This window comes from Bacteroides pyogenes DSM 20611 = JCM 6294, assembly GCF_000428105.1.
Taxonomy (GTDB): domain Bacteria; phylum Bacteroidota; class Bacteroidia; order Bacteroidales; family Bacteroidaceae; genus Bacteroides; species Bacteroides pyogenes.
Window position 1 is genome coordinate 57,672 of sequence record NZ_ATZH01000013.1, and the last position, 52,043, is coordinate 109,714.

The 52,043-nt window shown below is 46.5% G+C and carries 35 protein-coding genes; 15 read left to right on the forward strand and 20 right to left on the reverse strand.

Translation table 11 applies throughout. The features are described from left to right. Positions 1 to 119 precede the first annotated feature (119 nt). On the forward strand, positions 120 to 2,879 hold the full coding sequence (locus tag C234_RS0104335) for a M60 family metallopeptidase (RefSeq protein WP_027324775.1): 2,760 nt from the start codon (positions 120 to 122) through the stop codon (positions 2,877 to 2,879). 399 nt (positions 2,880 to 3,278) lie between these two features. Here the strand turns inward: C234_RS0104335 and C234_RS0104340 are convergent, their stop codons facing one another. The 8 genes from C234_RS0104340 to C234_RS0104375 all read right to left on the reverse strand — a co-directional run bounded on the left by C234_RS0104340 (position 3,279) and on the right by C234_RS0104375 (position 11,629). Beyond that, a complete protein-coding gene (locus C234_RS0104340; protein ID WP_027324776.1) occupies positions 3,279 to 4,550 on the reverse strand; it encodes a lipase family protein in 1,272 nt (423 codons plus the stop codon). 22 nt (positions 4,551 to 4,572) lie between these two features. Continuing rightward, the gene (locus tag C234_RS0104345) at positions 4,573 to 5,739 is read right to left on the reverse strand and encodes a hypothetical protein (protein ID WP_027324777.1); all 1,167 of its coding nucleotides are present in this window, start codon (positions 5,737 to 5,739) and stop codon (positions 4,573 to 4,575) included. Then, the gene (locus C234_RS0104350; RefSeq protein WP_027324778.1) at positions 5,736 to 6,419 is read right to left on the reverse strand and encodes an ABC transporter ATP-binding protein; all 684 of its coding nucleotides are present in this window, start codon (positions 6,417 to 6,419) and stop codon (positions 5,736 to 5,738) included. The genes C234_RS0104345 and C234_RS0104350 overlap by 4 nt, the downstream gene beginning before the upstream one ends. Before the next feature lie 37 nt (positions 6,420 to 6,456). Beyond that, complete coding sequence (locus tag C234_RS0104355; protein ID WP_034540633.1) at positions 6,457 to 7,656, reverse strand: ABC transporter permease; 1,200 nt, start codon at positions 7,654 to 7,656, stop codon at positions 6,457 to 6,459. Between the two features lie 11 nt (positions 7,657 to 7,667). Next, the gene (locus C234_RS0104360) at positions 7,668 to 8,885 is read right to left on the reverse strand and encodes an ABC transporter permease (RefSeq protein ID WP_034540634.1); all 1,218 of its coding nucleotides are present in this window, start codon (positions 8,883 to 8,885) and stop codon (positions 7,668 to 7,670) included. After that, positions 8,882 to 9,496 carry an outer membrane lipoprotein-sorting protein gene (locus C234_RS0104365; RefSeq protein ID WP_248596478.1) on the reverse strand — a complete coding sequence of 205 codons (615 nt, stop codon included), beginning with the start codon at positions 9,494 to 9,496 and terminating at the stop codon, positions 8,882 to 8,884. The genes C234_RS0104360 and C234_RS0104365 overlap by 4 nt, the downstream gene beginning before the upstream one ends. Before the next feature lie 283 nt (positions 9,497 to 9,779). Beyond that, positions 9,780 to 10,481 (reverse strand): outer membrane beta-barrel protein, encoded by a 702-nt coding sequence (locus C234_RS16705; protein WP_027324782.1) that lies wholly within the window; start codon positions 10,479 to 10,481, stop codon positions 9,780 to 9,782. 656 nt (positions 10,482 to 11,137) lie between these two features. Further along, entirely contained in the window at positions 11,138 to 11,629 is a 492-nt protein-coding gene (locus C234_RS0104375; protein ID WP_027324783.1) for a metallophosphoesterase family protein, read from the reverse strand. Positions 11,630 to 11,683: 54 nt separating this feature from the next. Here C234_RS0104375 and C234_RS15820 point away from each other — a divergent pair, with 54 nt between their 5' ends. Together C234_RS15820 and C234_RS0104385 are read left to right on the forward strand one after the other, a co-directional pair. Next, a complete protein-coding gene (locus tag C234_RS15820) occupies positions 11,684 to 13,846 on the forward strand; it encodes an RNA degradosome polyphosphate kinase (RefSeq protein WP_051290155.1) in 2,163 nt (720 codons plus the stop codon). Positions 13,847 to 13,915: 69 nt separating this feature from the next. Then, a complete protein-coding gene (locus C234_RS0104385; RefSeq protein WP_027324784.1) occupies positions 13,916 to 16,168 on the forward strand; it encodes an inorganic phosphate transporter in 2,253 nt (750 codons plus the stop codon). Positions 16,169 to 16,176: 8 nt separating this feature from the next. On the opposite strand, the gene C234_RS0104390 is transcribed toward C234_RS0104385, so the two are convergent. Beyond that, positions 16,177 to 16,575, reverse strand: coding sequence for a response regulator (locus C234_RS0104390; RefSeq protein ID WP_027324785.1), 399 nt, complete (start codon positions 16,573 to 16,575; stop codon positions 16,177 to 16,179). Positions 16,576 to 16,687: 112 nt separating this feature from the next. On the opposite strand from C234_RS0104390, the gene C234_RS0104395 reads away from it, so the two are divergent. The 7 genes from C234_RS0104395 to kduI all read left to right on the forward strand — a co-directional run bounded on the left by C234_RS0104395 (position 16,688) and on the right by kduI (position 27,820). Beyond that, the gene (locus tag C234_RS0104395) at positions 16,688 to 18,325 is read left to right on the forward strand and encodes an ABC-F family ATP-binding cassette domain-containing protein (RefSeq protein WP_027324786.1); all 1,638 of its coding nucleotides are present in this window, start codon (positions 16,688 to 16,690) and stop codon (positions 18,323 to 18,325) included. A gap of 232 nt (positions 18,326 to 18,557) precedes the next feature. Beyond that, on the forward strand, positions 18,558 to 18,968 hold the full coding sequence (locus C234_RS0104400) for a DUF6769 family protein (protein ID WP_027324787.1): 411 nt from the start codon (positions 18,558 to 18,560) through the stop codon (positions 18,966 to 18,968). Between the two features lie 207 nt (positions 18,969 to 19,175). Further along, on the forward strand, positions 19,176 to 20,414 hold the full coding sequence (locus C234_RS0104405) for an efflux RND transporter periplasmic adaptor subunit (RefSeq protein ID WP_027324788.1): 1,239 nt from the start codon (positions 19,176 to 19,178) through the stop codon (positions 20,412 to 20,414). Positions 20,415 to 20,430: 16 nt separating this feature from the next. Beyond that, positions 20,431 to 23,544 carry an efflux RND transporter permease subunit gene (locus C234_RS0104410; protein WP_027324789.1) on the forward strand — a complete coding sequence of 1,038 codons (3,114 nt, stop codon included), beginning with the start codon at positions 20,431 to 20,433 and terminating at the stop codon, positions 23,542 to 23,544. Positions 23,545 to 23,572: 28 nt separating this feature from the next. Then, positions 23,573 to 24,730 (forward strand): TolC family protein, encoded by a 1,158-nt coding sequence (locus tag C234_RS0104415; RefSeq protein ID WP_154656394.1) that lies wholly within the window; start codon positions 23,573 to 23,575, stop codon positions 24,728 to 24,730. A 713-nt stretch (positions 24,731 to 25,443) separates the two neighbouring features. Continuing rightward, positions 25,444 to 26,850 carry a PTS galactitol transporter subunit IIC gene (locus C234_RS0104425; RefSeq protein ID WP_027324792.1) on the forward strand — a complete coding sequence of 469 codons (1,407 nt, stop codon included), beginning with the start codon at positions 25,444 to 25,446 and terminating at the stop codon, positions 26,848 to 26,850. Between the two features lie 49 nt (positions 26,851 to 26,899). Beyond that, on the forward strand, positions 26,900 to 27,820 hold the full coding sequence (gene kduI, locus C234_RS0104430) for a 5-dehydro-4-deoxy-D-glucuronate isomerase (RefSeq protein WP_021646650.1): 921 nt from the start codon (positions 26,900 to 26,902) through the stop codon (positions 27,818 to 27,820). A 392-nt stretch (positions 27,821 to 28,212) separates the two neighbouring features. Here kduI and C234_RS0104435 read toward each other — a convergent pair whose 3' ends face one another. The 7 genes from C234_RS0104435 to C234_RS0104470 form a co-directional block, all read right to left on the reverse strand. Beyond that, positions 28,213 to 31,563: a DEAD/DEAH box helicase gene (locus C234_RS0104435; protein WP_027324793.1), complete on the reverse strand. Its 3,351-nt coding sequence runs from the start codon at positions 31,561 to 31,563 to the stop codon at positions 28,213 to 28,215. Further along, positions 31,560 to 32,369, reverse strand: coding sequence for a twin-arginine translocase subunit TatC (gene tatC, locus C234_RS0104440; RefSeq protein WP_027324794.1), 810 nt, complete (start codon positions 32,367 to 32,369; stop codon positions 31,560 to 31,562). The genes C234_RS0104435 and tatC overlap by 4 nt, the downstream gene beginning before the upstream one ends. A 10-nt stretch (positions 32,370 to 32,379) precedes the next feature. Next, complete coding sequence (locus C234_RS0104445) at positions 32,380 to 32,595, reverse strand: Sec-independent protein translocase subunit TatA/TatB (RefSeq protein WP_021646646.1); 216 nt, start codon at positions 32,593 to 32,595, stop codon at positions 32,380 to 32,382. 92 nt (positions 32,596 to 32,687) lie between these two features. Continuing rightward, positions 32,688 to 35,171 (reverse strand): bifunctional UDP-N-acetylmuramoyl-tripeptide:D-alanyl-D-alanine ligase/alanine racemase, encoded by a 2,484-nt coding sequence (locus tag C234_RS0104450; protein WP_021646645.1) that lies wholly within the window; start codon positions 35,169 to 35,171, stop codon positions 32,688 to 32,690. After that, positions 35,147 to 36,136: a GSCFA domain-containing protein gene (locus C234_RS0104455; protein WP_027324795.1), complete on the reverse strand. Its 990-nt coding sequence runs from the start codon at positions 36,134 to 36,136 to the stop codon at positions 35,147 to 35,149. Before C234_RS0104455 ends, C234_RS0104450 begins: the two co-directional genes overlap by 25 nt. A 543-nt stretch (positions 36,137 to 36,679) precedes the next feature. After that, the gene (locus C234_RS0104465) at positions 36,680 to 38,701 is read right to left on the reverse strand and encodes a RagB/SusD family nutrient uptake outer membrane protein (protein ID WP_027324796.1); all 2,022 of its coding nucleotides are present in this window, start codon (positions 38,699 to 38,701) and stop codon (positions 36,680 to 36,682) included. A gap of 56 nt (positions 38,702 to 38,757) precedes the next feature. Then, on the reverse strand, positions 38,758 to 41,952 hold the full coding sequence (locus tag C234_RS0104470; protein ID WP_027324797.1) for a SusC/RagA family TonB-linked outer membrane protein: 3,195 nt from the start codon (positions 41,950 to 41,952) through the stop codon (positions 38,758 to 38,760). Between the two features lie 574 nt (positions 41,953 to 42,526). Between C234_RS0104470 and C234_RS0104475 the strand changes: the two genes are divergently transcribed. The 4 genes from C234_RS0104475 to C234_RS0104490 all read left to right on the forward strand — a co-directional run bounded on the left by C234_RS0104475 (position 42,527) and on the right by C234_RS0104490 (position 48,182). Continuing rightward, a complete protein-coding gene (locus tag C234_RS0104475) occupies positions 42,527 to 43,012 on the forward strand; it encodes a TlpA family protein disulfide reductase (RefSeq protein ID WP_051290156.1) in 486 nt (161 codons plus the stop codon). Beyond that, entirely contained in the window at positions 43,009 to 44,721 is a 1,713-nt protein-coding gene (locus C234_RS0104480) for a DUF6029 family protein (protein ID WP_027324799.1), read from the forward strand. Before C234_RS0104475 ends, C234_RS0104480 begins: the two co-directional genes overlap by 4 nt. A gap of 11 nt (positions 44,722 to 44,732) precedes the next feature. Continuing rightward, positions 44,733 to 46,826 (forward strand): Omp28 family outer membrane lipoprotein, encoded by a 2,094-nt coding sequence (locus tag C234_RS0104485; protein WP_027324800.1) that lies wholly within the window; start codon positions 44,733 to 44,735, stop codon positions 46,824 to 46,826. A gap of 99 nt (positions 46,827 to 46,925) precedes the next feature. After that, positions 46,926 to 48,182 carry a zinc-dependent metalloproteinase lipoprotein gene (locus C234_RS0104490; protein ID WP_027324801.1) on the forward strand — a complete coding sequence of 419 codons (1,257 nt, stop codon included), beginning with the start codon at positions 46,926 to 46,928 and terminating at the stop codon, positions 48,180 to 48,182. Between the two features lie 116 nt (positions 48,183 to 48,298). Here the strand turns inward: C234_RS0104490 and C234_RS0104495 are convergent, their stop codons facing one another. Together C234_RS0104495 and C234_RS0104500 are read right to left on the reverse strand one after the other, a co-directional pair. Next, entirely contained in the window at positions 48,299 to 48,772 is a 474-nt protein-coding gene (locus tag C234_RS0104495; RefSeq protein ID WP_027324802.1) for an HU family DNA-binding protein, read from the reverse strand. 163 nt (positions 48,773 to 48,935) lie between these two features. Continuing rightward, positions 48,936 to 49,862, reverse strand: a complete 927-nt coding sequence (locus tag C234_RS0104500) for a tyrosine-type recombinase/integrase (protein ID WP_027324803.1) — start codon at positions 49,860 to 49,862, stop codon at positions 48,936 to 48,938. Positions 49,863 to 50,015: 153 nt separating this feature from the next. Between C234_RS0104500 and C234_RS0104505 the strand changes: the two genes are divergently transcribed. Next, on the forward strand, positions 50,016 to 51,164 hold the full coding sequence (locus C234_RS0104505; protein WP_248596479.1) for a restriction endonuclease subunit S: 1,149 nt from the start codon (positions 50,016 to 50,018) through the stop codon (positions 51,162 to 51,164). On the opposite strand, the gene C234_RS15825 is transcribed toward C234_RS0104505, so the two are convergent. Together C234_RS15825 and C234_RS18240 are read right to left on the reverse strand one after the other, a co-directional pair. Further along, positions 51,157 to 51,792, reverse strand: a complete 636-nt coding sequence (locus C234_RS15825) for a restriction endonuclease subunit S (protein ID WP_211231526.1) — start codon at positions 51,790 to 51,792, stop codon at positions 51,157 to 51,159. The genes C234_RS0104505 and C234_RS15825 overlap by 8 nt on opposite strands. A gap of 90 nt (positions 51,793 to 51,882) precedes the next feature. After that, positions 51,883 to 52,029, reverse strand: coding sequence for a transposase domain-containing protein (locus tag C234_RS18240; protein ID WP_211231527.1), 147 nt, complete (start codon positions 52,027 to 52,029; stop codon positions 51,883 to 51,885). Between the last annotated feature and the right edge of the window lie 14 nt (positions 52,030 to 52,043).

Below are 52,043 nucleotides of genomic sequence, written 5' to 3' on the forward strand. Positions count from 1 at the left end.
TAAATCGAATGAGCTATTCGATCTTTCAGATACCATAACATTCTTCTTAATTAAAGTATTGTTTTTAAACACTTTACTTAAACTCCAAATCTTTGAAAAACTATTTAAAACGATTAACAATGAAACTACGTCTGATTTTTCTTTTGACTGTATCCGCTTTTCTGATGCTTACGTGCAGCGATAAATCGGAAGACGACATGTTGTTCCTTACTATCAAGCAGAAAACGGTAAATTTTTCCGAAGCAGCTTCCTCATCCGATATCCAAATACAAACAAATGACAGCTATTGGACAGCAACCGTTCAAAAGGATGCCGAAACCTGGCTCAAAACACTGTCTCGCGGATCCATACTACAGATTAGCGTATCTGCCAATCCGGAAATGGAGAAACGCCGTGGAGAGATCAAGGTGACTGCCGGTAAGCTTTCGGAAATCATAGTTGTGGAACAATTGGGTATGGCTCCCGCCCTATTACTTTCTTCCGAAATGTTCACCATTGCCGCAGATGGAGGAGAGATGAAATTGGAAGTTACCGCTAACATAGAGTACGACATCAGTATCCCGACGGATGCTACATGGATTAAACCCTTAACCAATACACGTGCTGTTGAAATGGTAAAAAAAGAGTATCGTTTCGATGTTTCGTTCAACGGTGAGGAAGCGGTACGTACAACCGAGTTGGTGGTAAAACAGAAAGGGGGAACACTCGAAAAGAAAGTGCTGGTGACGCAGAAAGCGCAAACGGGCTATACGGGAGAAAGTACCGGTGACATCAAAGATGACGTGAAAGTGCCTATAAGCCGCGCATCGGCAAGTTCTTTCCAAAAAGGGGAAGAAATAGAAAAATCATTCGACGGTGATTATAACACCATTTACCACTCATCGTGGAACAATAGTGGAGACGATTATTTCCCGATTACCCTCGAATATTTTTTCGATAACCAGGAAAGCATCGACTATTTGGTCTACTACCCTCGCCTCGAAGGATACAATGGACATTTTAAAGAAGTGGAAATTTGGACATCCACGCAAGACGCTCCCAATTATGTGAAAGTGACGGACTATGACTTCAAAGGCTCCCCGATGATGACAAAAGTTTTGTTTGACAAACCTCTGATAAAGCCCCTTTCCGTAAAATTTATCGTGAAGTCGGGCAATGGAGACAGACAAGGATTTGCCTCTTGTTCCGAAATGGAGTTCTATCGTCGCAACTCCGACAATTTCGACCCTCTCACGTTGTTTACCGACCTCACTTGTTCAGAGCTGAAGCCCGGCATATCCATCGAAGAGATTGAGAAAGTGCCGAACAAGCTCTATCGGAACATTGCTTTCTATCTGCATAAAGGAAGCTATCCGCATGAATTCCGCATTCAAAACTACCGTGCTTGGCCGCATCCTGATGATTGGGCGCGTGTGAACAAAACCTCTACGCTGAGCCTGCTCGACAATCCGACCGGCATTAGCGTTGAGGAAAACGATGAACTCATCGTATTCGTAGGTCCCACCGAAGGTTATAAAATAGGATTGAAAGTTCAGAACCTTAACAAACCCGGTGGAGACGGATATGGAAATGCATTTTATTATTCGCTTTCACAGGGAGTGAATAAATTGAAAATGAAGAACAAAGGATTGATTTACGTCTTCTACCATACGCCCGATTACCAAACAGCGCAACCGGTGAAAATTCATTTTGCGACCGGGAAAGTTAACGGATATTTCGATTCACAAAAGCATCAGGCATCAGACTGGCCGAAATATCTCAATGCGGCCGTTGACGAGTATTTCGACGTAGTGGGTAAGCACGCTCACCTCACATTTTCGACCGCACACTTCAAAACCTATGCGGGAAGCAACGGTAAAGAATTGATTGACGCTTATGATGAGCTGGTGAGTTTGGAAAAAGAGTTCATGGGATTGATGAAATATAATCGCCCTACCATCAACCGCGCTTATTTTCATGCTATGTACCATTCTTATTTCTACTCCACATCCTATCGAACGGCATACAATGTAACCGGTGAGAATGAAAGGAGAACACTGTTGAATGTAAATGAACTAAAGAAATCGCCTTGGGGCCCAGCACACGAACAGGGGCACACGTTTCAAACCCGTCCCGGATTTAAATGGCACGGCATGACTGAAGTCACCAACAACGTCCATTCCCTTTACGTGCAAACCGAGTGGGGTAATGCTTCACGTATTGAAACGGAAAAAATGGGACGCTTCAATAACCGATATGAAAAGGCCTATTACAATTCCTTCGTAAAACACGTGTCTTACCCCGGTGAGGAAGATGTATTCTGCAAGTTGGTTTCGTTGTGGCAGTTGCAACTCTACTTCTCCAATGCTCGCGGAAAGACAGATTTATACAAGGATTTGTATGAAAAGGTACGTACTTCAACCAATCAACCAACACCCGGAACCCAGCAATTAGAGTTTGTAAAGATGATGTGCGACATTGCTCAAGCCGATTTGACCGACTTTTTTAAGAGATGGGGCTATTTATCTCCTTTTGATGGCGAGATAGACGACTACGGCAAAATACGAGTTGTGATCGATCAAAGTCAGATAGACAGGACCATAGCCGCTGTAAAAGAGAAAAACTATCTGCCATTGACAGAAAAAATAGAGTATATTTCCGATTCTAACTGGAAAATATTCAGAGATCGTTTGCCCGTGCGTCAAGGAACCGCTATAAAAAGTGGAAAAAACATCACCATGAACGGATGGCAAAATGTAGTAGCCTATGAAGTATATGATGGTGAAACACTCGTGTTCGTATCCAATAAAGCATCTTTTAGTTTGGATACGGATGTAAACTCCGGCATCAAGGTGCTGGCTGTGGCTTATGATGGAAGTAAGACAGAAGTGAAGTTCTGACAACGAAAAAGATAATGCACATAAATAAAATTACAAGCATCCGATAAAGTGCATCTTCCTCTAAACAATAAAATCGCTATAGCATTCTTTCACCAAATTTGCTGTAGCGATTTTGCTTATTCTAAAGTATAGCTGTTCAGTAAATATAGGATAGAGCTTTTAGGACACTGCCGAAAGACATCAAGATAGAGACTGTTGCATGACAATCTACATGTTTTACCCCCCCCTTTGGGTATATGTATATCGGTTATTTCTTGTTTGAATCCTGCCAATACTCGTTTTTTCCTGTCATAGCTCCCTCGTTTTTCATTGAGTTATATCGATACTATGAAAACTTTTCGAGGTATTTAGTCCGGTATAAGTATTCGGTGCATTCCTCTATCGCTTTTCTGCATTTATTCAACGGTTATTCAGAAATTTCCAAAAATCTATAATCATCAGCTGAGCACTTCCCATATGGTTAGCCTCATATTGCTTATAGGTAACGTCGGCGCCTCTGCTTCGAAGATTATCATATAAGCGGTCGGAACAGATTATCGGCACTAATGTATCGTCTTTCCCATGAAACAAGTGTATTTTGAAGGCAGGTGTCCAATCATTCGGAATTCGTTTTTGCCGGCAACTCTGCAAGAGATGCTGATATTCGGGAGAATCTTCCTTTTTCAGGAAATTGTCTGTGAAGTATTCTCGAAGGTCTGTTCCTAATAATTGGGTTAATTTATCTATGGAATATTGACCATAACACCATTCTTCGTAATATTTCAGCAATTCTCCTTTGAAAATCCGGTTGAAATCCAGCTGCAAATCTTCATAATAATTCAACGAACATATAATATTGGGACAAGCGGCATGCTCAGAATAATAAGACGAAAATTGAGATTCTATGCTCAATGCAGGATCGTAAGCTCCCCCCCCGATAAAAACGTTCTTAACCTTAACTCCTCTTTCCGCATATTGTTGATAATATCTTGCCAAAGTCAAAGCTCCTCCCGCTCCTAACGAATAGCCGAACAAAATACTTTTTTTATCTAACTTGCGATGATAATGATTGTATACAAACTCCTCTACCGCTTGTCGCATATCAGCACTGACAACAGCTACATTCTCATATTGCAAGTAACCAATAGGTAAGTCTGCCGTAGAGCCATAGCCTATTTGGTCGGGTACAATATAGACATATCCGTTTATTCCCGGAATAACCTCCGGCATGTAATAATTGACAGTACCGCAATCATTCTTGCTCTTAAACCAGGGGACGACTTCTATAACCCCTTTCGGATTATGTGATTTGGGATAATACAAAACACCAGATGCGACAACCTTTTCTCCTTTAGGATTGACTGTATGATAAGTGATGCCATGCACGTCATATTCGCTAGATAGCTTGATATACAACTTAATCTGAACGGTAATGGATTTAATCTCATTTTCCGGTATACCTTGTTTGCGAAGAATCGATTCGATGGACTGTATGCCGAATTGTCGGAATACTTCATCCATAACATCTTCCAAACGAAGTGTTTTTGAAAATAACACTCCAGAAAACTTCTCATATTCTACTGGCTCGAACAGATCAGATTCATTCCGTTCGCATGACAGGAATAAACTCATGAAAAGAAGCGTGAATATCACGTCTTTTATCAACGACTTGATTTGTGAGAATGTAAACATGGCAATTATTGATTTTGAAAGTTTAGAAAATCCATTTATATTGCAAGAATCCCAATCCAACTCGAAGTTTTATAGGCTGTTCATCGGCATAATTGAATAAATGCGAGAAAAGAGAAGCTTCCATATTTTTGGAAATTCTATAATTAAAATACAATCCTGCATAGCATAGATGCTTGTCGACAAAGTAAGCGCCCGATATTCGTATGGAGAAACGTGGAGTCAAAGGATAAACAGCTTGTGCCAAAACACTCCATCTGGAAACAGACAAATCTTTAGCCGATTGCGGATCTATATAAAAGTAATGAAGATTATACATATCCGTATCGGTGTTACGGCTACTGTATAACACTTCTCCTTGTATAACTAAGTTGTTGGAGAAAACATAATCGATCCCGATTGCCGCCTGAAGTATATCATAGTTGTTCTCTTTGTGTTTCAAAGGGTGAAAATAGGAACTTTCCATTCGCAGAATCAGCCGTTCGCCTCCAAGGTTCAATGACCCTCCCATCACGACATCTTCTCCGCAATAAATACCTCCCATAAACCGATATTCCACACTGTTTGCCTGTCGGCTATGCAAGAGGGCAACAGTGGGTTTTCCATACATGTTCAATGAAGCGGCAAGTTCACTGTAAGAAGTTACGTTGTGATAATAAGTTGCTCGGATGGCATCACATCCCGGGTGCTCGGGATAGTAGAATTGAAAAAATGAATACGGGTTAAAAATATTGTTCGGATTCCACACCAGCGTTTGCCCCCAATTGATGCGCTGTCTGCCTGCCTTGACTTCCCAAGCGCCGCATATATATTGAAAAGAACAACGGTCGATATTCAAATGATACAAAATGTTTCTCCGGCTGAAGATATTCCACGAGAAATCCCCCCATCCTCTGTCTCTATCTACATTATCCTTAACATAAGACAAAATAGTGGCGTTTCCCGTATACAAAAGATTGCGTATCCCAACTTCTATACGAATGGAAGAATGAGGCCTCCAATCTACGTTCATCCGTTGATATGTTATATTTTGCCACAGCGTTTCCTCCAATAGGTCAGGATGGGTGGAAGCAAAAAGCGTGCTATTATTCAGGTATCCCGAGATACGCAATGCCCCGTTGTTTTTCTGTGCATGTATTCCTAGTGTTCCAACAACCAACAGGAAAAGAGAAATGAGTATCGGATATTTCATAGAAATTGTTCTTTTATCATTCTACCATCTTCCAAGGTGATGATGCGATTAGCTTTTGCCATAATTCGAGGATCATGTGTGGAAAAAATAAAGGTCATGTTCTCTTCCTTGTTCAACCGCATCATCATATTGAGCAGATTCTCCGCTGACTTAGTATCAAGATTAGCAGTTGGCTCATCTGCCAACACGAAGCGTGGTTTAGCCGCCAATGCACGAGCTACGGCTACCCGTTGCTGTTCTCCACCAGACAAATTGGCCGGACGAGTACGGGCACGATCGGCAAGACCAATAATTTTGAGCAAATCGTTCGTACGCTGTTTTCGTTCTTCTTTGGAATAACCTTGCAGCTCCATTAAAAAAGAAATATTTTCTTCTACTGTAAAAACCGGAATCAAATTATATGATTGAAAAACGAAGCCGATGTTATGCAACCGAAAATCAATTAACTCCTTCTCTTTCATCAACCCAATATCTTTTCCGTCAATCAGTATGCGCCCGGATGAAGGGTGATCCAAACCTCCCAGGAGATTCAACAGAGTTGTCTTCCCCGAACCCGATGGCCCCACAATTGCAGAAAACTCTCCTTGTTCAATGTTGAGGGTAATATTGGCCACAGCATGTACCTCGAAAGCTTCGCCTCGAAAAGTCTTTTCCAATTTCTCAGTCTGTATCAATGCCATACTTTATTATTTTGAAGATATAACCATATAACCTTATTTATTTTATTATTTTCAACGTTTTTTGCATAGGCAGAATAGCAGAAAAAACAGCAGAGACTAACACAAGAATTAAAATTATCCCAAGAAAATCAATGGATAGTTGAGGATAAATAATCTCTCCGAAGCCATATGCAAATTTTATATTGAACAACATGCCAAGATGAATACCTTTCTCGGCAGTGACCGCAACAAATACTGTGGCGCATATCATCCCGATAATCGCACCGACAGCGGTCAGGAAGAATGTCTCCAACATTACCATTCGCAGTATGAATTGCGGGGCCATACCTATCCGGCTGAGCATTTTAAACTCCTTACGCCGTTCAAGCACGGCCATCTGCATAGTGTTGACAATGCCGAACGACAAAGCGGTCAAAAAAATTCCTAACAAGACATAACTCATTACGTTTATCCAAAAAAAAGCGATGGTCAATATTGGATATGTCTCACTCCACGATTCTATTTTCAGTTCCGGCAAGCTTTTTGATAGATGAAATACTTGTTTCTGACATTGTTTGGGTTCGTTCGTCATCAAAGCTATTTCGTGCACCATTCCTTCCGGCATCATAAGATAAGGGAATAAAGCAGCTTTACTAACATAGGCAGTAACTGCATCAAAGCGTTTACTATGAGTAGTGAAAAGACCTCCTACCCTGAAAAGGGTACTTTGCATCTCACCCAAACAATCTTGTACGTTCAAGACTATCTTAGAATGAAGGCGTACTTTTAAGAATTGAGCTGTCTCCTGACTGATAATAATAATTCTTTCTTGAGGGTCTGATAGAAAACTGCCGGATGAATCGGGAATAGTAGTATAAATACGTGATATCTGCTTCTCCTGTTCCGGATCTACGCCCAATAATGTCACCCCGGTACTTGCTTCTGCACTTGTCAAAAGTGCATTCACTTTCAGACGAACGCTGAACCCTGTTATGCCGGGCACAGACTTCAGGACTTGCACAGCCGATTCTTCCGGAAAGAAGTTTCTGACATCATTTATATCTTCAGTACCGTTTTTATGTATCTGAATACATGAAATCTGCATATCCAAATGTTCCCGTAGAATGCAAGCGCTCCATCCTTTAAGAAGTGCTACCAGAAAAGTACCCGCAAATATTCCAATGCCGATAGCTCCCATGATAATGCCACTCCGAAGCTTATTGCGCCATATATTTCTCCAAGCCAGCCGATAGATCATGGTTCTTCTTTTTATTGTTTGAGGACTTGATTTATTTTTAATTTTAACAGGATAAACGTGGGGTACAACATTACCATGCAACTAATCAACAAAACGACAAGCAGCTGTTCTACAAACAAGTCGACTCCTACGTAGCAAGTAAACTCAGGTTTCGTGAGGTATTCCTGTATAAACTTTGCCGAATTGCCTTTTAAAAGAATGGCATGTTTGCTGAAATGGGAAATTATTGGCAAAGCGGTAGCAACGGCAATGGAGCTCCCTATCACCATAATGAGCAAGAGTTCATAGAAAACGGAAATGACAAGCCAACTTCGCTGCATGCCCAAGGCCAACAGCATGCCAAATTCATACCGACGCTCGTTGATAAGCATGATAACAGTACTTAATATACCCGATCCCACCAGCAGATAGAGTATGATGTTTACTATCAGGCCAATTGCGTGGGTGGTTTCTGAATAGGCAAGTAATTCGGTCATGACGTTTTTCCAATTGTGTATTTCATATTTGTCAGCAGGCAACATTGCGGCAACTTGGCTCTGAATATCCAAAAGACGCTTGTCCTGCTCAAGCAACAAATAAACGCAGCTATACCCGTCCAACAAACCAATAAATTCCTGTGCAGATTCTATATTCATATAAACAACGCTTCTGTCCATTTGAGGAACAGGTATCGACAAAATACCTCGCACAGGATACAGCCCAACTGCGCTAACCCCGTGGTATCCCTTCCCTATCATGACTATGCTATCACCAACGTGAATACCCAAATAGCGACTTAATGCCTCGCCCATCAATACTCCTCTGTCTTGCTCTGTGAGATACACTCCTTCCACAAGCATGGAAGCGAGATCCATCCTACGCCTCTCCAATGCAGGATAAATGCCCAATACAGCTACCCCCTGACTAAGGTCTCCAGAAGATGCCATGGCAAATGTCTCTATACGGGGAAGCACATCGGTGATACCTGCTACACCGGATAGACGCTGTAAATCATCTTCTCCCATCGCCATGAAGTTTTCGGCAGACATATCCTTCCCATCCGACTTATGGTGTATTTCAAGATGCCCTTTCTGCATGCGAAGTATATTTTGTATAGCTGCATTCCAAATGCCGCCATAAGCGGAATTCATGAGTATGCAAAAAAAAACAGCAAAGCATACAGATGCTATACTGATGCATGTCCGCCGCGGATTTCTCCATAAATTCAACCAAGCCAGCTTAAACATCATTGAATATTTTTAATGTTTTGCAGGGAAAAGAAACCATCCTTCAAAGGAGGATTGAGTTCATACACTTGTACGGTCAACACGGTTTTATGATTGTTTTTCCGAGCAGGAATTATCTCCGTGCGCATGGGTATGTAATACGAAGCGTAGTGTTTGAAATCATATCCGCGATAAGTTTGCACCAGTTTACCGTCTTCATCATAATATTCATTTTTTAAATCGATGAATTCTTTCGTACTGACCCATGAAATAATCTTTCCCCATATAATGACACTGTTGGGCTTCGGAGTAAGCTGAATTTTGTAACATTCGGTTCCGTCACATGTTTCCTGTCCCAATATGGTGTGAGTGAAATCATTCAAAAAGGAGGTTCGACGTATAATATCATCCGTCGTGAAATCACTGCCCAACCAAGATTGTCCAGTGACCGATGCCGACATCTTGATCGTGCGCTCTATACTCGGTTGCCAATTCCACAAATGGTTTTTCCGCTTCAAAAAAACTTGCCCGCGCTCCCGAACCGGAGAAGTAAGCAAGACAAACGAAAAATCTTGTGTCTTTACCCACATCTTAGCGCCAATCTCCCTTTCCCACGTTGGCCTGATGATGGTCATCTTGATTTCAGAATAAAAAATCTGTCCTTCTCTGTTACGAGACACTTTCTCCACAATAGCGGTAGCAGAGAGTTCTTGCCCGCTCGCCTGTGAAAGAACAACTGTACAAAAAAATAAAAAAAATAGAGACTTAACATTCATAGGGAAAAGAACCGATTTATAATTTAAAACGTTTTTTCTCAAACTAACATGGGGGGGGAAAGTATGTCAAAAGAAAAATCCCTTGTGCTTATTCTTTACAAATGGTACTTACTTTGGACATACTCTCTTATAGCTTTAATTTTTAGAAGCAAAACAATGCTCCTAACGACAAACTGTTACTATCAACATCGAGACCTATTCGAGTTATTTTGAAGTCGCTGTCTTTCAACTTAAAGGTTTGATAACCCACAGTTCCAATCTTAGCAAACAGCTTGCATTGATCTGTCAGTTGTAAGGCAATACCTGGTCGGAGGCAGACTTCTAAACCGGTGATCTTTGGAGTCTTCAAATTATCATCTTCCAATTCACCCTCTCCTAAACTTCCTGAAATCCCGTTTGCAATCTTAGAAGCATCTGCCTTTATAAAATTGAGACCTATAATACCGTCTATGAAAAATTGAAATTTTCCTGATTCAAAAATAGTATAACGCAGGTAAGGCGCAATGCGGAACGTCTTTAAATCCAGATCACCCATATCTCCCGAAGAGACGTCTGTCATTGTACTTACAATAGCACTTCCCAAAGCCTTAATATCCGTTACGTCAAAAGGAGCCAATGCAGCATACCCTTTCATGTATCCCATGCTGACACCAAAAGCCATTTGATTATTAAACTGATAACCTATCTCCGGTAGAATCTTAAAAGAAGATCCGCTTTGATCGCTATCTTCTCCCATACTGATTTTACTGTTCGTATATCCAACGGAACCGCCGATATAGATTTGTGCATGCACTTGATTGATACCACACATAGCAATAACAACAATCAACAATAATTTTTTCATGACTCTTTGTTTTTTAATTAAACATTTAAATTAACAAACACTGATTTAATTTAGCGATAAATATGACAAAACAGAATAATGCTTTCATTAAAAACGCAAATTTAATTTCATTTGCAATAAAAGAAAAAAAGCATAAAACCGACTAACAAATCGTATAAAAAAGCAAACATCTCTATTTTTTGTACGATTTGTTAGTCTAATCTGTTAAAAATACATTGAAAATCTCGAGTCATACCGCTTGTATATACACAATATAAATTCTTGAACTTATTTTTAGAGCATGTGATCCCAACTGTGAGATTATTAATTATCCGCCATTTGACTAAGAAACTTTAATTAATTGGATAAGCTGTAATTCCCAAACGGAATAGCGAAGAACGAATTATTTACGATTGAAAGGATAAAGTTTTTCAATAACATCGATTTGGGGATAAAAGATCATAAAAGTTCGGTTGAATAATAACAAACTAATAATCTTGTCACAAAGCAGTGCCGCCGTCATACTCACAACAAGCAGGGAATTCAAGAATTCAACCAAAAATAAAGAACTGAATATAAGTACATATGTCGGAGCCAAATTCTGATTATAACCGTGCCGATATAAACCGAAACGGCTCTATCCTCCGGTTTTAATCTTTTAGAGAGAAAAACAGATATTACCCCGCCAATTCAATGACTTCCAAATCTTTAAACACTCCTTGATCGATCACAAAACGAACCAATGTACGTACTTTATGGAAGCCGGACATGCCCGCCGCGCCGGGATTGATATGCAGCATATCCAGCGTCTTATCGTATTTCACCTTTAATATATGAGAGTGTCCGCTAATGAAAAGTTTCGGCGGACGAGTCATCAGGCTGCCGACAATCGAAGGGTCGTATTTTCCCGGATAGCCTCCGATGTGTTTCATCAAGACTTCCGCTCCGTCGACGGTAAAACGGTTGACTTGAGGAAAACGCCTGCGGATATCCTGTCCGTCGATGTTTCCATACACGGCGCGCAACGGTCTGAAAGCCGCCAGCTTTTCGGCTACTTCCAGCGATCCGATGTCTCCTGCGTGCCAGATTTCATCACACGGTTCGAAATACTCCGGATACTTTTCGTCCCAATAAGCGTGGGTATCCGATAAGAGACCAATTCTTGTCATAAATCCTTTGTTTAGTCCTGCAAAGATACTATATTTGGGCAAATCTTAACTTACATGAAAAGCAAATATAGTTATTTCAAACGGGATATCAGTTGGCTCTCTTTCAACTATCGGGTGTTGTTGGAGGCCCTTGACGAACAGTTGCCTCTGTACGAACGAATTAACTTTATATCTATCTATTCGTCGAATCTCGAAGAATTCTACAAAATACGGGTTGCCGATCATAAAGCCGTAGCATCGGGCGTAACCCAAAACGATGAAGAAACCGTGCAGTCGGCACGCGAACTGGTAGAAGAGATCAACCGCGAAGTAACCCGCCAGTTGGACGACCGCGTTTTCATCTACGAACAGAAAATACTCCCTGCGCTCCGGCGCAATCATATCATCTTTTATCAGGACAGCCATCACATAGAAGATTTTCACAAATCATTTATCAGAGATTATTTCAAGGAAGAGATTTTTCCTTATCTCCAGCCTGTTCCCGTAGCCAAAAATAAAATAGTTTCTTTTCTGCGAGATAACCGGATTTATCTGGCTATCCGGCTTTATCTTAAAGAATACGGAAAAGACAATGAAGGACACACAACACCCACAGAGGGTGAAAACAATGAATCCGCCTCACGCAAAGCCCATTATTTCGTGATGAAGCAACCGTATGCCAAGGTTCCCCGCTTCATCGAGCTTCCGTCAGACGGCACGAACTATTACCTCATGTTTATAGAAGATATCATCAAAGCCAACCTTCCTCTTATCTTTCCCGGCTATGACATCGACTCGAGCTACAGCATCAAGATATCGCGCGACGCGGATATTCTGATCGATGACGACATAGACAGTGCGTCGATCGTAAAACAAGTGAAAGAAAAAGTCAAGAAGCGCAAGATAGGAGCCGTCTGCCGATTCGTATACAACCGGAGTATGCCGGAAGACTTCCTCGACTTTCTGGTAGACGCGTTCGGGATTCATCGCGACGAACTCGTACCGGGAGACAAGCATTTGAACATGGAAGACCTGAGCCGCTTGCCAAATCCCAACCGTTTACTGCCTCGTATAGAGAAACCGAAACCGATAAAACTGAATGCTTTCGATGAAAAAGGATCGATCTTCCGATACGTGGCAAAGAAAGACCTTCTGTTGTATTATCCCTATCACTCATTCGAACACTTCATTCACTTTCTTTACGAAGCGGTACACGATCCGAATACCAGAGAAATCATGGTGACCCAATATCGGGTTGCTGAGAATTCGGCGGTGATAAATACGCTCATAGCCGCCGCCCGTAACGGTAAGAAAGTAACCGTCTTCGTAGAACTGAAAGCACGGTTCGATGAAGAGCACAATCTGGCAACGGCAGAGATGATGCAGGCGGCCGGAATCAAAATCATCTACAGCCTGCCGGGGTTGAAAGTACATGCCAAAGTAGCGCTCATCCGCCGGGAAGGCACCCACGGAGAAGCCGTTCCGAGTTATGCCTATGTCAGTACGGGCAACTTCAATGAAAAAACCGCCACCCTTTATGCCGATTGCGGCTTATTCACCTGCCACCCGGAAATAGTAAACGACCTGCACAATCTTTTCCGTACGCTGCGCGGAGAAAAAGACTTGGCGTTCTCTACCCTCCTGGTTACCCGCTTTAATTTGATTCCCAAACTGAACCGGCTGATCGACCGGGAAATAGCGCTCGTCAAAGCAGGAAAAACAGGACGTATCATTCTCAAGATGAACGCGCTTCAGGATACCACAATGATAGATCGCCTCTATGAAGCTTCAGAAGCAGGCGTGCAAATCGACCTGATCGTCCGCGGCATCTGCTGCCTGATACCCGAACAGCCTTACAGCCGTAACATCCGTATCACAAGGATTGTAGACAGTTTTCTGGAGCATGCACGTATCTGGTACTTCGGCAATGAAGGCAATCCGCTGCTGTTCCTGGGTTCTCCCGACTGGATGAGACGCAATCTCTACCGGCGCATCGAAGCCGTTACTCCCGTACTCGACGATGATTTACGCAACAGCCTGATCGAAATGCTCGACATCCAGTTGGCCGACAATCAGAAAGCTTGTTGGGTGGACGGTCAGTTGCGAAATATTTTCAAAAAACGATTATCGAGCCAGCCCGCCGTGAGAGCGCAATATACATTTGCCGAGCTGCTTGCGCAAAAGGCCCGTCTCCCCCGAAAAAACACCGACACAACGGATACAGTAATACAAATGTAACAAGTATGACATTCTGTTGCAACGTCAAAACTCGTCCTTTGCTCCAAAAAATAACATACACATTATTTTATGGAGACAATTTACTTATGTATTATCATTTTTCTGTTTGCCCTCGCCATATTCGACTTAATGGTCGGAGTAAGCAATGATGCGGTAAACTTTCTCAATTCTGCGGTAGGAGCCAAAGCCGCTTCTTTCAAAACCATTCTGTTCATCGCCGGAGTCGGTATCTTTATCGGCGCCTCTCTTTCGAACGGAATGATGGACATTGCCCGACACGGCATTTATCAGCCCCAGCATTTCTATTTCGCCGAACTGATGTGCATCCTGTTGGCTGTGATGCTTACAGACGTAGTGCTGCTCGATGTGTTCAACTCAATGGGTATGCCCACCTCCACCACCGTTTCACTGGTATTCGAGCTATTGGGAGGTACGTTCGCCCTATCGCTTATCAAAGTGCACAACAACGACGCGCTCGGTTTGGGCGATTTGATCAATACCGACAAAGCCCTTTCCGTTATCATGGGCATCTTTGTGTCGGTAGCTCTTGCTTTCTTCTTCGGAATGATTGTGCAATGGCTTGCCCGCATAATCTTCACGTTCAACTACACAAAGAAGGTGAAATACAGCATCGCCCTCTTCGGAGGCGTAGCGGCAACCTCCATTATTTACTTCATGCTGATAAAAGGATTGAAAGGCAGCTCGTTCATGACTCCCGAAAATAAAGAATGGATACACCGCCACACTTTTCTGCTGATTACTTCTTTCTTCGCGTTTTTCACCATATTGATGCAAATACTCCATTGGCTCAAAGTGAATGTATTTAAAGTAGTGGTGCTGATGGGAACTTTCGCGCTCGCCCTGGCTTTCGCCGGCAATGACCTTGTCAACTTTATCGGCGTTCCGCTGGCAGGCTTCTCGTCTTTCATGGATTATACGGCCAACGGAGCCGAAGCCGGAGCAGACGGTTTCCTGATGAGTTCGCTGTTGGGACCTGCCAAAACGCCCTGGTATTTTCTGGTCGGAGCCGGAGCCATCATGGTGTATGCCCTGTCGACCTCAAAAAAAGCACATGCTGTAATTAAAACATCGGTCGACCTCTCCCGGCAGGATGAAGGCGAAGAAAACTTCGGAAGCACACCGATGGCACGTACGCTTGTACGTTTCAGTATGGGACTCGCCAACGGGATGGCCCGCATCGCGCCCGAAAGAACCAAAAAGTGGGTCGAAACCCGCTTCCGCAAAGACGAAGCGATTATAGCCGACGGGGCGGCATTCGATTTGGTGCGAGCTTCCGTCAACCTTGTGCTGGCAGGTTTGCTTATCGCCTTGGGAACATCGTTGAAGCTGCCGCTCTCTACTACATACGTCACCTTCATGGTAGCCATGGGTACTTCATTGGCCGACCGGGCATGGGGACGCGACTCCGCGGTTTACCGCATCACCGGTGTACTGAGTGTCATCGGCGGATGGTTCATCACAGCGGGAGCAGCCTTCACCATCAGCTTTTTCGTAGCTTTGATTCTCTATTACGGAGGCAATACTTCCATCTTCATACTCATCGGGCTGGCAGTGTTTATCTTGATACGCAGCCAAATAGTATACAAGAAACGCAAAGCGAAAGAAAACGACAACACTACGCTGAAACAGCTGATGAAATCTACCGACAGCAAGGAAGCTCTGCAACTGATGCGCCGGCACACGCGCGAAGAATTAGGCAAAGTATTGCAATACGCCGAAAACAACTTCGAGCTGGCAGTTACATCGTTCATTCATGAAAACCTGCGCGGACTCCGCCGGGCAATGGGGGCTTCCAAATTCGAGAAGCAACTGATCAAACAGATGAAACGTACCGGAGCGGTAGCCATGTACCGACTCGACAATGCTGTTGCACTCGAAAAAGGATTATATTACTATCAGGGGAATGATTTTGCCAGCGAGCTGGTATACAGCATCTCCCGTCTCTGCGAACCTTGCCTTGAACACATCGACAACAACTTCAATCCGCTGGACGCTATTCAGAAAGGAGAATTCGGAGATGTGGCAGAAGATATCACTTACCTCATTCAGCAGTGTCGACGACAACTGGAAAACAACGATTACGGCAATCTGGAGGAAGAGATCGGACGCGCCGGCAATTTGAACGACCGGCTCTTACAGCTGAAACATAAAGAGTTGCAAAGGATTCAAGACCAGCTCGGCAGTATTCGTGTCAGCATCGTCTACCTCACCATGATACAAGAAGCACAGAATGTGGTGAACTATGTGATCAATCTAATGAAAGTCAGCCGTAAGTTCCAGACCGATACAAAGACGGCATAAACAAAGATTCACCATACTATTCCCGGAATATATTTGCTCAACGTATCACGCAGGAGCTCCAACGAGACAGGCTTCACCAGCACCTCATCGGCTCCTGCGTTCAGCGCTTCTTCTCTATCGGAACGAAAAGCATAAGCCGTTTGTATGACGATAGGAATCTCTTTACACGTCCCCCGGATTATTTTCACAGCTTCCAGCCCATTCATCACGGGCATTTTGATATCCATCAAAATCAACTTAGTCTCCTGTCGGTACATATTAAACAAACGTACCGCTTCTTCTCCGGTCTGCCCCCAATGCAGCTCACACTTTTTCCCTATAATGGCTTTTATCAGTTTAAAACTGCTCTCATTGTCTTCGGCAACTAAAACAAGAGGTCTTTCGTCTATTGTTATTTCCCCCTTCATAATAATATAGACTTAATGGCACTTTTATATTTGCATGTTCCTGTTTATCCCTCTAAGATATAAAAAAAACAATAAAAACAGCTATCTTTGCGCCTCAAATTAAAAAAAACATATGATTTCTGTAGACGGACTGGCCGTAGAATTTGGCGGCACGACTTTATTTAGCGACATTTCTTTCGTAATCAACGAAAAAGACCGCATCGCCCTCATGGGAAAAAACGGAGCGGGAAAAAGTACCTTGCTCAAGATTCTTGCCGGAGTGAGGCAGCCTACGCGCGGTAAAGTGTCGGCGCCCAAAGATTGCGTCGTGGCCTATCTGCCGCAACACCTGATGACCGAAGACGGACGCACGGTGTTTGAAGAAACGGCGCAGGCCTTTGCCCATCTCCATGAGATGGAAGCACAGATAGACAGGCTGAACAAAGAACTCGAGACCCGCACCGACTACGAAAGCGATAGCTATATGGCACTCATCGAAGAGGTTTCGACCCTGAGCGAGAAGTTTTATTCTATCGATGCCACCAATTATGAAGAGGATGTAGAAAAAGCATTGCTCGGTCTGGGCTTTGCCAGAGAAGATTTCGGGCGCCAGACGAGCGATTTCAGCGGCGGTTGGCGCATGCGCATAGAGCTGGCCAAGCTGTTGTTGCAGAAACCGGATGTGCTTTTGCTCGACGAACCCACCAACCATCTGGATATCGAATCTATCCAATGGCTCGAAGAGTTTCTGATAAACAACGGAAAAGCGGTCGTCGTCATCAGCCACGACCGGAAATTCGTGGACAATATCACCACCCGCACCATTGAAGTGACGATGGGACGCATATACGACTACAAGGTGAATTACTCGCAATATCTGCAACTGCGCAAGGAACGGCGCGAACAACAGCAGAAAGCTTACGACGAGCAGCAGAAATTCATAGCCGAAACCAAAGAGTTCATCGAACGCTTCAAGGGAACCTACTCTAAAACACTGCAAGTGCAAAGCCGGGTGAAGATGCTCGAAAAACTCGAACTGCTCGAAGTGGACGAAGAAGACACCTCCGCCCTGCGTTTGAAGTTTCCTCCTTCTCCCCGCTCGGGGAGTTATCCGGTGACGATGGAAGGAGTGGGAAAATCGTATGGCGACCATATTGTGTTTCAAAACGCCACCCTGACCATCGAACGGGGAGATAAAGTGGCTTTTGTAGGGAAAAACGGCGAAGGCAAGTCCACGCTTGTGAAATGTATCATGAACGAAATAGAACACACCGGCACGCTGACGCTTGGGCACAACGTACAAATCGGGTATTTTGCGCAGAATCAGGCGTCATTGATGGACGAAAACCTGACGGTGTTCCAGACCATCGACGATGTGGCAAAGGGAGAAATCAGAAACAAGATACGCGATCTGCTCGGTGCTTTCATGTTCGGCGGGCCGGAAGAGTCGATGAAAAAAGTAAAAGTGCTTTCGGGAGGCGAACGTACCCGGCTTGCCATGATCAAACTGCTGCTCGAACCGGTGAACCTGCTCATTCTCGATGAGCCCACCAACCATCTGGACATGAAGACCAAAGATATCTTGAAGCAAGCGCTGGCAGATTTCGACGGGACGCTCATCGTCGTTTCGCACGACCGAGACTTTCTCGACGGTCTGGTGAGCAAGGTTTACGAGTTCGGAAACAAAAAAGTCACCGAACACTTGTGCGGCATCTACGAATTCCTCGAAAAGAAGAAGATGGATTCGCTGCAAGAGCTGGAAAGGAAATAGGCACAAGGCTAACGGAAAACAAGCAGTCCGAGAAAGCAGATAAACCTTATTGAAAGGAAGTTTACGAACAATGCCGTAACCGCTCCGGGAGAATACTTCCGGAGCGATTACCGAAACAGCCGCATGCTGAATAGAGTTTCAAGCAAATGCCTTTTTCTTAGATTCAATCTAAATAAACTTTTAAAATTCAAACAAATATCATATCTTTGCCCAATCATAACATAAAAGCAGGATGATAAGGAGAAAGCGGATAACAGTAACCATATTGCTTATAATCAACATTTTCATGTTGGTTATTCCCGTTATTCCCCATCACCATCATCCCGACAAAATGATTTGCATGAAGCAAGACCTGTCCGAAGTACCCGACTGTCCCGCACATCACCACCATCCCGGACAAGACTCTTGCTGCGACAGCGAGTGCATGACCCGCTTCCACTCTCCCACTCCGGCGAGACAAACGGATAGCGGACCGCATTACCTGTTCGTTACCACTCTGTTTACGCATCAAATCATCGAGCGATTATTCCATCCGCAGGAGAAACAACTGAAAGACTATTCCGTATATCGAGAATCCCTGCACGGTACGAATATTGCCCGTACCTTCTCTCTTCGTGCCCCTCCTTGCACGATTCCCGCATAATCCGTCTGTTCCGGAAAGGATTATACGGCTCAAAGCCAAAGCGTATCTGAAGTCCGATTTGTAAAAGCCCCTACGAAGCCGGTTCGTTATGCACGTCAAACGGCATACATCAGTGTTTTTGCGACAGATCGACAGGTACGACACCTGCGGCAAAGTCTATTCTTATTTTCAAGCCTCCGGGCTTTATTCAACAAGGAGAATATATTTATGAAAAAACTAATTTATATCGTATTCCTCGGATTGTTTATCCTGGGATCATGCACCCATAAACACAAAGAGGGAACGTGCGAAAACACCCATACGCATGCCATCGGCGACAACCATACCCATGAAGAGGGAGATGAGCACGACCATGAGCAAGAAGTGGGGCACAACCATGAGGAAGAAGGTTACGACCACGAAAAAGAAAGCATCCGCTCGCATGAAGACGAAATCATTCTCTCTGCCGCAAAAGCCGAAGCGGCAGGCGTGAAATGCAGCGTCATCGAACCCGCCCCTTTCCGGCAAGTCATTAAAACCAGCGGGCAAATTTCGGCAGCGCAGGGAGACGAGTCCGTCATTGTAGCCACAGTGTCGGGAATCGTTTCTTTCCACGGGCAAATCACCGAAGGGATGGCGGTTAACCGGGGTAAGCCTCTGGTCAACATCTCGTCGAGCAAGACCGCCGAAGGCGATGCCGCACAACGTGCCCTCATCGCTCATGAAAGTGCCAAGAAAGAATACGAACGCGTAAAAGCGCTGGTGGAGAGCCGGATCGTATCGAAGAAAGAATACGAGCAAGCCAAACTGAACCACGACAACGCGCACATCGCCTATGAGGCGCTTTCCAAAAATTATTCGCCCAAGGGACAGGAAATAACATCTCCGCTTGGCGGATACGTCAAAAACATCTTGATACGGGAAGGCGATTATGTATCTGTGGGACAACCCTTAATGAGCGTCACTCAGAACCGCCGCCTTTTCTTGCGCGCCGAAGTGTCGGAGAAATACTACTCCCACCTGCGCAACATCCGCTCCGCCAATTTCCGCACCCCCTACCACAACCGGGTGTATGAGCTGAAGCAGCTCAACGGAAAGCTTCTTTCTTTCGGAAAATCTTCCGGTAGCCAGTCGTTTTACGTGCCTGTGACTTTCGAGTTCGACAATAAAGTCGACGTCCTTCCCGGCTCATTTGTCGAGGTCTACCTGTTATCGTCGGACATGGAGAACGTGCTTTCGCTCCCCCGAACGGCGCTCACGGAAGAACAGGGTTCTTTCTTTGTGTACCTGAACGTGGACGAAGAGGGCTACCGCAAGCAGGAAGTGACTTTAGGCGCCGACAACGGGAAAAACGTACAGATTCTTTCGGGACTGAAAGCCGGCGACCGAGTCGTTGTCGAAGGGGCCAACCAAGTTCGTCTGGCAGGCATAAGCACAGCCATCCCGGGACATACGCACAATCATTAAAACGAGGAGACACATCATGCTGAACAAAATCATATACAAGTCGCTGCACAACCGGCTGGTGGTACTCTCTGCCGCAATCCTCCTGCTCATCGGAGGAACCTACACGGCCATGCACACCGAAGTGGATGTATTTCCCGATCTGAACGCCCCCACGGTGGTGGTGATGACCGAAGCCAACGGGATGGCCGCCGAAGAGGTGGAGCAACTCGTCACATTCCCGGTGGAAACCGCTGTGAACGGAGCCACCGGAGTACGCCGCGTACGCTCTTCTTCCACCAACGGATTTTCCGTTATCTGGGTAGAATTCGACTGGGGAACCGACATTTATCTCGCCCGCCAGATCGTTAGCGAGAAACTCGCCGTAGTCAACGAATCGCTGCCGCCCTCTGTGGGCAAACCGACGCTGGGTCCGCAATCTTCCATACTCGGCGAAATGATGATCATCGGGCTGACTGCCGATTCCACTTCGATGCTCGATCTGCGCACGCTGGCCGACTGGACAATCCGCCCGCGCTTGCTCTCCATCGGCGGGGTGGCTCAGGTATCCGTGCTGGGCGGAGAAATAAAGGAGTACCAGATTCTGCTGGAGCCGGAGAGGATGCGCCATTACAACGTATCGATGGATGAAACCATGCGCGCCGTGCAAGACATGAACCTGAACGCCAACGGAGGGGTGCTATACGAATTCGGAAACGAATACATCATCCGCGGTATGCTTTCGACCGACCGTACCGGAGAGCTGGAGAAAGCCGTCGTCAAGACGGTCGACGGATTTCCCGTCACCCTCGCCGATATAGCCGATGTGAAGATCGGCCCGAAAGTTCCCAAGCTCGGCACGGCGTCCGAACGGGGAAAGGAAGCCGTGTTGATGACGGTCACCAAGCAGCCCGCCACCAGTACGCTCGAACTGACGGACAAGCTGGAGGTTTCATTGAAAGAGCTTCAGAAAAATCTGCCGCCGGACGTAAAAGTCTCTACGGACATCTTCCGCCAGAGCCGGTTCATCGAAAATTCCATCCGTAACGTGAGGAACGCTCTGCTCGAGGGAGGATTTTTCGTGGTCATCGTGCTGTTTCTCTTTCTGGCCAATGTACGCACCACGCTCATCTCTCTGGTCACTCTTCCCATCTCCCTGATTGTTTCGATACTGACGCTTCACTACATGGGGCTGACCATCAACACCATGAGCCTGGGCGGCATGGCCATAGCCATCGGATCGCTGGTGGACGACGCCATCGTGGATGTGGAAAACGTGTACAAGCGTCTGCGGGAGAACAGGCAGAAACCGGCAAACGAGCGGCTATCCACGCGGGAGGTAGTGTTCAACGCGTCGAAAGAGGTGCGCATGCCGATACTGAACTCCACGCTTATCATCGTTGTGAGCTTTGTTCCTCTCTTCTTCCTCAGCGGGCTGGAAGGACGGATGCTGGCGCCGCTCGGAATCGCTTTCATCGTTGCCCTCTTCGCCTCCACCGTGGTGGCGCTCACGCTCACTCCCGTACTCTGCTCCTACCTGCTCGGGCAGAAACATACAAGCGGCGAGATGAAAGAATCGTTTGTGGCGAGCCGGCTGAAAGGAGTGTATAAGACATCGCTGGTATGGGTGCTGAAACACAAGCGGGTGACGCTGGGAAGCACCATCGTCTTATTCCTCATCGCGCTGGGATGTTTCTTCACGCTCGGACACAGTTTCCTGCCTTCTTTCAACGAAGGCTCGTTCACGATCAATCTCAGCACGCTGCCGGGCGTTTCGCTGGAAGAAAGCGACCGCATGGGACGCAAAGCCGAAGAATTGTTATTGCAGATTCCCGAAATACAAACCGTAGCCCGGAAGACAGGACGCGCCGAACTGGACGAACATGCTTTGGGAGTGAACGTATCGGAACTCGAAGCTCCTTTCGAGCTGAAGGACCGTTCCCGCCATGAATTAATGGCCGACGTGCGTGAAAAGCTGGGCGGCATCAGCGGCGCGAACATTGAAATCGGACAACCCATCAGCCACCGCATCGATGCCATGCTTTCGGGCACAAGGGCCAACATCGCCATCAAACTGTTCGGCGACGACCTGAACCGGATGTTCTCGCTCGGCAAACAGATTAAAGAAATCACCGGCGACATTCCCGGCATTGCCGACCTGAACGTGGAGCAACAAATCGAACGGCCGCAACTGAAAATACATCCCAAACGGGAAATGCTGGCACGATACGGCATCACGCTGCCGGAGTTTTCGGAATACATCACGATGGCTCTGGCGGGAAAAGCGGTGTCGCAGGTGTACGAACGAGGCAAAAGTTTCGACCTGACGGTAAAGATAAACGATCATGCCCGCGACGAAATGGAAGCCATACGCGATTTGTCCATCGACACGGGCGACGGAAAGAAAATCCCGCTGAGCTACGTGGCGGAAGTCGTGTCGGGCATGGGGCCGAACACCATCAACCGCGAAAACGTGAAACGGAAAATCGTGATCTCCGCCAATGTTTCGGGACGCGACCTGCGCAGTGTGGTGAACGACATCCGCGAACGTATCGACCGTGTCTTTCGCCTGCCCGAAGGATACCACATCGAATACGGCGGCCAGTTCGAAAGCGAACAGGCAGCCAGCCGGACGCTCACGCTGACCTCCGTTATCAGTATCGCCATCATTTTCCTGCTGCTGTATCATGAATTCCGTAGCCCGAAAGAAGCCGGAGTCATCCTGCTGAACCTGCCGTTGGCACTGATAGGAGGCGTATTCGTGCTGCTTGTCACTACCGGCGAACTCAGCATTCCCGCCATCATCGGATTCATTTCACTGTTCGGAATCGCCACCCGAAACGGGATGTTGCTCATCAGTCATTACAAACATCTGCAACAGGAAGAGGGAATGAACGTGTACGAAAGCGTCATCCGCGGTTCGCTCGACCGCTTGAATCCTATTCTCATGACGGCCCTCTCTTCGGCCCTCGCCCTGATTCCGCTGGCTCTGGGCGGCGATTTGCCCGGCAACGAGATTCAGAGTCCGATGGCAAAAGTGATATTGGGCGGATTGCTCACCTCTACGTTTTTAAACGGTTTCATCATTCCCGTGGTCTATCTGCTGCTTTCCGCAGATACCACGCATTTAAAAGAAAAAGAAGACTATGTATAAGAAAACACTCCTACTCGCACTCACCGGCATGCTTTCCTTTTCGTATGGAAGAGGGAACGATGGAGGCGGAAACATCGACCGGGTGCTTCGTTCTATCGAAGCGAACAACAAAGAGCTGCGCGCCAAAGCGCAGTGGACGGCGGCGCAAAAGCTGGAAGACCGGACAGAGAATAACCTGGCGGACCCGTCGCTCTCGTACGCCCATCTGTGGAAATCGAAAGACAAGGGCGAAACCATCGGCGAACTGGTGGTGTCGCAGAGTTTCGACTTCCCAAGCCTGTATGCCACACGCCGGCAACTGAACCGGCTGAAAGCCGGAGTTTACGACAACCGCGCACTCCTTTTCCGCGAGGAGCTGTTGTTGCAGGCCAAAGAAACGTGTCTCGACATCATCCTGCTGCGCCGGCAGAAGAAGCTGCTGGACGAACGGCTGCGGAATGCCGAAGAGCTTTCGGAAATGTACGCCCGGCGTTTGGAGGCGGGCGATGCCAACATATTGGAAATGAACAAGATTAAATTGGAGCTGCTCAACGCGCGCACAGAGGTGTCGATGAACAAGGCCGCCCTGAACAACCTGCTGCAAAAGCTCACCGCGCTGAATGCCAACCTCCCGGTCGACTTCGACGACGACCGTTATCCCGACGTAGCTTTCCCCGGAGACTATCAGGCGTTGAAGGCGGAGGTGATGGCATCGGACCGCACACTGGCGGCGTTTGAAAAGGAAAGTCTGACGGCGCACAAGCAAGTAACGGTGAACCGTTCGCAATGGTTGCCCAAGTTCGAGCTGGGATACCGGCGAAACACAGAGTCGGGCACTCCGTTCAACGGGCTGGTGGTAGGATTCTCATTCCCCCTTTTCGAAAACCGCCACAAAGTGAAAGCCGCCAAAGCCCAAGCGCTCGACATAGACTTGCAGAAAGAAAACGCGACCCTGCAGGCGGAGGCGGAATTAATGCGCCTGTACCGGGAGGCGGAAACGCTCTACCGCTCGATGCAAGAGTATCAAAACACTTTTGAGTCGGGCAGAAACCTGAATTTGTTAAAGCAGGCTGTAACGGGCGGGCAGATCAACATGATCGAATACTTCGTAGAAGTTTCGGTGATTTACCAAAGCCGCCAAAATCTGCTGCAATTGGAAAACCAATACCAAAAAGCAATGGCACGGATATATAAGGGCCGCCTGTAAAAAAGACGGCGGGCTTTGAAAAAAAGACGGCGGGCTTTGAAAAAAAGACGGCGGGCTTTGAAAAAAAGACGGCGGGCTTTGAAAAAAAGACGGCGGGCTTTGAAATCAAACATCAGCATGTTTGATTTCAAAGCCCGCTGTGTATCCCAAACGTTTCACTGTGTTCCGGAACAACCGACGAATGCTTCTCCCGCCGGACCGGCAACTATCCGATATCATCGAAACGGTATTTTACCGTACTTGCCCGGTAAAATACGATTGTCGCTGTTCATCCTTGATAAAACCCGTCAGAACAGAACTTATCAAAAAGAACCAAAGAGAATCCGAAGAAAAAAACAGGAAAACCGATACAAAAAATCAACACAATACACCATTCTCCCAAACGAAAAGAACAAAGCGAAACAGCTTTTTTCATCGCCTTTTTTTAAGAAGGGGAACCAACGTTTCGTATGCTAAGGGAGTGAAGAATCGTATCCGGACAGTAAAGACATATACGGTTTACGAAGCGGATTTGCCCTTTTCGTGCACGAAAACGAGTAATTTTGTGCACGTAAACGCAAAAAACGTCCATTTTTAACGCCTAAGCCGATAAATTAGTTGTTTCGCCTTGCAATAAAGCGGAAAAGGTCGTATTTTTGACACGTTTTGCGTTCGTTGCCTCTTCGGAGGGAAATAGTATTTCATCATTAAAAACATAGAAAAAATAGAACAGAATGGAATCAGTCTTTAAGTACATTATCGGTCTGGGTGCGGCAGTAATGATGCCGGTTATCTTCACAATTTTGGGAGTGTGCATCCGTATCAGATTTGCCAAAGCATTTAAAAGCGGCCTGCTTGTGGGAGTCGGTTTTGTCGGTTTGTCGGTTATCACCGCATTGTTGACAAGCAGCCTCGGTCCGGCACTGAGTAAAATGGTAAAGATTTACGGTCTGGAATTGGGTATTTTCGACATGGGATGGCCTTCTGCCGCAGCAGTAGCCTATAACACCTCCGTAGGCGCCCTCATCATTCCGGTATGCCTCGGAGTCAATTTGCTCATGTTGCTCACAAAAACCACCCGTACCGTCAATATCGACCTCTGGAACTACTGGCATTTCGCATTCATCGGCGCCATCGTTTATTTTGCGTCGGGCAGTATCCTGTGGGGATTCTTCGCAGCCATTATCTGTTACATCATCACGTTGGTAATGGCCGACCTGACCGCTCCTTCATTCCAAAAGTTCTATGACAAGATGGACGGCATCTCCATTCCGCAACCTTTCTGCCAAGGTTTTGTTCCTTTCGCTGTTGTCATCAACAAGGTCTTGGATAAAGTACCCGGATTCGACAAACTGAATATAGATTCGGAAGGAATGAAAAGAAAATTCGGTCTGCTGGGCGATCCTTTGTTTTTGGGCGTAGTGATCGGATGCGGTATCGGCGCGCTGGGATGCAGTACCTGGCAAGAAGTTGTCGACAATATTCCCTCGATTTTAGGACTGGGCATCAAGATGGGAGCGGTAATGGAGTTGATCCCTCGCATTACCAGCCTGTTTATCGAAGGATTGAAACCTATTTCCGACGCGACTCGCGAACTCATCGCCAAGAAATACAAAAACAGCGCAGGCCTGAACATCGGCATGAGCCCCGCATTGGTTATCGGACACCCGACAACACTGGTTGTTTCGCTGCTTCTCATTCCGGTTACCATCTTATTGGCTGTCGTTCTTCCGGGCAATCAGTTTTTGCCGCTGGCTTCCCTGGCAGGAATGTTCTATCTGTTTCCGCTCATTTTGCCCATCACCAAAGGGAATGTGGTGAAATCGTTCATCATCGGACTGGTAGCTTTGATTGTCGGACTGTATTTCGTGACCGGATTGGCGGGCTTCTTCACGGCAGCTGCCAAAGACGTGTACGCGCTTACCGGCGACCCTACCGTAAATATTCCCGAAGGATTTCAGGGCGGAGCTCTCGATTTTGCTTCCAGCCTGCTCTGTTGGGCTATCTTCCACCTGACGTACACCATAAAGATTATCGGTCCTGTGCTGCTTGTGGCATTAGCTCTCGGAATGGCTATCTACAATCGTACACGGATAAGGAAACAAGAAAAAATGCCAGTGAGCGAACAAGCGAATGAATAAACAAGTTATACACAATAAACGGATTCAATACATTTAAAAGATTCGAAATATGAAAAAATTAGCAATTGCAATGATGTTGGGCCTGGCGGGCATATCCGCTTCGGCTCAGGTGAATTACAAGATGCAGGTGGCTTGCAACCCGCAAGACGTGAAGACGTATGACACAAACCGCCTGCGTAGCAGCTTCCTGATGGAGAAAGTAATGGTGGCCGACGAAATCAACGTTACCTATTCCATGTACGATCGCTTCATCTTCGGCGGGGCCGTGCCCGTAAGCAAAGAGCTGGCGCTGGAAACAATCGATCCGCTGAAAGCGCCTTACTTCCTGTTCGCCCGCGAATTGGGCGTGATCAACGTCGGCGGACAAGGCGTTGTGACCGTAGACGGCAAAGAATATACGTTGAACTTCAAGGAAGCCTTGTATGTAGGCAGGGGTAACGAGAAAGTCACTTTCAAAAGCAAGGATTCGAGCAAGCCGGCTAAGTTTTATATCAACTCGGCTCCGGCTCACAAGGAATACAAAACGCAACTGATTACCCTCGACGGCCGCAAGGGTTCGCTGAAAGCCAATTCGATGGCTGCAGGAAAGATGGAAGAAAGCAACGACCGTGTCATCAACCAGCTGATCGTAAAGAACGTTCTTCAGGAAGGTCCGTGCCAATTGCAGATGGGATTGACGGAACTGAAACCGGGAAGTGTGTGGAATACGATGCCGGCACATACCCACAGCCGCCGCATCGAAGCGTATTTCTATTTCAACGTACCCGAAGGAAACGCTATTTGCCACCTGATGGGCGAACCGAAAGAACAACGCTTGGTATGGATGCAGAACGAACAGGCGATTATGTCGCCGGAATGGTCGATCCATGCAGCAGCCGGGACGAGCAATTATATGTTCATCTGGGGCATGGCGGGCGAAAACCTCGACTACAGCGACATGGACAAAATCAAATATACGGAAATGCGTTAATCGTTCGCAAGCTTTAAAAGCCGGAAAAATAAAATTCTCGGGAAACCTCATACTTCCTCTTCAACGGAAGCTATGGGGTTTCTTGTTTTTAAGGTATGGGGGGTCTTGTTTTTCATACTTTTTTCCCCGAAACCGATATCTCACCCGTTCACCGGGCGGCATCTCCCTATGGCTCCGCATCGGGAACACGGCAGGAAGTAAGAGACAATACATCCGACAGGAGTGTGAAAAGAATCGGGGAAGCCTCGCAACCTCCCCGATCCACAAACCTTAAATCTAAATCTCTATGAAAAACGCTTTGCAAATATAGCCGTTTGCACGACAAGCAAATGTTAACAAATCACATAAAGTTGAGGAGTAAAAGCGAATGATTGCAAAAAAGCAAGCGCAGACTAATCCGTCTCTATGAAATCCAGCAAACTCTTATATAAAGAGTTATGCTCGAGAAGCTCGGGAACGCCGATAATAAACATTTGCTTTCTGGCGCGCGTCAAAGCGACATTCAGCTTCCGGTCGATCGGGACTCCTTCTTCCTCCGTAAGATTCGACAAAAGCCTCAACTGGTAGGGAAAATTGACACAGAACGAATAAATGATCACATCGCGTTCGCTCCCCTGAAAACGCTCTACCGTATCCACCAGAATGCCGTCGAGCGCAGGAATCGCCAACGTTCTTATCTCTTTCTTAATCAGCGCAATCTGACTGCGATAAGGAGTAATCACCCCCAATGTACGGGTTTCGTCGAAACTCTCCCGGTACTCGTTGTAAATACGGGCAGCCAGCCCGGCAACCATACGGGCTTCCGAACGGTTCACCTTTGCCGGCATTCCAGGTTCTTCGGGTATGGAAGGATAAAAAGCCAGGCGAACCCTCTCTTCCGCAGGTTCCGCCTGATGAGGAAGCCCCACAGGTTGCAGGCGCCCGCCGTAAAAAAAGCGATTGGCAAAGAGGGCGACTTCGGGATGCATGCGCCCTTGACGGCAAAGCATGTCGTAAGAGCGGGGGATGTCGCGCGTCGTCCGGTAAAGGCGTTCGAACAGGGAATCTTTCAGGTTCGCCAGTCCGATGGAGCGCAACGAAGCTTCAGAAACCTCCGACTGCCCGGGACTTTGAAGGACGACTGCGGGCAACTGTTTGTGGTCGCCTATCAGGACGAACTTCCCCACCGCGTCGCTCCCATCTGCGGCACGCGCGGAGAGAATGCCCAGAAGCTGGGGTTCCAGAATCTGCGTGGCTTCATCGACGATCGCCACATCGAAACGTTTCAACCGGAACAATTCCGGTTTGCCCGAAATGGCTGCCACCGTCCCCACAATGACACGGCAATTGCGAATACGTTCGTACACTTCCGCCCGCCGGTTGCAAGAAGAAAGTTTGTTTTCGATCAGATGCTCCCGGTAAGCTTCCTCACAAGAAAGCTCGCTCCCCACACGGATAAAGTCGACCTCCGGAGCAATGGAAGCCACTGCCTTGCATATTTCATCCACCGCACGGTTTGTATACGACAGCAACAGGATCTGCGTATCTCCCTCCCCATAAAAAGTCTCCACCATTTTCTTCAAAGCGCACGAAGTCTTTCCCGTTCCCGGAGGACCGACGAGCAAGAAGTAGTCCTGCGCGGCTTTCGCTTTCAGGGCGATGCGCGAAAAATCATCGGCGGCTTCCGCAATCTGTCCGTCCGGAGTCTCGTCGAACCGTGGCGGGCGTTGCGCCAGCAGTAAGTCTCTCCGATCCTGAGTCGCGCACAAAAAAGCATAAAGTCCCTGATACATCATCCGGAAAGAGGTATCCATCGTGTCGTGCTCTATGGCGTACGAACTGCCGGCGGGCAACACCGACGGGTTTTGCTGCGTGGAGCGGAGGCGGACACGAACGGTTTCTTCCGAAAGCGACTCGATATTCCCTTTGAAAATCATCTTGTTCGTTACATTGTCCGCATCGGAATTCCGTTCGTACAAGACGATAGCATCGCCTTGGCGGAAGTTGGGAAGAGCCGTTTCGTATCCGTTTCCGCTCCGGCAAAGCGTCAATCCCGCTTTATGCTCGTCCGCCGCACGATTCTCCGTAATCTTCAAATCATACATAATCTCTCCCGACTCGCATTTTTCCGCCAGTGTGGAAAGCCATAGCGCAGCCGCCCCCGTACGCCCCTCGTAGTCGGCGTCGCCCGACTTGGAAGTATACAGTTCCTTCGTGATGAAGTTGTACAACGCGTAGAAATAGTCTTGCTCCAGAGGCGAGAGTTTCTGCAATTTCGACGGAAAAGCCTCTATGGAAGGGCGGAGATAGTTCTCCCAGAAACGCCCCGACAGCCTTTTCTCGTTCAAGGTGAAGGGATCGATCTCCGCCAGCTTTCGCGCCGTATATCCGGTGCTGTTCCGCAACTGCACTCCGTACTCGTCGGCAACGATGCGGTTGCGCAGATCGATGGCACGGCGAACCATCTTCCACGAAGGACGCGCGGGATAAAGCAGAGGGTATCGCGTATAAAAAAGATACGCTTTCACCTTGCGGTGATCCATTCCCATAGAATATTCCAGCACCGCCTGATAAAGCAACATCTGCACCTTATTGTTTTCTTTCGGTTCCACTTTGTCTCGAATCGAATATTCATCCGCCTTGCCCGACTTCATTTCGATGAAAGAAGACATATCGCGCTGCATATAGTCGAGACGCCCCTGCAACCCCAGCGGTTCGCATATGTAAGAGGGTTCGAGCACGGCGTCTTTCTTGTCCAGCTCATATCCCGGAGCATGAAACGTATGGCAAACGGTGTCGCGGATATGCTCGAAGTGCATCTTGCAATCATCGAAAAACCGGCGTTCCTTCTCCCGGTCGTACAGGTCGGTACAAGCCGCCAGTTCGATGGGATAACGGCGGAACGCTTTCTGCATGCAGGCACGATAGTCCACTTCCTCTCCTTCGGCATGTATCCATTCGTCCAGAAACAAGTTGGCTATATTTCCCAACAGCAAAGGCCTCGCATTTTCAACCGGTTGCAGCCGCGAAAGAAAGTAGTTGGCAGGATGATGCCCGTATTCCCGGAAACACTCCGCCAGCGAACTGATGTCGATAAGATAGTCCGGTTCGAGCACGATAAACGACGGAGTGAGTACGCCTGCCTCATCGACGGCCACGTCGAGCAGGTTCAATTGGGCATGGCTCCACAGCAACCGGCACGTCGCGGCGAACTCTTCGTTGACTTCGGAAACGTTATAACATACCCGAAGCGTATCTTCGGAAAGTTCATCCAGGCGATTCACATAAAGATACCTTTCATCGGCATATTGGAAGCATACCCGCATCCGCCGGATACGGCGCAAGGCAAGAGGGGCGGCGTGATAAGTCGCGTCGGCACGCGGAAGCAGTTTGTAGAGTTCGCCGGGAATCTCTTCCTTAAAAAGCCGGCGGACTAAAAACGCCAGCGTCTTCGCGTCTCTCAACAGATGCTCTCTCGTGGCGTCTTCCACACGATTCAGTATCCGGTTCGACGTCAGCCGGAACGTATGCAGGCGATTCTGCTCCGCCACCGAAAGGCCCTCCTTAGCCGAAAGGAAGCTGATACGGGCCGAAAGGTCCGTCATTTGCAAACTTTCGTTCCGTATCCGGTCCCGGCAGATACGTTCGAGAAGGTCGCGCATTTGTTTGTAGCCGACCGACAGCCTGCTGTCTTCCATCCGGCAGACAGCCGTCAGCAAACCGTACGATTCCGTGGCTTCACCTTTCAATCCGTGCAGACTCATTCTTCCGGCTCCGATCTTTCTACGGTTCTCGTTTTATCGCGAATCATCAGCACGCTCATTTCATAGAGCAAATACAGCGGAATGGCTACCACACTCAACGTGAACGGATCGCCGGTGGGCGTGATGACAGCCGCCGCGATGACAATAACGACTATCGCATGGCGGCGGTATTTGCGCAGAAAAGATTTGTCGACCACCCCCAGCAACGACAGGAGCCATGTGACCAACGGAAGTTCGAACGCCAGTCCCATGCACAGGATAAGCATCATGAAGTTGTCGATGTAGGAGTTGAGCGAAAGAATGTTTTCGATTTCTCCGCTCAGTTGGTATGTGGAAAGGAAGCGGAGAGTCAGCGGATAGACCATGAAATAGCCCACGAGCACGCCGACAAAAAACATCAGTGTGCCCAGAAGCAATGCTTTCCGGACTCCTTTGCGCTCGTTGGGATAGAGCGCCGGACTGACGAAATGCCAGATTTCGAAGAAGAGATAAGGCATAGCCGTAACCACAGACATCCAGAACGCAGTAGAGAGATGAATGAAAAAGGGGGCTGCCAGATTGATATTGACCAGCTTCACGTGAAACTGCTGAGTAAAGAAATCATCGGTCAAATCGAGTCTTTCGCCGATGGCTCGCAACAGATCGTAGAAGATGAAGTCGTTGTGGCACGGGGCAAGTATGACGCGGTCGAACAGATACGGCATCGCCATAAAATAGCCTACGGCCAACAACGTCCACACGCCGATTACCCGAAACAGTACCCGCCGCAGCTCATCCAAATGATCCCAAAAGGTCATTTCCGCCATCGCGTCCCCTTTACTTAGCCGAGTCCGAAGGTTGATCTATCTCGTCTTTCGCTTTATTCAGTTCCTCCTTGGCCTCGTTCACTCCTTCCTTGAAACTTTTCACACCTTTTCCCAGACCACGCATCAGTTCGGGAATCTTTTTTCCGCCAAAGAGAAGAAGAATCACCAGAGCGATGATGATCCACTCGGAACCACTCGGCAAAAAGCCTAACAATAAGTTTGTCATAAGTTATATCGATTATAAAGTTTCCTCTTGTTTGATGCAAATATACGATAAATTCGGCAGAGAGCCCTACACAGAGCTGCGGAGTTTTTCCGTCAATCCTGATAATACACCCGCTTTACCCTTGCGGATACGCTCGTCAACACTTCATACGGAATGGTTTCGAGCTTGTCGGAGAGCACCGTGATAGGCAAATCGTCGCCGAAGATAATTGCTTTGTCCCCTTCGCGGCAATCGATGTCCGTAACGTCGATCATACACACATCCATACATATATTGCCTACGTACGGAGCTTTGCTGCCGTTCACCAGACAATAGGCGTTGCCGCGTCCCAGACGGCGGTTCAGTCCGTCGGCATAGCCGATAGGTATGGCGGCAATGCGCGAAGGGCGCTCCAAATGTCCCATCCGGCTATACCCCACCGTATCTTCTCCGGACACATCCCTTATCTGAAGAATGGTCGTCTTCAGCGTACTGACGTTGTGAATAATCGAATTATCTATCGGATTGACTCCGTAAAGTCCGATGCCGAGGCGCACCATATCGAACTGGGCTCCGGGAAAGCGTTCGATGCCTGCCGTATTGCAGATGTGGCGCAGTATCTTATGCGCAAAAGCCGACTGCAATTCTTGCGCGCCCTGCTCGAACAATTCGATCTGCCGACGGGTGAAAGCGTCGAACCGGGAGTCGTCGCTGCCCACAAAATGGGAGAATACCGAGCGGGGAATCACCGCATTCTGGTTTTTCAAGCGGCGGACGAGCTGCGGTATCTCATCGACGGTAAACCCGAGCCGATGCATTCCCGTATCCAGCTTCACGTGGATGGGGAAATTGGTGATTCCTTCTTTCTCCGCCGCCTTAATCAACGCGTCGAGCAGATGGAAATTGTAAACTTCGGGCTCCAGCTTATAATCGAACAAGGTTTTGAAAGATGTTGTCTCCGGATTCATGATGATGATGGAAGCCGTGATGCCTGCTTTCCTCAGCTCCGAACCTTCATCCGCCACGGCTACCGCAAGATAATCGGCGTGATGTTCCTGCAACGTTTTGGCTATTTCGTACGAACCCGCCCCGTAAGCGGCGGCTTTCACCATGCAGACTACCTTCGTTTCCGGGCGGCGAAGCATCGAACGGTAGTGGTTCAGGTTGGCTATCATCGCGCCGAGATTCACTTCCAATATGGTTTCGTGCACCTTCAGTTCCAGCGCTTCCGAAAGCAGATCGAAGTTAAACACTCGCGAACCTTTCAACAAAATGGCTTCCGAATGCAAACGTTTCAAAAGGTCGGACGCCAGCAACGCCTCCGTGTTGGGGAAGAAATACCTTTCGGACAGGCCTTCGAAGCGGGCCTCGCACGAAGAAATCTCCGCCCCCACTCCTATCAGTTTGTCTATTCCGCGACTCTGCACCAGTTGTGCCACCCGGCGATAAAGAGTTGCCGTGCTTTGTCCGGTTTCCAGTATGTCCGACAGGATGAGCGTGCGCTTCAGCCCTTTTTTCTCGGAGCGGCGCACGAGGAAATCGAGCGCGATGTCCAGCGAAACCAAGTCGGAATTATAGCTGTCGTTGATCAGCACACAGGCATTTTTGCCTTCCTTCACTTCGAGCCGCATGGCTACCGGCTCCAGACGCGCCATGCGTTCGGTGATCTGTTCGGCAGGTGTCATCAGATAGAGGCACGCCGCCAGACAGTTCAGCGCATTTTCAATGGACGCGTCATCAACGAACGGTATCTGAAAACTGTTGTCCATATCCAGATAACGATAGGCAACGGTCGTATGGTCTTCCGCTTTCGTCACCTTGCTGATATACAGCGGCCGCTCGATGTCGGTGCGGCTCCATGCGATCTCCCGCGCTCCAAGCATCGACTTGAGCACGCAGTTGCTGATGAGTTCGTTGTCGCCGTCGTAAATAATCACATCGCAGTTTTTAAAAAGCGACAGCTTCTCCATGCACTTCTCCTGAAGCGAAAAGAAGTTTTCCTGATGCGCTCCGCCTATATTGGTGAGGATGCCGATGGTCGGTTTAATCATTCGCTGCAAGGCGCTCATCTCTCCCATTTCGGAGATGCCCGCCTCAAAGATGCCCAGTTCGGCCTCTTCGCCCAACTGCCATACAGACAGCGGCACGCCGACCTGCGAATTGTAGCTGCGCGGCGAACGGACGATAAAACGGTCGGGACTCAGCAACTGGTGAAGCCATTCCTTTACGATGGTTTTGCCGTTGCTGCCCGTAATCCCGATTACGGGAATCCGGAATTTCTCGCGGTGTAGCTCCGCCAGTTTCTGCAAAGCCTTCAAAGGATCGCGAACAACCAAGAAGTTCAGCTCCGGAGAGTTTTTCTCTTTCAGCTTCTTGTAATCATCCTCGCTCAACACGAAATTCGTTACGCCGCGGGCGCAGAGTTCGGGAATATAGCGTGCGCCCGTATTACGCTTGGTAGTCAGGGCAAAAAAAAGAGTCTCTTCGGGGAAGCTCAGCGAGCGGCTATCGGTAAGCAACCAGTCGATGGCAGCCTCACGCGAGCCGATACGGCGTGCGCCGATACATTGGATTATGGATTCAATCGGGTATGACATGTTTCTGTTTCTTTTCTGAAGTCTAAGTACGGGTATTTTCCGTTAAGTCGTTCTATTTTTAACACTATTTGTCCTAAAAAGCGTTGATAAGCCTCCGAACCGGGATGGAAGGGGCGGTGTTCGAGGTCGCGCCGGATTTCTTCCACCGCAGCGATTATCTGCTTTGTCGCAGAAGAGAAGAATGTTTCGGCAAAACACTCCCACAGGTAACGGACAGCCAAAGGCGAGGGATGCAGCATATCGTCCGCATAAAAACGGTAGTCGCGCAGCTCGTCCATCATAATCTCATAAGAGGGAAAGTAAAAGACCTGCTCGGGCAGACGCTGCTGAAGGCGGTCGGCCGCCAAAAGCAAGGTCGCTTTGCTGATTTGGTTGGCGTGCATTCCGTCGCGCGCATGGCGTATCGGGCTCACGGTAAAGAGTATTTTCAGACGCGGGTTGAGTTCCCGAAGCATGGTTATAAGCTCCAGATACTCCTCCACCGTTTCTTCTGCCGTAAGCAACCGGCGGCGGAACAAACGCTCAGGGCGTTTGTGGCAGTTGGATACAACCGCTCCCGTTTCTTTTTCCTCGTACACATAAGCCGTCCCCCAAGTCAGCATCAGCCAATCTGCCTTGCGCAAATAGTCCCGCGAGCGGCGCAAGCGTCCGTTGACGCGTTCGAGAACGGCGTCGGGCGAAGCGTCCGAAAAGCTGCCGTGATGCATCGGGCTGTGCCAACGATCGTTGTAAAAAAACAAATCTCCCGCCTTGTATTCCCTTCCTTGCAGTATATCGCGCAAGGCTTTCGCCACAGAAAGCGGGTTATACAAAATGCCGAAAGGATTTATATCCACATCGAATTTGCTCTCCGCCAGCAATCGTCCTATGTTCTCGGCAAAGCACGATCCCATCAGGAGAATCGGTTTTTTGTGCCCGACAGAGGGCAGGCGGACAGGCAGTTCAACTTTGGTACGGAAATCCATCATCGTAATCGTTTGTTTTTCTATCGGCAAAAGTAATGAAAAAAGAGATGCGGCAAAAGTTCTTCGCCCGTCATTCATGTGCCGTCCGGTTTTTCGCCGGGCACAACTTAAATTCGCAGGAGGCGAAGCAGCGGGTTTCATGAAAGCAAAGCGGAGGTTTAGTTGGAGTGAAACAGAGGCCCTGTTTGGGCAAAACAGAGGTTCGATTTGGAGGGAACAGAGGCTCTATTTGGGCGAAACAGAGACTCTATTTGGGCAAAACAGAGACTCGATTTGGGAGAAACAGAGGCTCTGACAGAATGAAACAAAGCTTTTATTTGAATCCAACAGAGGTTCTGTCGGAATAAAAACAGAGGCTCTCTGAAATTAAAAAAGAGCCTCTGAAAAAATAAAAACAACAAATATTATCGGCTAATTTAGATTGTTTTCTTTACGCAACAATCATTAAAAACAAATTCAAATCAGTTTCTTATAGCCAACAAATCCAAAGACATGGGCGGGATTTACCTATATCCTCAACCTTCGCCCATGTCTATACATTATTTACTCAACAGCAGTAGCACCTTGATTACTAATTTTCGGCCATCCCGGATTTTGATAAACGACCGATGTGTTCAAGTCTGTTTTATCACCGCCCGCCGTTTGACGGAAAGTGCTTTGAGGTAACGGGCTGAGGTAATGGGCGGGTGTAAAGTTATATCCATTGAATACAGAGTTATTCACTTTACTGATTTGATACGGACGCATGTAAACACCGCTTACGCTCTCAGATGACATATTTCCTTTACCACCTTCTACATCTACCAAAACCAAATCTCTTCCGTTTTCATCGGTCAGTTTGCCTTCATAGATGCTTCCCCAGTAGCGCATACCTTCAATGTGATAGTTTTTCACTTGGTCGCATGCTCTCCAACGCTTCAGGTCGGCCCAACGCATACCTTCTCCAATAAACTCATTACGACGTTCGCGGCGGATGTTGTAGAGTGTCGCATCTACCAGTTTCCCGTGAGAATAAGCCCCAAAGTCGCCTTTGGCTTCTTCATTCATATTAGTGGCCTCAATGGTCTTCTGATAGTTTTCATCGACTTTCGCGCGGCGGCGCAAAGCCTTCCAATATTTCTCAGCTGTAGCATCCAGTTTCTGATTCTTTTCATAACAAGCTTCCATATAGTTCAGCAATGCCTCAGTCCCTCTGAAGATGATGCTTCCGGTTGTTCCCTTGTGGTGCAACGTCTGCATGTAGTCGTTGTAGTGCTTACCTTTCTTAATGGCGAATCCCGTTACCATACGAGTCTCATTGTTGCCTTTTACAATCCAGGAAAAATCTACTTTATTGGTTGTTCCATGGGCATTATAGTTGTCAATGTCACCGTCTTTCTTTGTAAAGATTCGAATACGTGAATCACGTCCCTGCAATGTTTTTGCCACACCTTCCTTTTCCCACTCCGGGTTGTAACCTGATCCGGAAGCATAAATGGGCAATCCGTTTTCCATCAGGAACGAGTTAACCAGCCCGCGTGTCCATCCGGAACCGCCTCCATTGTTTTGCAATTGCATCTGGATGTTGTGAGTCACCTGCTGAGATTCGTTATAAGCGCGCCACATCAGCACCTCGCTATAACCATTCATATCTTCGTCGCAGAACATAGTGTAGTAGGAATTCAGACTGCTGAATTTTCCGTCCATTCCTTCGGGCGTATCGGTATTCTCTACCAGCTTGTCTACTAAATCGTCGCCTATAATCTTAGCCGAATTCATTGCTTCCGTCAGGAAGTAATTTATTTCGTTGTCAATATTGAACCCTTCCAAATCGGCTGTATTGCCGGGCCAACCTTTACCTCCCGGAACAAAAGCTGTGCCTTTGTGGTGCTTGAGCCACGTTCCTTCGTAGAGGGCCACACGCGAGCGGAACAACTGCGCCGCTGCCTTGGTGATGCGGTTCTTTCCGCCGGGACCTGATACAGCCAGGAATTCAATGGCTTTATCCAAATCTGAGAGAATAAAGCGCGCCACTTTGTGCCGAGGTTGACGAACAGAAGCTTTTATCAGTGTCTCTTCCACGTCTTCCAAGGCGGTTTCTATGATTGGACAGTCGCCAATGGCCTGTAACTTATCAAAGTAAGCGTATGCGCGCAGCATATACATCTCGCCGATATAGTGGCGTATGTTGGCATCGGAACCGGTTATGCTTTTGGCCTCATACTTAGGCAACACCTGATCGAAGAAGTAATTACAGTCACGTATTTGAAAGAAGTTCCACACTTGTTCTTTTTTCTTGGGATCAGTAGTAGAAGGAACTTTCCACTCTCCCGGCACCCAACGAGCCGAGTAGTTCACAGATGCTTGATTATCCGTGCCATTGTCATTAGCGAAGACACTGATTCCGTAACTGCCGGGATTAATGCTCGTAAAATTATATAGATTGATGGCATATGCCGCAAGATCTGCCTCAGAGCCAAAGTAAGCTTTAGGCGTAACCAAGCTTTCGGGTTCCTTATCCAGAAAGTCATTGCATGCGGTGAGTGAAGCACCCAGCAATAGTAAAGGTAAATATTTTATTTTCATAATCTTCATGATTTTGCTAATTAATAACAGGTAAATAAAGAGATCTTGGCTTTCTCTTAAAAAGTAAGACTCAGACCTAACGACATAGTCTTAGACAACGGATAAGTCTTACCGAATCCCCAACCGCTTGCATCGATCAATTCAGGATCAGCGAGTTTCGTAAAATCGGTAATGGTGAGCAAGTTCTCGCCTGAAACAAACACGCGGAGATTCTCCACATAGAACTTCCTCGTAATCTCTTTGGGCAATGTATAACCCAAAGTCACATTCTTCAGACGCCCGTAAGCGGCATTCTGGAGATATTTGGTTTGTATATGCTGGTTTTTGCTTCCGTTCCATGCCACACGTGGATAATAGCTGTTGAGGTTCTGTCCCAACGGATCATTGGCATCCGGACGGAAATAGTCTAAATGTTTTTTAAATCCCAGAGCTTGCCATTTGTTGACACTTCCTCCCCAGAATACGGCATCAGATTGTCCGATTGCGTAATCACGCTTCAATGTTCCTTGGAAAAAGAGTTTCAAATCAAATCCCTTATAGGCCGCATCGATATTCAAACCAAAATTATATCGCGGATTGGAGTTGCCGATGATGCGGTAGTCACCTGACTTGCCGGCTCTATCCTCGCCTTTATTCACCTTATTATCTCCATCCAGATCGGCATACATAATGTCGCCGGCTCCCCAATTACTGCCCAATGCGCTTTGGTCTACCTTAGCCAAATGGGCATTCATCTCTTCGTCTGTCTTAGCGATGCCTATGGTGGTGTATCCCCAGATATCTCCCAAATGCGCGCCCTTATAGTATTTCAAGTTCAAGGCTTTCGATTCATTGGGATATTTGTCGATTACCACTTGGTTGTCGCTCAATGAAAGAGTGACGCCGTAGCTCAATTCGTTAATCCGATCTCTCCAGCTTATTTGCAAGTCCCAACCTTTGGAAGTCATATCCAAATTGTTTACTTTAGGAGCGTTGGCTCCAAGCACATCGGGTAATTCGGGTGCAGGTCCTACCATGTCGAATGTTTTACGCTGGAAGTAACCGAACGATCCGGTCAATCGATTGTTAAATGCTCCCCAGTCCAAGCCGATTTCCCATGTACGGCTCTTTTCCCATGTAAGCAAGGTTGACACAAGAGCAGGTTGCCAGGATTTATTGGGTTTAACTCCGTTCACCAGCCAGTCGCTACCCTTTGCCTCGTAACCGATGGTGGGATAGAACGGATACCAATTGTCCGTATTTTGGTTCCCCAGTTGTCCCCACGAAGCACGCAGCTTCAGCATATTCACAGTTCCCGATAGTTTTTCCCAGAACTGTTCTTGCGCAATGTTCCATCCAATGGAGAAAGAAGGAAACCAATTCCAGCGATTGGCACGCAGAAAGCGTGACGAACCGTCGTAGCGCAAATTGGCCTCAAACAAATAACGCTCTTTATAATCGTAATTCAAGCGTCCGAAAAATCCGGCTGTAGTCCAGCTCTTATAACCTCCTTTTACACGAGCATTATCACTGGTAGTATCCAGTGTGGGCAGCCCGGAAAGAATACCGTCTTGTTGGGCGGTTACTGAGCGCTCACGCAACCATTCGCTTTGGAAACCGACCATAATCTTAGCATTGTGATCGTTGAAAGAACGGCTGTATTCGGTAAAAATATTCGGATTGAAGTAATTGCTTTTATAGGAATATTCCTTTACACTCGAAACTCCGTTGAATGCCACGTATGGATTCTTGTTCACATCATAGGCATTGACAGTAAGCCAGTCAGTGTGCTGATTCTCGTTAATAATACGATAATTCAACTCAGCATTAACAATCCAACCTTTCACGGGAGTGAGTTGCAGGCTGAATTGTTGTGCTAAAACATCATGCTGGTTGTTGTATTTACCGCCATCTTTCAATAACCCAACGAATGATTCGGGAACATAGTATCCGTTAGGGTCGGTCACCGGCACGATAGGCCAATAGCGAGCAACGTTATGGTAAAACAATCCTCCGTCGGTACCGATGTTTGAGGGATTCTCAAAGTCCGTACGGGTAAACCGGATATTGTAACCCATCTTGAGCCATTTAGTGAGGCTGGTGTTAATTTTACCGGTTACCCCATAGCGTTGTTTACTTTCATCACCATGACGCAGAATACCGTCTTGATCCAGATAATTGGCAGAGAAATAATATTGTATATTCTCACTACCGCCATTAATACTTAAAGTATGTTCGTGCGAGAAACTGTTACCGAAGTGCTCTTTCAACCAGTCGGTATTGGCTACCGGAAGCAGATCCATTGCATCCCAAACCTCCCAACGGTTGTTTTTATTAGCATACATTTTAGGAATACTCGAGTCGCTTTGTGCTTTCTTAATTAATTCGAGCTTACTATCAGAGAACCAAACACCGTTTCCGGAATTAACACTGGCCGCATTCATATAATTGGCCCACGTGTAAGAATCCATCATCTCGGGCATGTTCAACGGAGAATTAAAGCGGAAACTGTTGTTGTAGTTGATTGATGTTTTGCCCACACGACCGCTCTTAGTGGTCACCAGAATAACACCTCCTGCTGCACGAGAACCGTAGATAGAGGAAGCCGACGCATCTTTCAGCACAGAGACGTTTTCAATATCCTGCGGATTCAACATATTCAGGTCTCCTTCCATACCGTCAATCAATACCAAAGGAGATACCGAAGAGCCTTCGCCGATGGTACCGGTACCGCGGATATTAAATCTCTTGTTCGAGTTCAAGGCACCACCCTGTTTGCCTACGGCAAAGTTCATGCCTGGAACCGCGCCCTGCAAAGCATCGACTACCGAATTAACCGGACGTGAAGCAAGTGTTTTAGAGTCTACCGTAGATACCGCACCCGTGAGATTCACTTTTTTCTGCGTACCGAATCCCACTACCACTACTTCTTCCAGCATTTTGCTGTCTTCTTTCAGGACAATGTTCAATGGTGTTCCCGTCCATTTCACTTCCTGTGCTTGGTAACCTACAAATGAAATTTGAATAATGCTTCCCAGCGGAACGTTTTTAAGTGAAAAATCACCGTCAATACCGGTAATTGTACCGTTGGAAGTTTCCTTAACTACGACGGAAGCGCCGATAATAGTTTCGCCTGCGCTGTCTTTCACAATACCGGTACATGTGCCGTGTTGTTGAATGACTTCAGTACCTGCGGTATTTACCGCAAATGAGGGTTGCCACCCACACCAAAGAGAGAGGATTACCCCCCCCCATTTTACAAATCTTAACATACTTGTCGTTTTTTAATTATTACATCGAGGCTGGTTTCAATGACAATTCAGTCTGAAAGAATCCGAACAATAATTTCACTTCCACCAAAACCTCATAAATAAAGTTAACGGTGCAAATATAGTTTTTTTTTCTAAATAAACACCAAATAACTATCCGTATAACCACCCAATTACTATAAAAAACAAAAAAGGTTATTCAACAGAATAGCATCTTCCATATAAGCTCGCACCCCTATCATCCGAGATTTTTGTTTTCACAATCAACCGCCGCACTATTTACACTAATTCTGAAAGCCTTACGTATGCTTTCCAACACTGTACGATTCTACGCAACTGATTGCATTGGCATTCATTTCTATTCTTTAGAACATTGCCTATACCCTTCTTCGATAGCGAATATCTTTATAAAGCGAATAAAGTTTATAGTAGTTTTTTGACTACAGAACAACTTTTTCAACTAATTTAGACTGGTTCTTTATACGCCAGTCATTATTTTTTCATATTTTTGCCGCCCGAAAGTCTTTTACAATCAGAATCGACGAACGAAATTGTTATAATATACGAATAGATAATAATGCTGAATAAATTTCTTTTGACCAGCTTTCTGCTTGCGGCATGCCTCCATATGAAAGGCCAGATTCCAACCGTCAATCTGAAAGACATCGACGGTAAGTCCATCAACACCGGCAAAGTCAGCAATGACGGAAAGCCCGTTATCATCAGTTTTTTCGCAACGTGGTGCAAGCCTTGCCTACGAGAACTCAACGCCATCAACGAGGTGTACGAAGAGTGGCAGGAAGATACGGGCGTGAAACTCATAGCCGTATCCATCGACGAAGGGGCGAACAGTTTCAAGGTAAAACCGCTGGCACGCACGCAAGGCTGGACTTTTCCCGTTTGGCTCGACAGCAATAAGGACTTCATGCGCGCGATGAACGTAAACATGGTTCCCAGCGTATTCGTGCTCGACGGCAAAGGGAACATCGCTTACCGCCACACAGGGTATGTGGAAGGCGGAGAAGCCGAATTGATCAGACAGGTAAAGGCAACGATACGATGAAAAAGCTATTATCCGCTGTTTTGTGCATGGCGGCGACACATGCCATGCTCTCTGCCCAAGACATACAGGGCAACGATTCTTCGCGCACGGACAATCCGTGGCGATGGAAAGCGAGCTTCAGCCTCCAATCGGACATCCACTACGCCACCCGGAAAGGGGAGCTGAACGATCGCTGGAGCGGCAACACTTACGTGACGGGCAGCATACAGAATCAATTTCTTGAAATAGGGATGCGCCTGGAAGAACTCAACCATCCCTTGCCGGGACATGAGGATGAAAAAGGATGGGGAGTTCCGAATATCTATGTGAAAGGGCGGTATAAGTTCGTAGAAGCCACCGTAGGAGACTTTTACGAACAGTTCGGCAGCGGCATGCTGCTCCGGTCTTACGAAGACAGAAGCCTCGGCATCGACAACTCCATCCGCGGAGGACGCATCGTGCTCACGCCGACGCGATGGGCTACCATTAAAGCGCTGGGCGGACAGCAGCGCAATTACTTCGACCGCAAAGGGCGGGTGTTCAGCCGTGAGCGCGGCTATCTCTGGGGAGGAGACGTCGAACTGAGCGCAAGCCAATGGTTCAAAGCAATGAACGACAACGGCTGGAACCTGAATGCAGGCGCCTCGTGGATAACGAAACACGAGTCGCCAGACCCTATAACACAGGTAATAGACGGAAAATTGCACCGCCTCAACCAGCCGGAAAACGTATCGGCCTTATCCGCCCGCTTTCGGTTGCAGCACGGAAACTGGGATGTTTATACCGAATATGCGCATAAGCTCGACGACCCGAACGCAACCAACAACTACATCTACAAAAGCGGTTCGGTGGCCATGCTTACGGCAACCTACGCCCGCAGCGGGATGAGCGTACTTCTCGGAGCGCGCCGGAGCGAAAACTTCGACTTTCGTTCCGAACGCACCGCCACGCAGACTGCCCTGCGCATCAACCACTTGCAACCTTTCACGCAGCAACAAAGCTATACGCTTGCAGCCCTCTATCCGTACGCCACCCAACCCGGCGGCGAGTGGGCGCTACAGGCGGAAATGCGCTATCGCTTTAAGAAAGGTTCATGGGCAGGAGGCAAATACGGCACGGGAATCAAGCTATCCGCCTCACACATAAGGGGACTGAAGAAGAAATGGAACGACCTGCGATGGGAAAGCAATCCGCAAGACGCCTCCATGATGGGGACAGACGGATACAAAAGCGATTTCTTCGGCATGGGCGAAAGGTATTTCCACGACATAGATCTGGAGATCAGCAAAAAGATATCGCGTACATACAGCTTCACATTCACCTATATGAACCAGTATTACAACCGGCAAATCATCGAAGGGCATGCCGAAAACGGAGATATCATCCGCAGCAACCTGTTCATATACGATGGCAAGCACAAGCTCTCACAACGTCTGTCGCTGCGTACGGAACTGCAATACCTCCATACCCGGCAAGCGGAAAAGGACTGGTTGTTCGCTCTCGTGGAATGCTCGGTGCTTCCTCATTTCATCTTCTCCGTCAGCGATCAATGGAATACCGGAGTCACCAATAAGCATTACTACATGGCATCGGCGGCAGGAATGTTCGGCAATCATCGCCTGCAACTATCTTACGGACGCACACGCAGAGGCATCAACTGCTCCGGCGGGGTATGCCGAATGATGCCTGCCACAGAAGGCGTTTACTTATCTTATAATCTGAATTTTTAATCCGACCAGTCATGAAAACAAATCTGAAATACATCATCATTTACACCGTTCTTTTTTTATTTGCCGGTGCATGCGAACAAATAGGAAACAATGAGCGATGGACGCCTGAAGAAGAAAACCTGCTTCCCGAAAAGGAAAGAAACACGGTGCTTGTAGAAGAGTACACGGGACAAAATTGCATCAACTGTCCCACAGCGGCAGCCGAACTGAAGAAAATCTCCGGAAGCTACCCGAAAAACGTCATCACCGTATCCATGCACGCCGCCCGCACAGGTCAGGTGAGAGAAGAGCTGGCTTCGGAAGCTGCCGATGCTTATGCTGCGCAATATGATATTCCCGGCTCGGTGCCCGGCATACTGATCAACCGCCGGAACCTTTCCGGAGAAGGAAAATATTCTCAGAAAAAGGCTTTATGGAGTTCGCTCATCCGCCGGGCGGTCAACACAAAAGCCGGATACCGCATAGATTTAAGCGCGGAACAAACAGCCGGCAAGAAATTCGATATCAAGGTCGCTGCTTTCTCCCTGCAAGAAAAAGCCGCTTCCGCGAAATTGGGCATACAGCTTTGGGCGGTAGAAGACATACGCGCGGAGCAAACGCTTCCCACAGGCAAGAAAGCCGATTATTTTCATCACAACGTGCTGCGCGGAGCACTCAACGGAAATTCAGGAGCAGATTACACCTTAGGCAAGACATACCGTGTGCAAGTCGCTCTGCCCGAAACGGTAAAAGAAGCGTCCAATGCCAAAATAGTCGCTTTTTTGTTCGACCGCGACACGAAAGAAGTGTATGAAGCCGCCATCGTTGCCTTAGGGCAAGGCATACAGCCCGATGAAGCGGACGAAACGGGTGAGGAAGAGAAACCGGAAGCCGAAAAGAAAGAGGCAGTTTCATTCCGGTACAATAATACCACACTACCTACATTCGGTGGAGAAGTGAAAGCCTTAACGATAGAATATTCCAATCCAAGCAAAACCGATTTAGAGATTATAAGTCCTTTGATTTACGTAATCCCGGGTAAAAAAGGAGCTGCAGGCAAACTTACGCTTGAAATAGCCAAAGAAGATCATCAGGGGAAACAGAACGGCGGGTTATCACAAATTTGTACCGACCAATGCCAAATATCGGAAAGTACCGAGAAATATACCAAGCAGCCATACGAACTCAACGATTCAGAAAGCGTCATTCAGGTGCATTACAAGATTGCGAAAGAGCACGAAAATAAAAAAGCCGACTATCGTGTACGGGTTTCGATAAAAAATAATACGAAAGAAGTGGCATATTTACATATTGTTTTCTGTTATGACCCCGAAAAAAAACCGAATAGTACTTCGGATCCAACAGAACCGGAACAGCCGAACCCGGAAAATCCTGATTCGAAACCGGACGTACCTCCCACTCAAAATCCTGAGCCACTCGAACCTTTGAAGCCGGAGGACGGCATGAAATCGAATGTGGTAGCATTGGATTTTACGGGCAAACTATGCCCTGCATGCCCATGGACCATTGAGCGGTTAGCCGAACATGACAAAACGTTTCACCCCAATCTTATCGTGGTGGCCCTTCAAGTCTGGTATTATTGCCGTGACACCAATTTCTGGGCCGAAGAAACGATAGAATACGAAAAGTTCAACTCAAGCCGGATTTACGGATATCCTACAGTTATACTCAATAATAAGAGAAAAGCCAATGGCTACCTCGACTACGATATTCGCAGCCTGATAGAACAACAACCTTTACTGGCTACCGACATTAGCGCCCGTCGGCAGGAACGTTCTGTAGAGTTTTCATTCTTATCAAAACCGAAGAACGACACGCAAGCCATGAGCAGCATAAACAGCAGAAAACTGAACGTACTTTTCTGGATAACAGAGAATAATATTATAGGATATCAAGCAAACAGATCGCAGAATTACGTGCACAATCACATTCTGCGCGGCTCGCTCAACGGCATATGGGGAGAGACATACATTTTGGGAAACAAACTACATTTAAAGAAAGATTTACCGTATAAAGTCCAAAATGCTGCAAACTGCGACTTAATAGCCATCGTGCTCGATGCCGAAACCAAAGAGTTTCTTGACGCAGTAAAAGTGAAACTTTAATCCTGTTTTTAAAACTTCACCCATAAATAACATCATAATCGGAGAATGAATTTTATGTATTCAACCGGACACTTATAATTCAAACATACCCAAATAGCAATGAATTCTTTTATATATCTTGTTTGCAGGAGGCGCTTACCGCGCCTCGCAAACTGCTTCTTTCACCTATCGGTATTCTGTCTGTCATTTTATTCCTGTGCTCAGGACTCACCCATCGATATTCAAAAACCGGAGAAAACCAAAGAGGAGCAAACGACCGACCAACCGGACAACCGGCCGGAAGAGCAGCCGGAAGATGGCAATCGCCCCGGCGAACAACCGTCCGGAGAATCCGATCCGAAGGGTTCCGGAGAAACTCCTGAAAGCGGCTCACGTCCTCAGACATATACACTGCAAGAGTTGGAGGCAATGACTTATGAGCTGGAAGTTATTTTTCACGTGCTTGCATCTTCCTCATCCGAGCTAAATGAGAAAATAACTTCAGAACGAATGCAAGACATATTAAATGGAGTCAACGATTTATATGCGGGAAAATCCGGCGGGCCGGACATACGTGTCCGATTCGTTTTGGCAAAAAACGACCCGGATGGAAGGAGGCTTGAAGAAGCAGGCATTGTCCGCACATCTATCTCACAAGACTACTTGGCCTACACTACAGTAAGGCTCGACAGCAAAGACGGAGAGTTTCACCAACAATCCTGGGACATAAAGCAATATATCAATGTCTATATTTTCCGCTTCGAAGAATCAGGAATTTATGGCGTATCCACTTATCCCAACATGCCTGCCAACCATCTATTAAAGGGACTTCAGCGCTATCATCCTTCAAACCTTGACTGGCATAATCCCTGTGTAGCACTCAACGAAACCGCATTCGGAGGATGGAAGAAAAGCTCGGGAAAATCGCCGGTGAATACTCGTGCTGCTTACGTAACGGCACACGAACTGGGACATTATCTTGGCTTATACTACCCTTTCAAATACGGAACAGACCTTCAAGACTACTGCGACGATACGAAGGAGTATGACCGCCATCAATATGAAAACAAGCGCAAGAGCCTTCTGCAACAGGAAATAACAGACATATACGAAAAGCATCTCCCTGAAGAAGAAGTCGTGAAAAGACGATACATGCGTACTCCGTTAGACGGCAGTTCGCCTTTCTTATCCACTAATATCATGGATTATTATGATACATACGGAAACCGGTTCACCGATGATCAGGCAAAACGCATGCGGGAATGCCTCTATTACAGTCCCACACTGCCAGGTCCCAAAATAAAGACCGGAGTATCTACACGAGCAATCGCACCCGTTCAGCCATATAAAACCAAATGTGTAGTGTGTGGCTCTTAGCTTTTCCCATTAAACACAAAACAAGTCATTCAGTATAATAAAACAGAAAACGTGTTTGCAAGTCACCTCCCCGTTGTTTGCAAACACGTTTTCCAGTTATCGTCCCTTATCCCCTATTATAAAGCAGGATCCGGCACTTCACCGCTTCCTGTATCCGGATTCGGTTTCCCCCCGAAAGGAGCGGGCGTCACCGCTTTTTTCTGAGACTCCGTTTGTCTTTCAACGCCTACGGTACGCAACATGCTACGGAATTTATTCCCCGGCGTAAAGACAATCTTAACCCTTTCGATCGTGGTACTATCCACCTTTTCGGCAACCTCCTGGCTTCTCGACTTAATTCCCGGACGGAAACATCCGAAATCTCCCAACTGTACCGAGATGCCCTTTCTCAAGTTGATGTTCAGCGTATCGATCAACGCGTCGAGCACAAACTTCACAACGCCGCTGGGAACCAATCCTACCTTCGTTATTTCCTCACACAACGTTTGAAAGTCCACCGTATTGGTAATCACATTCTTTGCTACAAACTTTTCGGTTTTCTGCTTGTCGAAACCGAAGACCGTTTTTTTAACGACATATCTAAGTGCCATACTCTTTTTTTTTTTAAAGTTCAATACATTCAATTATCATTTCTCCTTGTGATCACGACACAAAAGTATGAACACCAAATCAATCATACAAATAAAAATCGAGAAGTGTCTTAATGAAATTATTAATATATATCGATAGGGCAGAAAGGAAGGTCGGCTCTATCTACCGCACTGTTTTAAACATCTTGTCAATACATTTTTTCTTTTGTTCCATATTTGGATGCACATACAGATTGAGCGTCGTACCAATATCTGAATGACCAAGTATCACACTAACAGTTTTATAATCACAATTACTCTCAATACAACGTGTAGCGAAGCTGTGGCGGAGTCCATGAAATTTTAGCGGTGGAATATCGAGCTGCTCCATCAATCGTTTATAATAATTACGATAGGTACGTGGCTCTGTTGGCTTTTCCTCATTTGTTAGAACATAAAAATCACCATTAACTATCTTCTTTAACGGACGAATCATCTTTATCAACTCCCTATTCATCGGAATATCACGAATAGAGCTTCTCGTCTTAGGCAGTCCTATTATTACCTTAGTATATCTTTTATTTCCATCAACCGAATAAATGCGTTCAATAGTTCTGCGAACACAAATCACTCCATTCACCATATCAATGTCATTCCAAGTCAAAGCACAAATCTCACCGATGCGCATACCCGTAGTAAGACAAATATATATGCCGAGATTGCGGAATGTAAAATGTCCTCCGATGTACTGCAATATCCGCTTATGGTGAGCGATACTAAGCACCTCCAGTGTTTTACCCTCCTGCATTGTCGGATATTTTAAGCTCCACTCTTGATGAGTTATCCATCCCAACTTCGCACCAAACTTCACGATCATTTTCAGTACTATAAGCATATCTTTCACAGTCTTAATACTTAAACCTTGTTGAATTTTAAGTAAAATAAAATTTTGCACTTTCTCCTCCTCTACTTCAGACATATCACCAAATACCGGAAGTAAATGATTTTCTAAGATGAGAACATAAGCCGAATAAGTAGAAATTTTCACATACTTACGTTTGTCTTCTTTCCACAAAATAGCAATTTCCCTAATACTTTTATTTTTTCCCATAGCGTAATTAATTATTGATTAATACATACAATATAACATTAAGGAAAATCTTTTGTCTCAATCATAATTGCACTCTCAAAAACACCATTTGTACCCCCTCTGAGATTTCCGGAGTTTACAGAGAAGTGGGAGAAATATAAAGTTTCAGACTTATTGGATTTTTATTCAACCAACTCTCTTAGTTGGGAACAGCTTGAATACGGTACTGAAGAAATTTTGAATCTGCATTATGGACTTATTCATGTTGGTCTTCCCACCATGGTAGATTTGTCAAAAGATAAATTGCCAAATATCAAATACGGAAATAACCCCAAGAATTATGAACTCTGCAAAGAGGGTGATATTGCTTTTGCTGATGCTTCAGAAGATACTAATGAAGTGGCAAAAACTATTGAGTTCTGTAATTTGGATGGGAAAGATGTTATTTGTGGCTTACACACTATTCATGGACGAGACAATAAGGATATAACTGGTGTAGGATTCAAGGGATATGCTTTTTCTTCTACTGCATTTCATAACCAAATAAGATGCATTGCCCAAGGAACAAAGATTTATTCTATCAGTACAAAGAATTTTTCAGAATGCTATATTGGCATACCTTCTAAGGATGAACAAGCCAAGATTGCCTCTTTACTAGGTCTTATTGATGAGCGCATCGCTACCCAAAACAAAATCATTGATAGACTGGAATCCTTAATTAGGGGAATTAATCAATATGCATTCACAAGCAAAGGTGTCAATTACAAATTGGAAGAACTTTGCGAAATTAGAAGCGGTTACTCTGGTAATCAACTTACGTCAAAGAATGGTTTAAAGGTATCTCGTATAGAAACAATTTCAGGACATAAGGTCAACATGGAACGTGTAGGATATGTCGCTCCTTTTGAATCTTCAGGCAATTACAGACTGCAAATTGGGGACATTTTATTCAGCAATATAAATAGCGTTGAATATATTGGTAATACAGCATTCATTGATAAAGATTATAACCTGTATCATGGAATGAATCTACTTAGATTGACACCTAACAAAAAGGTAGTTATGCCATTCTATTTGTACTTGCTGCTGAATACGAATAGGATGCTCAATCACTTTAAGACAGTCTGTAACAAAGCGGTATCACAGGCAAGCATAAATCAAACAGAATTGGGGAAGACGGTTATTCGGATTCCAGACTTAAAGGCTCAGAAACAAATATGTGAGTTGTTCCAAGCATTGTATGCAAAATTAGAATCAGAGAGTTATGCTATTTCACTTTTACAAAATCAAAAACAGCATCTGCTTCGCCAAATGTTCATATAAACATCTGGCGGAGCAAATATTGCTTCTGTTTGTGATATTCTTGTAGTATGTTTTGCACGTGTTTCATCTTGTCGCTCAAGGAACGCAATAACTTTGAAATCAGCAATAATTGATTAGAATCTATAGGCATAGGAACTCTATTTTCCAAGAAACGTTGATTTGTTATATTGATGGTGTTCTTTGCTCCTTTCTGGATCAGTGAATGCAAATAGTTATGTGTATTTATTTCACTCATAAAATATTCATGAAGATATACTCCGATTGCAAGACTATTGGGTACATAAACACCATACAATGGTGAAACCGCAACACTTTCATGATTAAGACTTTGCTTTACAATGCCATAAGGAAATGATCCAGTAGGACTTTTGGTATAAACTAAGTCTCCATAATGCACTACATTATATTTAGATGTATCTTTGGCTGAAAATGAACGTCCGAGGTAATCTACTTGATTGATAACACCTTGACTGACAGAAACAGAAAATACTTGATACAAGTTAGAATTGCGTTCATTTCTTTCTGTGAGAATATCACTTAGAAACACTTTCTTCCAAGTACCTCTTTTTAACCCTTGCTTTTGCAACTCAACGTAAGCCTCCGGTAAAGTACGTATTGCAAAATACAAAAAATTAGTCCCGACTGGGCACGATTCGTTCAGATTCGCCTCCGAGTCGGGACTAATAGCATCAAATTATATCAATTCGGAACAGATTTGTTATGATTTCACCCAGTTCCGTGGAAGAAGTTCTGTCATATCCTTTTTATCCCTTTCATAATACGGTATTTTCCTCAGTACGTCCTCCATCCACACTCTAGGGTCAACTCCGGCAGACTTGCAGGTCCCGATAAGGGAATATACAATGGCCGCTCTGTATG

Bases quoted from the DNA above. Each gene is read 5' to 3' on its own strand.
- C234_RS0104490 (WP_027324801.1), top strand. From the start codon at position 46,926: ATGAATTCTTTTATATATCTTGTTTGCAGGAGGCGCTTACCGCGCCTC.
- C234_RS0104425 (WP_027324792.1), top strand. From the start codon at position 25,444: ATGGAATCAGTCTTTAAGTACATTATCGGTCTGGGTGCGGCAGTAATG.
- C234_RS0104345 (WP_027324777.1), bottom strand. From the start codon at position 5,739: ATGAAATATCCGATACTCATTTCTCTTTTCCTGTTGGTTGTTGGAACA.
- C234_RS0104335 (WP_027324775.1), top strand. From the start codon at position 120: ATGAAACTACGTCTGATTTTTCTTTTGACTGTATCCGCTTTTCTGATG.
- C234_RS0104390 (WP_027324785.1), bottom strand. From the start codon at position 16,575: ATGAAGGGGGAAATAACAATAGACGAAAGACCTCTTGTTTTAGTTGCC.
- C234_RS0104400 (WP_027324787.1), top strand. From the start codon at position 18,558: ATGATAAGGAGAAAGCGGATAACAGTAACCATATTGCTTATAATCAAC.
- C234_RS0104450 (WP_021646645.1), bottom strand. From the start codon at position 35,171: ATGTCATACCCGATTGAATCCATAATCCAATGTATCGGCGCACGCCGT.
- C234_RS0104415 (WP_154656394.1), top strand. From the start codon at position 23,573: ATGCTTTCCTTTTCGTATGGAAGAGGGAACGATGGAGGCGGAAACATC.
- C234_RS0104410 (WP_027324789.1), top strand. From the start codon at position 20,431: ATGCTGAACAAAATCATATACAAGTCGCTGCACAACCGGCTGGTGGTA.
- C234_RS15820 (WP_051290155.1), top strand. From the start codon at position 11,684: ATGAAAAGCAAATATAGTTATTTCAAACGGGATATCAGTTGGCTCTCT.
- C234_RS0104470 (WP_027324797.1), bottom strand. From the start codon at position 41,952: ATGTTAAGATTTGTAAAATGGGGGGGGGTAATCCTCTCTCTTTGGTGT.
- C234_RS0104385 (WP_027324784.1), top strand. From the start codon at position 13,916: ATGGAGACAATTTACTTATGTATTATCATTTTTCTGTTTGCCCTCGCC.
- C234_RS0104435 (WP_027324793.1), bottom strand. From the start codon at position 31,563: ATGAGTCTGCACGGATTGAAAGGTGAAGCCACGGAATCGTACGGTTTG.
- C234_RS0104455 (WP_027324795.1), bottom strand. From the start codon at position 36,136: ATGGATTTCCGTACCAAAGTTGAACTGCCTGTCCGCCTGCCCTCTGTC.
- C234_RS0104495 (WP_027324802.1), bottom strand. From the start codon at position 48,772: ATGGCACTTAGATATGTCGTTAAAAAAACGGTCTTCGGTTTCGACAAG.
- tatC (WP_027324794.1), bottom strand. From the start codon at position 32,369: ATGGCGGAAATGACCTTTTGGGATCATTTGGATGAGCTGCGGCGGGTA.
- C234_RS0104355 (WP_034540633.1), bottom strand. From the start codon at position 7,656: ATGATCTATCGGCTGGCTTGGAGAAATATATGGCGCAATAAGCTTCGG.
- C234_RS0104365 (WP_248596478.1), bottom strand. From the start codon at position 9,496: ATGACCATCATCAGGCCAACGTGGGAAAGGGAGATTGGCGCTAAGATG.
- C234_RS0104480 (WP_027324799.1), top strand. From the start codon at position 43,009: ATGAAAAAGCTATTATCCGCTGTTTTGTGCATGGCGGCGACACATGCC.
- C234_RS0104475 (WP_051290156.1), top strand. From the start codon at position 42,527: ATGCTGAATAAATTTCTTTTGACCAGCTTTCTGCTTGCGGCATGCCTC.
- C234_RS0104445 (WP_021646646.1), bottom strand. From the start codon at position 32,595: ATGACAAACTTATTGTTAGGCTTTTTGCCGAGTGGTTCCGAGTGGATC.
- C234_RS0104485 (WP_027324800.1), top strand. From the start codon at position 44,733: ATGAAAACAAATCTGAAATACATCATCATTTACACCGTTCTTTTTTTA.
- C234_RS0104465 (WP_027324796.1), bottom strand. From the start codon at position 38,701: ATGAAAATAAAATATTTACCTTTACTATTGCTGGGTGCTTCACTCACC.
- C234_RS0104360 (WP_034540634.1), bottom strand. From the start codon at position 8,885: ATGATGTTTAAGCTGGCTTGGTTGAATTTATGGAGAAATCCGCGGCGG.
- C234_RS16705 (WP_027324782.1), bottom strand. From the start codon at position 10,481: ATGAAAAAATTATTGTTGATTGTTGTTATTGCTATGTGTGGTATCAAT.
- C234_RS0104405 (WP_027324788.1), top strand. From the start codon at position 19,176: ATGAAAAAACTAATTTATATCGTATTCCTCGGATTGTTTATCCTGGGA.
- kduI (WP_021646650.1), top strand. From the start codon at position 26,900: ATGAAAAAATTAGCAATTGCAATGATGTTGGGCCTGGCGGGCATATCC.
- C234_RS0104350 (WP_027324778.1), bottom strand. From the start codon at position 6,419: ATGGCATTGATACAGACTGAGAAATTGGAAAAGACTTTTCGAGGCGAA.
- C234_RS0104375 (WP_027324783.1), bottom strand. From the start codon at position 11,629: ATGACAAGAATTGGTCTCTTATCGGATACCCACGCTTATTGGGACGAA.
- C234_RS0104500 (WP_027324803.1), bottom strand. From the start codon at position 49,862: ATGGGAAAAAATAAAAGTATTAGGGAAATTGCTATTTTGTGGAAAGAA.
- C234_RS0104340 (WP_027324776.1), bottom strand. From the start codon at position 4,550: ATGTTTACATTCTCACAAATCAAGTCGTTGATAAAAGACGTGATATTC.
- C234_RS0104395 (WP_027324786.1), top strand. From the start codon at position 16,688: ATGATTTCTGTAGACGGACTGGCCGTAGAATTTGGCGGCACGACTTTA.